The following is a 56,495-nucleotide window of genomic DNA, read 5'->3' on the forward strand; positions in this document are numbered from 1 at the left end:
GACTTGCCGTCGGCGCTGGCCGCCATGAAGGGCGGTGCCATGCCCAATGCCCAGCGCAAGGCGCCGGCGGGCGGCGTGCCCATCATCGTTTTCCACGGCGACCGCGACACCACCGTCAACCCGCGCAATGGCGATGAACTGATCGCCCAGGGCGTGCGCAGCCAGGCGGGCGGCAAGGCGGCCAAAGCCGCTTCCGTCGATGGCAGCGTGCCGAATGGCCACCGCTACACGCGCACCACGCACAGCCAGGCCGATGGCTCGCCGCTGGGCGAACACTGGGTCATCCACGGCGCCGGCCATGCCTGGTCCGGCGGCAGCGATAACGGCAGTTATACGGACGGCAAAGGGCCGGACGCCAGCCGCGAGATGCTGCGCTTCTTCAAGACAGTCAGCTGATGTTCTCGGCGAAGGGTGCGATCTGCCGCTGCTTGTCGGCGATCTCGCACACGCCATCGGCATAGCGGTTGGAGATGGCGATGAACTGGTCCTGGATCTGCAGGAAGGCGTCGACGATCTCGGCGTCGAAATGCGAACCGCGCCCCTCGACGATAATCTGCACGGCCTGCGCATGGTCCATGCCCTGCTTGTAGATGCGCCGGCTGATCAGGGCGTCATACACGTCGGCCAGCGCCATCAGGCGCGCCGAAATCGGGATGGCTTCGCCAGCCAGGCCTTGCGGGTAGCCGCTGCCATCCCATTTTTCATGATGGCTGTAGGCGATCTCCTTGGCGTACTTGAGGAAATCGACCTCGATGCCCAGCTCGTGCTCGGCCGCCAAGATGGCGTCGCGCCCAAGCGTGGTGTGCGTCTTCATGATGGCCATTTCGTGCGGCTCGAAACGGCCCGGCTTGAGCAGGATATGGTCGGGAATGCCCACCTTGCCGATATCGTGCAGCGGCGCCGTCTTGAACAGCAGTTCGATATTCTTGTCCGTCAAAAAATCGCGGAAGCGCGGCAGGCCGCGCACTTTCTCGGCCAGCGCTTTCAGGTAGTGCGAGGTGCGGCGGATATGGTTGCCCGTCTCGCTGTCGCGCGTCTCGGCCAGCGAAGCCATGGCGTGGATCGTGACGTCCTGCAGCGCCGCCACTTCCTGCACGCGGCGCTCCACTTCCGTTTCCAAATACTGGTTCTGGTCGCGCAAGAAATCCTGCATCTGCTTCATCGCCAGTTGCGTCTTGATGCGCGCCAGCACGATGGGCGCCGAAATCGGCTTGGTGATGTAGTCGACGGCGCCCAAGGCCAGGCCCAGCTGCTCGTCGGCCACTTCGCTCATGGCGGTGACAAAAATCACGGGGATGCCGGCCGTGGCGAGATCGGCCTTCAGCGCGCGGCACACGTCGTAGCCGCTCATGCCCGGCATCATGATGTCGAGCAGGATCAGGTCGGGCTGGTCGCTGCCGGCGGCGATCTTCAGGGCGCGTTCGCCATTGACGGCGATCTTGGTGCGGTAATCGTCTTCCAGCACCGCGCGCAGCAGGTCGATATTGTCTGGCGTGTCGTCGACCACCAGAATGGTTGGCTTGCTTGCCGGCGCTCTCATGCCCGTCCTTCGCTCTGCATAGTTATCCTTGTCACAGTGTCAGCTCCAGCGCATCGGCTACCTCGCCCAGCTGCGCCAGCGCACCTTCGAAATCGTATTGTCCCAGCATGCGCTTCAACTGGCGCGCGTGTTCCGCCTGCCCGGCCGCGACCAGCACCGGGCCGATACCGTCCAAGTGCTTGACGGCCTGCGCATCGTCCTGCAGCAGCAGCTGCGACAATTCGCGCAAGCCCGCTTCCAGGTGCGCCCGGTCCACCGCCGCCACTGGCGCCACCGCCGCGCCGCCCGCCTCGGCCACATTACCGCGCGACTGCATGGCCAGCACGATCTTCGGCACCAGCTCGTCGAGCGCCAGGGTGCAGGCGGCCAGCGCCTGCGGCAAGCCGTCGTGCGAACCCAGGCTGAGCAAGTGCTCGACCCGCGCGGCGCTGTCGGCCAGGCCGCCGGCGCCGATATTGCCGGCCAGGCCCTTCAGGGTATGCGCTTCGCGGATCGCCGTCTCGAGCTGGTTGTTCTCGATGGCGGCAACGATGCGCTGCATGGCGTCGAACTGGGTTTCCACAAAACGGTCCAGCAATTTTCGCATCAAAACGGCATTGCCGCCCACGCGACGCATGGCTTCCGCCATTTTCAGGCCGGCGATCACGGGCAATTCCGCTTCCGGCTGCGCCACCACCGCCGTCATTGCCTGCGGCGTGGCCGGCGCGATCCAGCGCGCCAGGGTGCCGAACAACTGCGCCACGTCGATCGGCTTGGCGATGAAATCGTTCATGCCGGCATCCAGGCATTTTTCCTTGTCGCCCACCATGGCATTGGCCGTCATGGCGATCACGGGCAAATTCGAATAACGGGGGTCCTGGCGCAGCTTGCGCGTCGCCTGGTAGCCATCCATCACAGGCATCTGGCAATCCATCAGCACGCCGTCATAGGCGTTTTCCTCGATCTTCGCCAGCGCGATGGCGCCATTGCCCGCGATGTCGACGCGGATGCCGGCGTCGTTGAGAATATGCTGCGCCACTTCCTGGTTGACCTCATTATCCTCCACCAGCAGCAGCCAGGCGCCGCGCAAGGCGCGTTCGTCGTCGCGGTAGCTGCTCTGGCGCTGCGTCTTGCGGCTCTGCCCCGTCACGCCGCCAAACACGAACGATATCTGGTCGAGCAGGGTCGAGGCGCTGACCGGCTTGTTCAATACGCCGTCGAACGGCAAGTCCCGCTGGCGCGCCGCCTCCAGCAGCGCTTCGCGATGGAAGGCCGTGACCATGATGCAGGCCGGCGTCGCATCGATGCCGGCGGCATCGGCGCGGATGCCGGCCAGGGTATCGAGGCCGTTCATGCCCGGCATTTTCCAGTCCATCAGCACCAGTCCGTACCCTCGCCCCTCGGCGCGCGCCTGCGCCACGGCGCCGATGGCCAGCACGCCGCCAGACACGGCACGCGCTTCGAAGCCCAGCGCCGTCAGCATGCTGACGAAGATTTCACGCGCGCTGGGGTTGTCATCGACCACCAGCACGCGCAGGCCCTGGAATTGCTGCTGATGCTGCAGTTGCGACAGGCTGTCGCGCGGCACGGCGGCCAGGCCGAAGCGGGCCGTGAAGAAGAAGGTGCTGCCCACGCCCGCTTCGCTGACCAGGTCGATCTCGCCTTCCATCATTTCCACCAGGCGCTTGCTGATGGTCAGTCCCAGGCCCGTGCCGCCATGGTGGCGCGTGGTCGAGGTGTCGGCCTGGGTAAAGGCCTGGAACAATTTGCTGCGCTGGGGCGGCGTGAGGCCGATGCCCGTGTCGCGCACGTCCACGCGCAAGACAGCCGCATGTTCTTCCAGCTGCTGCAGGCGGATGCTGACGACGATCTCGCCCTTGTCCGTAAACTTGATCGCGTTGTTGGTCAGGTTGATCAGCACCTGGCCCAGGCGCAGCGGGTCGCCCTGCAAGGCGTTCGGCACATCGGGGGCGATGTCGAACAGCAGTTCGAGCCCCTTGTCCTGGGCGCGCATCACGGACAGGTCGGCGATCTGCGCCAGCACGTCCTCGAGGAAGAAATCGACTTTTTCAAAGGCCATCTTGCCCGCCTCGATCTTCGAGAAATCGAGGATGTCGTCGATGATGGCCAACAGGTTCTTCGAAGCCGATTCCACCTTCTCCAGGTAGTTGCGCTGGGTCGACGTGAGGTCCGTCTGCAGTGCCAGGTGGGTCATGCCGATGATGCCGTTCATCGGCGTGCGGATCTCGTGCGACATATTCGCCAGGAAGTCCGACTTCATCTTGGTCGCATCCTCGGCCACTTCGACGGCGTGGCGCAGGTCCTGCTCGACGGCCAGGCTGGTGCTCATGTCCTTGAGCGCCTGCAGCAATTCGCCCGTCTCGTCGCGCGACGTCACTTCGATGACGGAACTGAGGTCGCCGTTGGCCACGCGCGTGGCAATCGCCACCGCCTCGCCCAGCGGACGCGTGATCGAGCGCGCCGACCAGGCAAAGGCGAGACCGGTCAGCAGGGCTGCCAGGCCGATGCCGCCCATCAGCAGCAGCGAGGTATCGATGTCGTTGCGTATCCGGGCCGCACTGTCGCGGATCAGTTGCTGCTGCAAGTCATCGAGCTGGCTCACGTACAGCAGCACTTTTTCCAGCACCGGCAAGGTCTGCGTCTGCATGGCCTGCTCGGCGCGGGCATCCTCGCCGCGCTCGACCAGTTCGAACATCGTCTTGAGCGACACATAGTAGTCGGCGCGCGCCAGGTGCATCTGTTCCAGCAGGCGCCGTTCCTCGGGCCGCGCATCGAGACCGTCGAGGATGCGCACCTGCTCATCGATGCCCTGCTTGATCGCCTCCAGGCGCGCCTGGTTCGCCTGGCGCAGCGCCGGCTCGTGCTGGCTCGGCAGGTTGCCGATGCGCGTGGCCGCCTCGCGCGCCAGTCCGTGGATCTTGCTGGTGGCCTTGGCGGCAACCCAGTCGCGCTGCAGGATATCGTCGGTCTCGGCGCGGATGGCATAGATGCGGCTCCCCGCCAGGACGATGACGACCAGCATCAGCACGATCAAAATGGCATAACCGGCATTGATGCGCACGCCGATGCGGATATCCCTGAAGCGCATAACTTTCCTGTAAGAAATTCTTAAAAATCGAAGTCTGAACGTATTCCCCTACAAAATGCAAGGTCTTTTGCAAAGGAAAAAGCGCGCCGATGCGCTTATTTGGCCGGCCTTGCTGCCGGAGGGGTCAAGGCGGCGATGCGCTCTTGCAGGCAGGCGGGGCACCAGCAGCCCACGGCGGTGCTGCCGGGCACGGGAACGGCCGGCGGCAGGGCCACGCACCAGCAGGGTTCCTTGGCGTCCGGATCAAGCTGGCCGCACTGGAAGGTGGCGCCGCACAGGCTGCATACGCTCATGGCTGTGTTTGAATTGGCAAGTGTGTGTCCTGCCGCGCCAGGATGCGACGCAGATGTAACGGGCAGTAAAAGGGCTGGCTGGGGGGCATATCGGGCCAGACTATAGGATCATCAGGGAAAATACAACAAGATCGCCCTATAATGCCTCCAAGATTTTCTTCTTCCCTGTAAAATCCCACAAATCTATTTTCCGGACTCGCCATGAATCAACTAGCTAACTTGAACCTGGACATGAATGACGACTTGACGGCGGTGTCGCCACAAATCAAGGCGCAGATTCTGGCCGAGGCCCTGCCCTACATCCGCAATTTCCATGGCAAGACCATCGTCATCAAGTACGGTGGCAATGCCATGACGGACGAACGCCTGAAGCACGGCTTCGCGCGCGACGTCATCCTGCTCAAGCTGGTCGGCATGAACCCGGTCGTGGTGCACGGCGGCGGACCGCAGATCGACAACGCGCTGAAAAAAATCGGCAAGCAAGGCACCTTCGTGCAAGGCATGCGCATCACCGATGAAGAAACCATGGAAGTGGTGGAGTGGGTGCTGGGCGGCGAAGTGCAGCAGGATATCGTCATGCTGATCAACCATTACGGCGGCCAGGCTGTGGGCCTGACGGGCAAGGATGGCGGCTTGATCCGCGCGCGCAAGATGCAGATGCCGGACCGCGAACATCCGGGCGAATTCCTCGACATCGGCTTCGTCGGCGAGATCGACGCGATCAACCCGGCCGTCGTCAAGGCGCTGCAGGACGACGCCTTCATTCCCATCATCTCGCCGATCGGTTTCGGCCAGGATGGCCAGGCCTACAACATCAACGCCGACGTGGTAGCCGGCAAGATCGCGGAAATCCTGAAAGCGGAAAAGCTGATCATGATGACCAACATCGCCGGCGTCCAGGACAAGCAGGGCAACCTGGTGACCGACCTGTCGGCGCGCGAAATCGACGAGATGTTCGCCGACGGCACGATCTCGGGCGGCATGCTGCCGAAGATCTCGTCCGCACTCGACGCCGCCAAATCCGGCGTGAACACGGTGCACATCATCGACGGCCGCATCGAACACTCATTATTGCTGGAAGTGTTGACCGAGCAAGCTTTTGGTACTATGATCCGTTCGCACTAAAAAAATCGCAATGCATCACAGCGAGTAGTTTGGCGGCGCAGATCACCTGGCGCCGCTTTTAATTTGCCCTTGTAGCTCAGTGGTAGAGCACTCCCTTGGTAAGGGAGAGGCCACGTGTTCGATCCACGTCAAGGGCACCAGTATCCTTTCCCCGCAGCTGAAAAAATGTCCATGGCGGCGTTGTACTGCCTCGCCGTACATGCGTACTGTCTTCGTCAGTACGCCTTGCCCTGAACACTTTTCCATCTGCTCTGCCGCCGTTTGTTGCGCGGCTAAGCCACCAGTTCAATACACCCGCTCGACCTTCAAGCCCTTCTGACGCAATAAATCCGGAACGCTTTTCGTGCCCACCAGATGCAGCACGCCGATGGCGGCCAGGCTGGACTTTTCGCGCGCCAGCAACCTGGCGATGCCGTCGGCCAGGGCGGGGTTGCGGCCATCCAGCAACACCTTTTGCACGAACTGGGCGGCGAACGACGGGTCTGTCGCTGCCTTGGCGGCCAACCTGTCGAAGGCGGCCGCGTCGGCCGTGCGCCAGGCGTTGGCGATCTCGCGCGCTTCCTGGCTTTGTTCCTGGTCCTCGATCGACGCCACGCCGTCTTCCAGGAAACGGCACTGGTCGGCCGGCGACATGGCGCCGAACAGCGCCATCTGGCCTTCCATCGACTCGAGTTCCACCACGGGGATCTTGCGCGCCTTGGCCTGTTGCGACAGATAATTGTCGACGGCCAGGTCGGAGCGGTAGCCCAGGGTGGAAAACTCGCCGATGGCCAGCATGCTGGCCAGCATCCACGGCTTCATCGGCGCCACCGACTCGGCTGGAATGCCGTATTTTTGCAACAGCGGCGCCAAGCGCGGGGCCAGGGTCTGGCGGCAATCAAGCGGCACTTGGCTGCCCGGCGCCTCCATGCCGTACTTCAGCACGGCGCCCAAGGCGGCGCGCGGGTCGGCGCCGGGATCGATCTCCAGCGCCAGCGCGCCAGCCTGGTGCAGCGCCTGCGTCACCGTCGGCTCGAGCGGATAAAAATCGGGCGCGCCGACGTGGATGGTGCCGAACAGATACAGGGTGTGGCTGGCGTCCTGCACCTTGAACAGGGCGCCCCGGTTTTGCGCCGCAGGCGGCGCTTCGGCAAAGGCCGCCGGCAACGGCAGCAAGAATAATCCGCAAAACATCACTATAATCTGGCGTCGCATGGTTTTCCTGATTGTTGAATTTTTCATCTTGCTTATCATCTTGCCTAAAGACTCCTGTGCCTGTGTCCCATCTTAACCGCTCGTCGCCGGTCTGGCTGTTTGACCTCGACAACACGCTGCACAATGCCTCGCACGCCATCTTCCCCACCATCACGGCCAATATGAACACGTATATTGCCCGCGTGCTGGGCGACGGCGTGACGCCGGCCGACGACGCCATCGTCAATGCGGCGCGCGCGGCCTACTGGCGCCGCTATGGCGCCACCTTGCTGGGCATGGTCAAGCACCATCAGGTACAGGCAGCGCATTTTTTGCACGAGACGCATGCATTCGACGATTTGCGCGCCATGATACGCGCCGAGCGGGGGCTGGGGGCTTTACTCAAACGCCTGCCTGGCCGTAAAATTTTACTCACCAACGCGCCGCTGCGCTATTCGAGCGACGTGATGCGCCACCTGGGCTTGCGCCAGCATTTTTCGCAGCATATCGCCATCGAGGCGATGCATGTGCACCGCCAGCTGCGGCCCAAGCCATCGACCCTGATGCTACGCAAGTTGATGCGCAAGCACCAGATCCGCCCTGGCCGCTGCATCCTGGTGGAAGACACCCTGGCCAACCTGAAGGGCGCGAAAAAACTGGGCCTGCGCACGGCATGGGTCACGCAATACCTGAAAATGGCGGATCCGATCGGCGTGGCGAAGTTGCCCAAGTCGTTAAATCGCCCCGCTTACGTCGATGTCAAAGTAAAATCTGTCCGGCATTTGGCACGCCGCCTTCACCGTCTGCGTTGAAGGGGACTCCTGGGCTTCCGGTTGACGCCGGAAGCCGCACCGCTAGCGGCGGTGACGGACCTCCCCATCAAGGCAGCATTTTTTTTAACGACAAGAGAAAATATGGCAAGCACACCGCCGGGCCAACGCAGGCTACAAATTCTTCAGGCCCTCGCCGCAATGCTGGAGCAGCCGAAAGGCGAAAAGATTACCACTGCCGCACTGGCGGCCAGACTGGCCGTGTCGGAAGCGGCCCTGTACCGCCATTTCGCCAGCAAGGCGCAAATGTTCGAAGGGCTGATCGAATTCATCGAGTCGAGCGTTTTCGGCCTGATCAACCAGATCGCGGAAAAGCACAGCGACGGCATGACGCAAACGCGCGACATCGTCGGCATGCTGCTCAATTTCGCCATCAGCAATCCGGGCATGACGCGCGTATTGATCGGCGATGCGCTGGTCAATGAGGACGAGCGCCTGCAAGTGCGCATGAACCAGTTCTACGACCGCGTGGAACTGGCGCTCAAGCAGGCCTTGCGCGTGGCCGCCGCCGAAGGCCATGGCAAGGAAAGCGAAGTGGCGGCGCGCGCCACCCTGATCGTCGGCTTCGTCATCGGACGCTGGCACCGCTACGCCAAGAGCGGCTTCAAGATCAATCCCTCCCAGGAAGCGGCGCTGCAAATCGCCATGCTGCTGGGGTAAGTCACCGCCGCGGCTGTCCCCATGCATACCGACTGTTTCGCCCTGCTCGACGACGCCAGTACCCCGGGCGCCGGTTCGCGCCTGTACACGGGCCTGGCGGCGGTCTTGCAATGCACCGAGGGGCAAGCGTGGCCCGAGTTGCTGGAAGGCCTGCAAGACGCCTTACATCGCGGCCAGTACGCCGTCAGCGTGTGCAGCTACGAGCTGGGGGCGCATTTGCTGGCCATGCCGCCGCGCGCGGCAGGCATCAACGCGCCGCCGCTGGCGCAAGTGCTTGTCTTCGACCATTGCACGCAGCTGTCGCAGGACGAGGTGGCGCAATGGCTGGACGCGCGCGTCCACGCCGACGCAGCGCCAGCCGGCGTGGCCGATATCCGCGCGAATGTGGATCAAGCCGAATTCACGCGTGCGCTGCACCGCATCCACGACTACATCGTGGCCGGCGACACCTACCAGGTCAACTACACGTATCGCTTGCGCTTCGACGCCTTCGGCTCGCCCCTGGCCCTGTATGCGCGGCTGCGCGCGCGCCAGCCCGTGCCCTACGGCGCGCTGGTGATGCTGCCCGATGGCGGCGCCCTGCTGTCGCTGTCGCCGGAACTGTTCGTGCGCCATGCGCAAGGCGAGCTGATGGCGCGCCCCATGAAAGGCACGGCGCCTGCCGCCCCGCCTGAGCAAACGGCAGAAAACGCGCGCCGCGCCAGCGCCCTGGCCAACGATCCGAAGAACCGCGCGGAAAACCTGATGATCGTCGACCTGCTGCGCAACGACATCGGCCGCATCGCCGTCACCGGCTCCGTCAAGGTGCCGGCCCTGTTTGAGGTGACGCGCTACAGCAGCGTGCTGCAAATGACCTCCACCGTGCAGGCGCGCCTGCGCGACGACGCCAGCCTGGCCGACATCTTCCTGGCCTTGTATCCTTGCGGCTCGATCACGGGCGCACCGAAACGCCGTACCATGGAAATCATCGCCGAGCTGGAGCCGGCGCCGCGCGGCATCTATACGGGCGCCATCGGCTGGTTCGACCCTCCCGCCGCCGGCGCTACCCACGCGGTGGGCGACTTCTGCATGTCAGTACCGATCCGCACCCTGGCCTTGCAGCCGGCTGGCCCTGACGGCATCCGGCGCGGCGAGATGGGCGTGGGTGCCGGCATCGTGCTCGACAGCGACCCGCACGAGGAATTTGCGGAGTGCCAGCTCAAGGCCCGCTTCCTCACGGGCCTCACGAACGACTTCGAACTGTTCGAGACCCTGCACGCCAGCCGCACCGGCGGCTGCCGCCAGCAGGAGCGCCATCTGGCGCGCCTGGCCGCCTCCTGCGCCTACTTCGGTTTTGCCTGGAGTGACAGTGCCGCGCGTGCCTCGCTGCAGGCGGCCTGCGCGGCGCGTCCCGACGACGCGCCCTTCCGCCTGCGCCTGGCGCTGCGCCAGGATGGCCAGTTCACGACGCAAAGCGGTGCGCTCACTGCCCTGCCGGACACGGTAACCATCCTGCTGGCACCCGACGCCACGACTGCCGACGACCTGTTCCTGCGTCACAAGAGCAGCGTGCGCGCACGCTACGACGCGGCCTGGCGCGCAGCCGAGGCGCGAGGCAGCTTCGACATGCTGTTCTTTAACGAACGGGGCGAACTGACGGAAGGCGGGCGCAGCAATGTCTTCATCCGCCTCGATGGCCGCTGGCATACGCCGCCCCTGTCCTGCGGCCTGCTGCCCGGCGTGCAACGCGCCGCCATGCTGGCCGATCCCGCCTGGGACGCGCAGGAAACCATCATCACGCGGGCCATGCTGGCGCGGGCCGAAGCGATTGTCGTGTGCAACGCGCTACGCGGGGCGATACCGGCGCAGCTGGTTACCTGATATCTACCTGCATCTCGTAACCACCATAAATCATCCGCTTGCCATCGAACGGCAGCTTGGCCGGATCCATCATCTCGGCCAGGCGCGGGTCTTTCATGACCTTGTCGTTGATTTCATCGCGCTTGGCGCGCGACGCATACACGATCCAGGAAAACACCACCACTTCGCCATCCTGCAAGTCCACCGCCTGCGGGAACGAGGTCAGCTTGCCTGGCTTGACATCGTCGCCCACGCATTCGCGAAATTCCAGCGCGCCGTACTCGCGCCAGATGGCGCCGCAACTGCGCGACATGGCCAGGTAGGCTTCGAGCTTGGCTTTCGGTACGGGCACCACAAATCCATCGACATACGCCATGATGTTCTCCTTGGTTGTGACAAACGCGAACAACCAGCTTAGGACAATGATGGCAAGACGACAAGCGCGGCATTAAAAAAAAGCAGGCGATCAAGCCTGCTTGCGTGTCGGCAACTTACAGCGCCAGCGCTTTTTCCACCGCGCCAACGAGTTTCTTGTCGTCCGGCGTCACTTTGCTCGGGAAGCTTTCCACCACTTTACCGTGGCGGTCGATCAGGTATTTGTGGAAATTCCAGGCTGGGGTCTTGCCCGTCTGCTTGATCAAGTCCACATACAGCGGATTCGGCGCGGGGCCGGAGACCACCGATTTGGCGAACATGGGAAACTTCACGCCATAGGTGTTGTAGCAGAAATCAGCGATTTCCTTGCTGTTGCCCGGCTCCTGCTTGCCGAAATCGTTCGACGGGAAGCCCAGCACCACCAGGCCCTTGCTGCCGTACTTGGCGTACAGCGCCTCGAGCCCTTCATATTGATTAGTAAAACCACAATAACTGGCCGTATTGACCACCAGCACCACCTTGCCCGCGTACTGGCACAGGTTTTGCGGCGCTTCATCCTGCAGGCGGTTGAAGGTCTGCTTGAGAATCGCGGGGCAGGCGGCCGGAGCAGCGGTAGCTGTAGCGGCTTCGGCAGCATGGGCCGGCATGGCCAGGCTGGCACTGGCGGCAAGGGTGGTCAGCGCGAACAGCTGGGCAAGGGTCTTGGACATGAAGGGCACCATGGTTGAACGGAAAAAAACCATTCTATGTCAAACGCCGCGCACGCGTATGAGACGGACAACAACAGCGATTGCTTGAGCGACATCAACGACAGTGCAGTACTTGCCCAACGCACAGTTTTTTTACCTATGCTCGGCCTTCCTATCCCATTTCTTGCCTTGTGGAGTCGCCATGCCCTTCCCGCACCTGACCGCATTACCCACCGCCCTGCTGGCCGCCAGCCTGCTCACCCTGGCGCCAGGCGGCGCGCTCGCCGCCACGGCCGCCAAAGCTGCCAAGCCCGCCGCGACCAGGGATGCTCCCGCCCTGCCCGGCTACCAGGCTGACCTGAGCCAGACCACCGTGTCCGGCCTGTCCTCGGGCGGCTTCATGGCGGCGCAGTTTGCCGTCGCCTACTCGGCCACGGTGGCCGGCGCCGGCATCATCGCGGGCGGCCCGTATTTCTGCTCGGGCCAGCCAGGCCGCTTCCCCTACATCCCCTACCTGACGAATGCCCTGACCACCTGCATGAATCCGGGCAGCGCGCAGGTGGCGCCGCCTGTCGCCAGCGAATTGCTGCGCGCGGCGAACGACTTCGCGCGCGCCCGCCTCATCGACGACACGGCCAACCTGAAACGCCAGCGCGTGTATCTGTTCAGCGGAACGAAAGACCAGACCGTGACGCGGCCGGTGGTGGAACAGGTGGGGAAATTCTATGCGCTGGCGGGCACGCCGGCCGAGCAGATCCGCTTCGTCGACAATGTCGGCGCAGGCCATGCCATCATCACGGACAACAACCAGGACAAGGCTTGCGATGTAACGGCGTCGCCCTTCATCAATGACTGCGACTTCGTGCAGGCGCGCGACATCCTGCAGCACCTGTACCCGGACCTGCAGCCCGCGTCGACCACGCTGACGGGCAAGCTGATCGCCTTCAACCAGCGCAGCTTCATCCAGAACGCGTACTCGAGCATGAACAATACGGGCTACGCCTACATCCCGAAAGCCTGCGACAGCGAGAGCTGCCGCGTGCACGTGGTGTTCCACGGCTGTTTGCAAACGACGCAAGCCATCGGCGACCGTTTCTATACCAGCACCGGCTACAACCAGGTGGCGGACGCCAACAAGATCATCGTGCTGTATCCGCAGGCCGAACCGAGCCCCGTCTACCCGTACAACCCGAAAGGCTGCTGGGATTTCTGGGGCTACACCAGCATCAATCCGATCGACCCGGATTTCTACCGCAAGAGCGGCACGCAGATGGAAGCGGTCAAGGGCATGCTGGACAGGTTAGGATCGGTTCGTAACAGCCGTCGATAACGGACGTCACGGATGCTTGAGAAAATCGTAGCGAGCGGCAACGAGGCTCGACGCCCCATCTGGCTAAAAAGCGCAGCTGTACTGAGTACGGGGCCGCCGAGGCAGCGCGCATCGCAGGCCGGAAAGCGCGCCGCGCAGTAGATTTAATCAAGCATCCTAGATACCGCCCATGCAGATGTACTTGATGACCAGATAGTCTTCGATACCGTAGGTCGACCCTTCACGGCCCAGGCCCGATTGCTTGACGCCGCCGAAGGGGGCGATCTCGTTCGAGATCAGGCCCGTGTTGACGCCGACCATGCCCGTTTCCAGGCCTTCGGCCACGCGCCAGATGCGGCCGATGTCGCGCGAATAGAAGTAGGCAGCCAGGCCGAATTCCGTGTTGTTGGCCAGGGCGATGACTTCATCGTCCTTCTTGAAGCGGAACAGGGGCGCCAGCGGGCCGAAGGTTTCCTCGGTGGCCACGCGCATGTCGTTCGTCACGTCGGCGATGATGGTCGGCTCGAAGAAGCCGTTGCCCAGCGCATGGCGCTTGCCGCCAGCGAGCAGGCGGCCGCCCTTGCCCAGCGCGTCGGCCACGTGTTCTTCCACCTTGGCGACGGCCTTGGCGTCGATCAACGGACCTTGCGTGACGCCCGCCTCGATGCCATTGCCCACCTTCAGCTTGGCCACGGCGGCCACCAGTTTGTCGGCAAACGCGTCATACACGCTGTCCTGCACGTACAGGCGGTTGGCGCACACGCAGGTCTGGCCCGCATTGCGGTATTTCGAGGCGATGGCGCCTTCCACGGCCGCATCCAGGTCCGCGTCGTCGAAGACGATGAACGGCGCATTGCCGCCCAGTTCCAGCGACAGTTTCTTGATCGTTGGCGCGCACTGTTCCGCCAGCAGGCGGCCCACCTGGGTCGAACCCGTAAACGTCAGCTTGCGCACGATCGGGTTCGACGTCATTTCGCCGCCGATGTCTTTCGGCGCACCCGTGACGATGCTGAACACGCCCGCAGGCACGCCTGCGCGCTCGGCCAGCACGGCCAGCGCCAGCGCGGAAAACGGCGTTGCTTCAGCCGGTTTCAGGACCATCGGGCAGCCGGCGGCCAGGGCCGGGCCGACTTTGCGGGTGATCATGGCGGCGGGGAAGTTCCACGGCGTGATGGCGGCGCACACGCCGATCGGCTCCTTGGTGATGACCAGGCGGCGGTCCGGCCAAGGCGATTGCAGGGTATCGCCCGCAACGCGCTTGCCTTCTTCGGCAAACCACTCGATGAACGAGGCGCCGAACTGCACTTCGCCCTTCGCTTCCGGCAGGGGTTTGCCCTGCTCGGTGGTCATGATCAGCGCCAGGTCGTCGGCGTTTTCCAGGATCAGGTCATGCCAGCGGCGCAGCACGGCCGCGCGCTCCTTGGCCGTCTTCTTGCGCCAGGCAGGCCAGGCGGCATTGGCCGCCTCGATGGCGCGGCGCGTCTCGGCGGCGCCCATCAGGGGCACCGTGCCGATATGCTCGCCCGTGGCGGGATTGCTCACATTAATCGTCTGGCCACCATCGGCATCGACCCAGGCTCCATTCACGTAAGCCTGGTGACGCAACAAGGTAGGATCTTTCAACTGCAGCATATGCATCTCCGGTCTGGTTTGAATTATCGACGAGGGATACTATGCCACAGCGCGGCAGATTTCGCAGGCGCGGCGCTGAACTGCCCCGAGCTCTACTCGACCTTGAAAGACGACAGTTTCGGGTCCGGCGCCGGGTATTCCAGCTTCATGCCCTGCAGGGTTTCCAGCAGCAGGGACGCGACCACCAGGTTGCGCTGCGTCTTGGAGTTCGATGGCACCACGTACCACGGCGCGTGGTCGGCATCCGTCTCGCGGATCGCCGTTTCATAGGCGCGCTGGTAGCCATCCCACTTCTTGCGCTGGGCGATATCGTTGGGATCGAACTTCCACTGGCGGTCGGGATCATCGAGCCGCTCCTGCAGCCGTCCGCGTTGCTCGTCCTTCGAGATATGCAGGAAGACTTTCAGGATGACGGTGCCCGTTTCGCTCAGCATGCGCTCGAAATCGCGGATCTGCGCATAGCGGCGCTGGCATTCGGCCTTGTCGATCATGTCCTGCACGCGCGTGATCAGCACATCCTCGTAATGGCTGCGGTTGAAGATGGCGATCTCGCCTTTCACGGGCACATGCTGGTGCACGCGCCACAGGTAATCGTGCGCCAGTTCGATATCGGTGGGTCCCTTGAACGCCACGGCGCGGATGCCCATCGGGTTGATATTGCTGAAGATCGCCTTGACCGTGCCATCCTTGCCCGACGTATCCATGCCCTGCAAGACCAGCAGCACCTTCTTTTTGTGCTGCGCGTACAGCATGCTCTGGCACTCGGCGATCTGCGCCGTCAGGGCCACGGTTTCCTCGCGGTCCAGGGCCTTGCACTGGGCCGCCGTCAGCTTCTTGTTCGCCGCCTTAGTGGCGGCGCCCAGCAGGCGCTTGCCGGCGAAATCCTCGTTCAGGTCGAAGTCCTTCCCGGCACGGAACTGCGTGCGCGCCTTCATGCCGCCACCGCCAGCTTGCGGTGCTCGATTTTTGTGCAATGGTCCATCACCACCTCCAGGCCCGCCGCCCGCGCCAGCTGCGCCGCCTGCTCGTTGACTACGTCGAGCTGCAGCCACAGGCAGCCAGCCTTGACGGCGATGGCTTCCTCGGCGATGGGCAGAATATCTTCTGACTTGCGGAAGCAGTCGACGATGTCGATGCACGCTGGCGCGACAGCCGCCGCGGCCTGCGTCAGGGTGGCGTAAGCGCGCTGCCCCAGCACATCGCGTCCGGCGAGGGCCGGATTGACGGGCAACACGCGATAGCCATGCCGCAGCAGGTAATCTGCCACTTCATGGCTGGCGCGTTCGGGCTTGTCGGACATGCCGACGATGGCGATGATGCGGCTGTCTTGCAGGATGCGGGCGATGTTGGACATATTCTGGTCTATGAGGCGTGCGACATTGCTCCTTTAGCGTAGCAGATTCCCGTCCCGGTGGGAGCTAGCCAGAAGACTTAGCCGTCCGCACGGCCGCCATCTTCGCCACGAAGGCTTGCGCGCGCGCCGTCATGGCCGCGTAATCTCCCGTGGCGCCCGGGCCACTCAGGCTGCTGCCGATGCCCACGGCCACGGCGCCGCTGGCAAACCATTCGTCGAGGTTCTCCACCGTCACGCCGCCCGTGGGCATCAATGGCGCCTGCGGCAAGGGCGCGCGCAGGGCCTTGATGTAGGCGGGGCCGAACATCTCGGCGGGGAAGACCTTGACGATGTCGGCGCCGGCCTGCAGGGCCGTGACGATCTCCGTCGGCGTCATCGCCCCCGGCATGGCCAGCACCTGGTAGCGCTGGCACAGCGCAATCGTCTCCACATTGACGCCGGGCGAGATGATGAACTGGGCGCCGGCCAGGATGGCGGCGCGCGCCGTCTCCGTATCGAGCACCGTGCCCGCGCCCAGCAGCACCTCATGACCATGGCGTTCGCGCAGGGTGCGCAGCACGCCCAGGGTATCGGGCGTGGTGAACGCCACTTCCAGCGCCGTGATGCCGCCGGCGATACATGCCTCGGCAATCTGCACGGCCGCCTGCGCCGAAGAGGCGCGCACGATGCCGACCATACCCCGTTCGATAATGCCCTCGAAAACCGTGTGCTTCTGCATTTGCTCTCTCCTGTCAGGCCGGCAGGGCGCCAAAGCGCACTTCCGGCAAACCGCGCACGCCCACCTGGCGCGCATGAAACAATCCCCCGGCCAGCGGTTCGCTCGCCAGCTGGGCCCGGCTCAAGCTCTCCTGCGCCGTCGTGACAAACAATTCGTCGTAGTGTGGCCCGCCCAGGCTCACGCAGCTGGGCTGCGACACGGGCAAGGCTATCGCGCGCTCGACGCTGCCGTCCGGCGCGAAGCGCAAGACCCTGCCGGCTCCCCATTGCGCGCTCCACAAGTAGTCATCCGCATCGACGGTAGCGCCATCGGCGGCGCCGGGGCCCGGATCGAGCACGGCAAACACGCGCACCCGGCTGGCGTCGCCCCCCAGATAATCGTCCCAGCGGTAGATCGCCTTCTTCATCGAGTCGCAGAAGTACATGGCCGTGCCATCGACGCTGAAGCAGATGCTGTTCGAGATGGCGATCTGCGGCAGCGGCAGGCGCTCCAGGGTCAGGTCCAGGTTGAGGCGATAGAAGCTGGCGACGGCATCGCGGCACGGGCGCTCATCGAGCGTGCCGAAGACAAAGCGTCCCTGGCGGTCGCAGCGGCCATCGTTCAGGCGCGTCATGGGCAAGTCCCCCTCCACCGTGTGCAAGGGCGTGACGGCCCCGCTGCGCGCATCAAACCAGGCCAGACGCGAAGCCAGTCCCAGCAGCAGCACGTCGTCGCTGTCCGTCAGCGCAAAGCACGCCAGGCGCTCGGGCATGGCCCACGTCTGGCGCTCGCCCGTGGCCAGCACCAGCGCATGCAGCTGGCAGCCTTCGATATTCGTCCAGAAAACGCGGCCGCTGCGTTCGCACCAGCGCACGCCCTCGCCGAGGAAGTTCTGCGCATCGACCAGTAGTTGGGCCTGTGTCCCCATCATTTTTCCTTGTTTTTCAGTGTGATTCGCGCGGAACCGCGGAACCGCGGCAGCCGACGAGAAAGTCCAGGTCCGCGCCTTCGTCGGCCTGCGTCACGTGCTTGATATACATAGCCTGGTAGCCGCCCTGCATGGCCGGCGGCGGTGCGCTCCACTCGGCGCGCCGGCGCGCCAGTTCGGCCTCGTCGACGTCCAGGTGCAAGCGGCGCCCCGCCACATCCAGTTCAATCATGTCGCCATCGCGCACCAATGCCAGCGGCCCGCCCACGGCCGCTTCCGGCGCCACGTGCAGCACCACTGTGCCGTAGGCCGTGCCGCTCATGCGCGCGTCCGAGATGCGCACCATGTCGCGCACGCCCTGCTCCAGCAGTTTTTTCGGCAGTCCCATATTGCCCACTTCGGCCATCCCCGGATAACCCTGCGGGCCGCAATTTTGCAGCACCATCACGCAGCTGGCGTCGATATCAAGGGCCGGATCGTCGACACGCTTTTTATAATGCTCGATGCTGTTGAAGACGACGGCGCGGCCACGGTGCTGCATCAGTTCGGGCGAGGCGGCGGACGGCTTGATGACGGCACCGCGCGGGGCCAGGTTGCCATGCAGGACGGCGATGCCGCCCTCGTCCTTGAAGGGCTGCGCCAGCGGCGTGATCACCTCGGGATTGAAATTTTCCGCTTCGGCCACGTTGACGGCCATGCTGGCGCCCGTGACGGTGAGCGCCTCGCCATGCAATTTGCCCAGCAGATCGCGGATGATCACGGGCAGGCCGCCCGCATAATAAAAATCTTCCATCAGGTATTGACCCGACGGCATCAGGTTCAGCAGGCAGGGAATGTCGCGCCCCAGACGGTCCCAGTCGCCCAGGCGCATGTCCACGCCGATGCGCCCGGCGATGGCCAGCAGGTGGATCACGGCATTGGTCGAGCCGCCGATGGCGCCGTTGACCATGATGGCGTTTTCAAACGCCTCGCGCGTGAGGATCTGCGACAGTTTCAGGTCTTCATGCACCATGTCGACGATGCGCCGGCCCGTCAGCTGCGCCTGCAGCTTGCGGCGCGCATCGACGGCGGGAATGGCAGCGTTGCCGGGCAGGGTCACGCCCAGTGCCTCGACCATGCTGGCCATGGTGGAAGCCGTGCCCATGGTCATGCAGTGGCCGGCGGAGCGCGACATGCACGATTCGGCCTGTTTGAATTCGTTTGAGGTCATGCGCCCGGCGCGCACGTCCTCGGAAAACTTCCACACGTCCGTGCCGGAGCCGATCGGTTTGCCGCGGTAGTTACCGTTCAACATGGGACCACCCGACAGCACGATGGTCGGCAAGTCCACGCTGGCCGCGCCCATCAGCAGGGCCGGAGTGGTCTTGTCGCAGCCCGTCAGTAGCACCACGCCGTCGATCGGATTGGCGCGGATCGATTCCTCGACATCCATGCTGGCCAGGTTACGGAACAACATGGCCGTCGGGCGCAGGTTCGTCTCGCCCAGCGACATCACGGGGAATTCGACGGGAAAACCGCCCGCTTCGAGCACGCCGCGCTTGACCATCTCGGCCAGGTCGCGGAAATGGCCATTGCAGGGGGTCAGTTCGGACCAGGTATTGCAGATGCCGATGACGGGACGGCCATCGAAGGCGTCGCTGGGATAGCCCTGGTTCTTCATCCAGCTGCGGTGAATGAAACTGTCTTTGTCGTCACCGCCAAACCACGCTTGCGAACGCAAGGGACGCTTGTTCTTGTTGTCACTCATACTGTCTCCTGCGGGGAAATCAAGCCGCGCGCGGCGGCGATCAGCAGCGCACCGTGGCCGGCCAGATTGGCTTGCTGCTGGTCGTCGACGATGATGCGCTTGCCATAAAAAAATCCGTGTTCTTCGATCAGCAGCCCGAGCGCCTGGCGCAGCATGGGCTTGCCGGTAATGACGAGCGGGGTATCGGGCCGCATCTGGATGGCGGTGCTGTTGCGCAGCGCCAGCAAATCACCGCTGAGGACGGCGCCCATCAGGAAATTGGCCCGCTCGTTGCATTCGACGGCGCTGAACTGGCCCAGGGTGCGCACGCTGAAACAGGCGCGCGCCAGCCCTGTTTTTTGCGCCGCCGCCGCGCCGGCCAGCAGCATTTTCGGCACCAGGGTCTGCGCAAAACCGCCATCGACCGATTGCTTGATCAGGGTATGCTGCGTGATCGCCTGCAGCAGTTCACCCGCGATGGTGGTGCTGCAGCCGAGGATGCGGCGCTGCTCGTCCACGCTGATCAGTTTGGTATGCGAGCCGGGCATGATCAAGGTCGCCGCGCCCCGCAATTGCAGGCGTTCCAGCAACGCGACGACTTCCGTCTCTTCGCCGCGCATCATGTCCATCGCCTCGACGTTATGCAGGCCGACGGCGCCATGCTGGTTACGCACGCCGGGAATCAGCCACAGGGGCTGCGCCAGCACGTCGGGCAAGTCCACCGCCTGCATGCCTTGCGCCAGCTGGGCCAGGCCGGCGGGCGCCGGCAAATGCGGCACTTCGCGCACTCCCATGGGCGAGGTGATCATGCCCGAGGCCAACGCCAGGTCCACCTCGGACGGCGCAATGTCCGCGCTGGCCAGCACGCAGGCAATGGTGTCGCGCAGCGCCTGTTTCAGCGCGCCGTTATGGCCATCGATGGCGGTATTGCGCACGCCCGTTTCCAGCTGCGCCTGGGCGACGACGGCGCCTGCGCGCCACAGCAAGGTACGCGTATTGGTGGTGCCGGCATCGATGGTGAGTATGTTCATGGGCAGGCTCGCAGCGTCGGTCAGGACAAAAATAAATGAGGGAAAAACTACCCCATGGTAGAACTGCCCCGCATATCTGACCAATCACTTATTTGACATCATTGATACCGGTTCGGATATGTCAAACGCGTCGAGATCCTGCACGCCCAAACGGTAGGCGAGCTTAAAGCGCATCGCCTGTCCCGGCTGCATTTCCACACCCTGCGCCAGCAGGGAAAAACAGCGCGCATCGGAATACAGATGGCAACTGTCCTGGGTGCTGGAAAAACGCAGGACCCGGCCCGACGCGGGGTCGGCAACCCGCGCCGCCTCGCGCAGCTGGCCGCTGCCCGTCCAGTAAAAATCATGCCGGAATCCCGGCAAGTGGGCCAGCGCGGGCCAGGCCAGGCGCGACGCGAGCGGCGCCGGCTGGCGGAAGTCAAACGCGCTGCCCGCCACATCGAGCGCGGCGTCACCCGCGCTGCCGCCTGGCCAAGGCCAGTAACGGTCGGCGGCCAGGCGCAGCACGTGGTCGCCCACGCCGGCACGGCGGCCCTGCAGGTTGAAGCGGGGTGCGGCAAGCGCAAAACGGGAAACGGTATCGGCCGTGGCGACGCAGTCGAGGTGCAGGCTGCCGTCGTCGTCAAACCGGTAGGTCAGGCGTACCGACAGGCCGTCTTGCGCCAGCTGCAACTGCAAGTGGCCGTCGCCGGGCGATGCGCACTGCCAGCCCGCGGAGGACCGCGCCGCTGGGGGCACCGCGTCCAGCACATCGGCCAGCCGGCCATAACGGTCAGGCGCCCACCAGGCCCGCATGCTGGCATCGTGCGCATCGATGGCCACGCGCATGCCGCGCGCGTTGTGCAGCAGATGCATCATGGCGCCTGCCCGGGGGCTGGCGGCGGCCGGCTGCGCTGCTGGAATTCGCGCGGCGTGCAACCGAGTTCGCGCTTGAAGACGGCATGCATGTACTGCACCGTGGTAAAGCCGCAACGCACGGCCACCTCGGCCACCTGCCCCGGCCCGCGCGCGAGCAGGGTCTTGGCCGCATCGAGCTTGAAATGCAGGATTTCATCGTGCACGCTGCGCCCCAGCTCGTGGCGGAAGTGCGCTTCGAGCGAGGAGCGCGACACGCCCACGTAATCGGCCACCTGCTCCGTCTTGATGCCCTGGCAGGCATACTGGCGAATGAAGTGGCGCGCCTGCATCACCTGCGGATGCTGGAAGGGTTGGTGGCGCGTGGAGGCGAGCACGTTCAGGCCCGCCGGCGGCACGAGGATGCGCGTGCCTGACAGGCGTGCGCCATTCAACATCTGGTGCAGCAAATGCGCCGCCGTGCGGCCCATTTCCTCCGTGCCCTGGATCACGGAACTCAAGGGAATGCGCGTGAGCATGCGCGCCAGCGGGTCATTGTCGATGCCGATCAGGGCGACCTGCTCGGGCACGGCGATGCCGGCGTGCATGCACGCTTGCAGCAACTGGCGCGCGCGCGCGTCGCTGACGGCGATGATGCCGACGGGTTTTTCCAGGCTGTTGAGCCAGGCGATCTGCTGCTCCACCGCTTCGTCCCATGACGGCGCGCTGGTGGCGACGCCCCGGTACACGTCGGCATGCATGTGGTCGCGCTCCATCAAGGTGCAAAACGCCGTTTCGCGCTCCTGCGCCCAGCGGTTGACATCGGCCTCGGGCAGACTGAAACAGGCAAAGCGGCTCAATCCCGCTTCCACCAGGTGTTCATAGGCCAGCTTGACGATCTTGAAATTATCGGTCGCCACGTACGGAATGCCGGCCGGGTAATCCTCCGCGCGCGCATACGAACCGCCCACGGCCACCACCGGCAGGCGGCTGTGCGCCAGCGCCGCGCAGACGGCGGGATCGTCGAAATCGGCGATGATGCCGTCGCCCTGCCAGCGTTCGATGCCCGGCAGGCGGCAGCGAAAATCCTCTTCCAGGAACAGGTCCCACGACACGCGCGTGGTGTTAAGGTAGGCGGCGATGCCCGCGATGATGTCGCGGTCATAGATTTTATTCCCGTTAAACAGTAGCGCGATCCGGTGCGCGGTCGGCATCTTCATGGTGTCTCCTCCCGTGCCAGATCGTTTCACGGCTAGCGGCGTCCGGCACGCGTGCTGACATCGACCCACACGGCGAGGGTGAGGATACTGCCTTTTACGATCATCTGCCAGTAGGTGTCCACGTCCAGCATGGACATGCCGTTATCCAGGCTGGCCATCACCAGCGCGCCAATAAGGGCGCCATACACGGTGCCCGAGCCGCCGCGCATCGAAGTGCCGCCGATGAAGCAGGCGGCGATGGCATCGAGTTCGCTGAAGGTGCCGGCCGACGGCGAACCGGCCGCCAGGCGACCCGTGTTGATCAGACCCGCCAGCGCGCACATCAGGCCCATGATGCCGAAGATCCACAGCTTGACGGCTTTCACATTGATGCCGGACAGGCGCGTCGCTTCCATATTGCTGCCAACAGCATAGATGCGGCGGCCAAACACGGTCTGGCTGGTGATATAGCTGAACAGCCCCAGCAAGGCCAGCAGCAACAGCACGGGCAGCGGGATGCCTTCATAGCCATTCAGGGTTTGCACGAAGGCGTACAGCACGGCGCCGATGACGGCCAGGCGCAAGCCGTCGGCCCAGGGCGCCGTCTGCGGCAAGCCATGCTGCGCGCGGCTGGCACGCGCGCGCCACGTCAGGAAAGCGGCCAGCAGGAACAGGCCGATGCCCAGCACGATGCCGGGCACCGCGGGCAGGTAGCCCTGCCCCAGGTAGACCATCGGCTCGGAGACAGGCGCGATGGTGATGCCGCCCGTGATGCCCAGCAAAATGCCGCGATACGCCAGCATGCCACCCAGGCCGACGATGAAGGACGGGATGCCCCGGTACGCCGTCAGGTAGCCGTTGAGCAGGCCGATCACCAGGCCGCAGCCGAGTACCGCCGCCAGGTTCAAGGCCAGCGGCCAGTGCTGCGTCACGTCCAGCACGGCGGCGATGCCGCCGAGTAGCCCCAGCAGGGAGCCGATCGACAGGTCGATCTCGCCGGCGATAATCACCAGCACCATGCCGCAGGCGAGGATGCCGGTGACGGACATCTGGCGCAGCAGGTTCGACAGGTTGCGCGGCGTAAGGAAACTGCCCTCCGTCTTCCACGAAAAGAAGGCCCAGATCAGCGCCACGGCGATCAGCAGGGCCAGCATCTTGTATTGGGTAAACAGCTGTTTGATACTGTGCGGTTTCATGCTGCGGGTTCCTTGTTTGCGGTGTTGGCGGCGGGTGCCGGGCGCTGGTCCAGCGCCGCCGCCAGCACGGTTTCCTGACTCAGGCCATCGTTGATAAAGTCGCCGCGCAGGCGGCCTTCGCCCATCACCAGCACGCGGTCGGACACGCCCAGCACTTCTGCCAGCTCCGACGAGACCATGATGATGGCCACGCCCCGGTCGGCCAGCGCCAGCATCAATTTGTAGATTTCATATTTGGCGCCCACGTCCACGCCGCGCGTGGGCTCGTCGAGAATCAGGACGCGCGGGCGCGTCAGCAGCATCTTGGCCAGCACGGCCTTTTGCTGGTTGCCGCCCGACAGGCTCGTAATGGACAGCGACGGGCTGGCCGCCTTCAGCTCCAGCCGGGCGATCTCGCCGCGCACGGCCGTCAATTCCGCCTCGCCGTCGATGCGCGTGGCGCGCGCGAATTGCTCCAGCACGGCCAGGGTGATGTTCTGCCCCACGTCGAGGTCCGGCACGATGCCGTGATGCTTGCGGTCTTCCGGCACCATGGCCAGGCCCATGGCGATGGCCTTTTGCGGCGAGCGGGTATCGATTCTCCGGCCATCGAGCCACACTTCGGCCTCGCACGGCCCCTGGTAGGCGCCAAACAGGGCCGAGACGAGCTCCGTACGCCCCGCCCCCACCAGACCGGCGATACCGAGGATTTCGCCCTTGCGCAGGGTGAATGACACATCGTCGACGCGCTTGCGCTGCGGGTTGTCGGCGTCGATGCAAGTCACATGGCGCGCCTCGAACAGCACCTCGCCAATGGCCGGCGGCTGCGCGCGCTGCGGATACAACTGGCTCATTTCGCGGCCCACCATCTGCGCGATGATGCGCTCGACGTTCATCTGCGCCATCGGCGTGGTGGCGATGTGCCTGCCGTCGCGGATGACGACGATGGTGTCGCAGATGGCCGCCACTTCATCGAGCTTGTGCGAAATGTAGATGCAGGTGACGCCCTTGGCCTTCAACGCGCGCAGGATATCGAGCAGCACGGCGATTTCCGACGCCGTCAGCGACGACGACGGCTCGTCGAGAATCAGCAAGCGCGCATTCTTGTTGAGCGCCTTGGCGATTTCCACCAGTTGCTGGTGGCCGCCGCCGTAATTCATCACGGGCTGCGCCACGTTCAATTCGGGAATTTTCAGTTCGCGCAGCAGCTCGTCGGCGCGCTTGTACATGGCCGCATAATGCATGCGCCCACCCGGCAGGGTCAACTCGCGGCCCATGAAGATATTCTCGGCCACGGACAGCTGCGGCACCAGCATCAGCTCCTGGTGGATGATGATGATGCCCGCGTCTTCCGTGTCGCGGATCGATTGCGCGCGCAGGGGCTGGCCATCCCACAGGATGTCGCCATCCCAGGTGCCGTGCGGGTACACACCGGACAGCACTTTCATCAGGGTCGACTTGCCGGCGCCATTCTCGCCGCACAGGCCGATACACTCGCCGGCCCGCACCTGCAGGTCGATGCCGTCAAGCGCGCGGACACCGCCAAACTGTTTGACGATGCCTTTCATTTCAAGCAGATATTCAGACATCTGAGCTCACATTCATTCACCAAGAAGCAAGAGAAATCAGGGGTCAGTCCCTGCGGGATCGGAGTGCGCCCCATTGGGGCGTACTCCCCCGGCGGGTCTGACCCCAGCTTTTAGTTGCCCAACTGAGCTTTGGTATAGAAGCCGTCGTCGACGAGAACGTTCACATTCGCCTTGGTCAAGGGCGTTGGTTTCAACAGCACCGTGCTGACTTTTTTCAAGCCGTTGTCATAGCTGGAGTTGTAGGCCGGCTTTTCATTGCGCGCCAGTTGCACGGCCAGCTTGGCCGCTTCGGCAGCGATGGTTTTGAGCGGTTTGTAGACTGTCATCGACTGCGTGCCGGCGATCACGCGTTTCACCGCCGCCAGATCGGCGTCCTGGCCCGAGACAGGTACCTTGCCTGCCAGTTTTTGCGCAGCCAGAGCCTGGATGGCGCCGCCGGCCGTGCCGTCGTTCGAGGCGACGATGGCGTCGATCTTGTTGCCGTTGGCCGTCAGCGCGTTTTCCACGATGGACAGCGCTTCGGTGGCGCTCCAGTCCTTCACCCACTGCTGGCCGACGATCTTGATATCGCCCTTGTCGATGAACGGCTTGAGCACTTTCATCTGGCCTTCGCGCAGCATCTTGGCGTTGTTGTCGGTCGGCGAGCCGCCCAGCAGGTAGTAATTGCCCTTCGGTTGCAGCTTGGTCACGCCCTCGGCCTGCATTTCGCCTACTTTCTCGTTGTCGAACGAGATATACGCGTCGATATCGGCGTTCAGGATCAATCGGTCATATGACAGCACCTTGATGCCGGCCTTTTTCGCTTCCTTGACGGTGTTGTTCAATACCGTCGCGTTGAACGGCACGATCACCAGCACGTCCACGCCGCGCGAGATCAGGTTCTCGATTTGAGAAATCTGACGCTGCTCGCTGGCGTCGGCCGACTGCACGAAGACCTTGGCGCCCTGCTTTTCGGCGGCGGCGATGAAGAAATCGCGGTCGCGCGTCCAGCGTTCCACGCGCAAATCGTCGATGGAAAAGCCGATCTTCGGGTTTTTCGCATCGGCCAGGGCGGCGCTGCTGGTCAATGCCAGCATGGCGGTCATGATGGCTGCACTGATGATCTTGTTCATTGTGTGTCTCCTTGTGGATTTTATTAACAACGTTTTTTCACTGCGGGTGTTGCGGCTTCAAAAATCAATGGTTGTGGCGTGGCAGGGTCTGTCCCACGGCGCGGTATTTCAACGCCAGCTCCATGCAGGCGCCCGTTTCCAGCTGGCCCACGCTGGCGCGGTAGAGCTCCTGCCATGGCGTGGCGCTGTCGTTGACGGGCGGCGGCAGCTCTTTGGCGCGGCGCGCCAGTTCTGCCGCGTCGACCAGCATGTCGCAGCGGCCCCCGTTCAAGTCCACGCGGATCATGTCGCCCGTGCGCAGCAGCGCCAAGCCGCCGCCCACGGCGCTTTCCGGTGAGGCGTTCAAAATCGAGGGACTGTCCGACGTGCCCGACTGGCGCCCATCGCCCAGGGTCGGCAGGTTCAGAATGCCGGCCTTCAGCAAGGCGTCAGGCGGCTGCATGTTGACCACTTCGGCCGAACCGGGCCAGCCGACAGGGCCGGCGCCGCGCATGACCAGCATGCAGCTGTCGTCGATATTGAGCGCCGGGTCGTTGATGCGCGCGTGGTAATCGTTTGAACCGTCAAAGACGATGGCGCGCGCTTCGAATACGCCTTCGCTGCCGGGGCGCGACAGGTAGCGCTCGCGAAAAGCGGGCGAGATCACGCTGGTCTTCATGATGGCGAAGTCGAACAGGTTGCCTTGCAAGGCCATGAAACCGGCTTTTTCCTTCAGCGGCGCGGCAAACGGGCGGATCATCTCGCGGTCCGCGCTCTCGCGCCCCGCCAGGTTGGCCGCCATCGTCTGGCCCGTGACGGTCGGGCGCTCGACGTGCAGCAAACCCGCGTTGAGCAGCTCCCACATCACGGCCGGCACGCCGCCGGCGCGGTGGAAGCGCTCTCCCAAATACTTCCCGGCCGGCTGCATGTTCAACAGCAGCGGCACGTCGTAGCCGTGCTCCATCCAGTCGCTCGAATGCAATGCCACGCCCGCATGGCGCGCCATGGCCATCAGGTGCGGCTGCGCGTTGGTGGAGCCGCCGATAGCTGCGTTGACGATGATGGCGTCCAAAAACGCCTCGCGCGTGAGGATGCTCGACGGGCGCACGTCGTCATGCGCCATGCCGACGATGCGGCGCCCCGTTTCATAGGCGATCTGACCCCGCTCGCGGTACGGCGCGGGGATGGCCGAGCAGCCCGTCAGGGACATGCCCAGCGCCTCGGCCAGCGCATTCATCGTCGATGCCGTGCCCATGGTGTTGCAGTGGCCGGCCGACGGCGCCGAGGCGGCGGCGATCTGCAGGAATTTATCGTTGTCGATCAAGCCGGCGGACAACTGGCGGCGGCCCTTCCAGATGGCCGCGCCGGAACCCACCAGTTCGCCGTCCATCCAGCCATCGAGCATGGGACCGCCCGACAGCACGATGGCGGGGATGTCGACCGTGGCGGCGGCCATCAGCTGGGCCGGCGTGGTCTTGTCGCAACCCGTCGTCAGCACCACGGCGTCGATCGGGTAACCATGCAGGATTTCCACAAGGCCCAGATACGCCAGGTTGCGGTCCAGCGCGGCCGTCGGACGGCGGCAGTTCTCGAAGATCGGGTGCAGCGGGAACTCCATCGGGATGCCGCCCGCATCGCGGATGCCGTCGCGCACGCGCTGGGCCAGTTCCAGGTGTATGCGGTTGCAGGGGCTGATATCGCTGCCGCTTTGCGCAATACCGATGATGGGCCGGCCCGAACGCAGCTCCTCGGCCGTGATCCCGTAGTTCATGAAGCGCTCCAGGTACAGCGCCGTCATATCGATGTGGTCGGGATTGTCGAACCAGTCCTGCGAACGGAAGCGCAGCGACTGGCGATTGTTTGGGGTACTCATGCGCCGTACCAGCCTGCGTCGACATAGTATTCGCGGCCGGCGCACTTGGCCGCGTTGTCCGACGCGAGGAACAGCGCCAGCGCCGCCACGTCTTCCGGCTCCACGCGCAGCTGCAGGCATTGCCCCTGCAGGATCACGGCTTCCGCCTCCGGCGTATGCCACAGTTTTTCCTGGCGCGGCGTGCGCACGGCGCCGGGAATGATGCAATTGACGCGGATGCCGTCGACGCCCAGGTCGCGCGCCAGACCGCGCGTCAGGCCCTCGATACCGGCTTTCGCCGTCATGTAGATCGACAGGCGCGCTTGCGCCAGGTGCCAGGAAATCGACCCCAGGTTGAGGATCACGCCGCCGCCCTTGGCGCGCATGGCCGGCGCCACAGCCTGGGCGCAGAAATACTGGTGGCGCAGGTTGACGGCAATGCGCTCGTCCCAGTAGGCGGGCGTGACGTCCTGCAGCTGGTGGCGGTCGTCATTGGCCGCGTTGTTGATGAGAATATCCGTAGCGCCCGCGCTGTGTTCGATCTCGGCGAAGGTGGCGGCCAGGGCGCCCAGATCCGTCAGGTCGCAATAACGGAAGACGGGCGGCTGCGGCAGGTCGGCCAGCTTTTCCTGCAGCGCCAGCGACGCTTCGCGGGCGATGTCGAGAAAGGTGACGTGGGCGCCTTGGCGCGCGAACGCCCCGACGATGGCCACGCCGATGCCGGTGCCGCCGCCCGTGATGACGACGCGCTGGCCTGCCAGGCTGGGGTAGATTGCATGTTGCATGGTGTCTCTCTTTTTAGGAACGCATAACCAAACCTACTACGCGTCGAGATTTGCGGCCTCCGATGCTCACTGTGCATGCGCACAGCTCCGCTACTCAGCCACAACTCTCATCCGCTCGCTACGGTTTTGTTAAGCGTTCTTAGTTAATAAATAATCAAAGCAAACCGCGTTGGGCCAGGTTCTGGTACAGCGCGCGCACGCCGAACGTCCAGGGAGGAATCGCATCGCAGCGCTGCACTTCGTTGACCAGCGCGCCCAGCGCGGCGCTGGCAATCGTCACCCGGTCGCCCAGGTGGTGCGTAAAGCCGCCGCCCTGCGCACCGCGGTCCTTCACGGGCGAGAACATGGTCCCCAGGAACAGCATGAAGCCGTCCGGATACTGGTGGTACTGGCCTGCCGTCTGGCGCACCAGGTCCAGCGGGTCGCGGCTGATCTCGCGCATGAAGCTGGCGCCTTCGAGCACAAAGCCATCGTCCGCGCCTTCGATCAGCAGCGACACTTCCGCCTGGCGCACGGTGTCGAGCGTAAAGTGTTCGTCGAACAGGCGGATGAAGGGACCGATGGCGCAGGAACCGTTGTTATCCTTGGCCTTGCCCAGCAAGAGGGCACTGCGCCCTTCGATGTCGCGCAGGTTGACGTCATTGCCCAAGGTCGCCCCCAGCACCTCGCCGCGGCTGTTGACGGCCAGGACGATCTCGGGCTCCGGGTTGTTCCAGGCGGACGATGGCAGCAAGCCCACCTGCGCGCCGCAACCCACCGACGACATCGGCTGCGCCTTGGTAAACACTTCCGCATCGGGGCCGATGCCCACTTCCATGTACTGCGACCAGGCGCCGCGCTGCTGCAGCTGCTGTTTCAGCCGCTGCGCCGCGTCCGAGCCGGGCTTCAATGCGGACAAGTCGCCGCCCAGGGTCATTTGCAGGACGGCGCGCAGGCTCGCCGCGCGTGCCGCGTCGCCACCAGCCTGTTCCTCGATCACCCGTTCGAGCAAGCTGACGGCGAAAGTCACGCCGCAGGCCTTGACGGCCTGCAGGTCGCACGGCGCCAGCAGCAACGGCTCGCCGGCCGGCGCGGCCAGCGCCTGCTCCAGCAGCGCCTGCACGGGGCCGAGCGCCACGCCGGGCGCATGGCGGGCGATATCGAGCGCATCGCTACGCTCGAACAGCTCGGCCACCGTCGCCACCGTTTGCGTGAGGTCGACCACCTCGCCGCCGCGCACGGCGACGACGCAAGGGCCGTCACGCCAGATGCGGCCGATGAGGAGGGCCTGCGCCAGGTCGGCGGGCAACAGGGAGACGGGGGAAATCGGCTGCATGGCAAGCTTTCAAAGGGACGTGATGGGAAGGCAATCGGTCAAGTTCGGAGCGATTCTGCGCGCCGCCCTGTGTCGCCGCAATTACGAAAATCACCAAATTGAATGATGATTATTGGTATTGCAGTGCACCAAAAAAAGCCGCCGCGCGGTCCCCGTTTCTGCCCTGTCAGCAGGCGGGAAGCAGGGTTATGGCGCATTGCATCAATTGATCGATCGATATCGTTTTGGATATCGCCAATGCGAAAAAAGTGATTGGTGAGGGATGGATGGACAAACTAGTATCAGCCGTGGCCTGCAATCGGCCATCCGCACGGAGCCCGCCCACTGGGACGACGGCCCTGGCACATTCAACTATCGAAGACGGTGGAGACCTGAAATGAAAACAACAATGAAAATGCTGACCGCGAGCCTGGCGCTGGCCATCTCCGGCATGGCGGTAATACCCGTGGCAAGCGCCGCCGACAAGGGCGCGATCGGCATCTCGATGCCAACCAAGTCGTCCATGCGCTGGATCGCCGACGGCGACAACATGGTCAAGGTATTCAAGGAGCGCGGCTACAAGACGGACTTGCAGTTTGCCGACGACGATATCCCGAACCAGCTAGCGCAGGTGGAAAACATGATCACCAAGGGCGCCAAGGTGCTGGTGATCGCCGCCATCGACGGCACCACCTTGTCGAACGTGCTGCAAAAGGCGGCCGACAAGGGCATCAAGGTCATTTCGTATGACCGCCTGATCCGCGGCACGAAAAACATCGACTACTACGCCACCTTCGACAATTTCCAGGTCGGCGTGCTGCAAGCGGGCTATATCGAATCGGCGCTGAAACTCAAGGAAGGCAAGGGCCCGTTCAACATCGAGCTGTTCGGCGGCTCGGCCGATGACAACAACGCGCACTTCTTCTACAACGGCGCGCTGTCGGTGCTGAAACCCTACATCGACAGCGGCAAGCTGGTGGTGCGCTCGAAGCAGATGGGCATGGAAAAGGTCGCCACCCTGCGCTGGGACGGCGCCGTGGCGCAGGCGCGCATGGACAACCTGCTCAGCGCCTACTACGGCAATGCGCGCGTCGACGCGGTGCTGTCGCCGTATGACGGCTTGAGCATCGGCATCCTGTCCTCGCTCAAGGGCGTCGGCTACGGCACGCCGAAACAACCGTTCCCCGTCGTGACAGGCCAGGATGCGGAAATCCCGTCGGTGAAATCGATCATCCGCGGCGAACAGGCATCGACCGTGTTCAAGGACACGCGCGAACTGGCCAAGGTGACGGCCAACATGGTCGACGCGATGATGTCGGGCAAAGTCCCGACCGTCAACGATACCAAGACCTATAACAACGGCGTGAAAGTCGTGCCGTCCTACCTGTTAAAACCGGTCACCGTCGACAAGGCGAACTGGAAGCAGGTACTCGTCACCGGCAGCGGCTACTACACGGAAGCGCAAGTGAAATAAGCATCGACGGTACTGAAGGCCCGGCGCTGCCGGGCCTTTCGCTTCATGCACGATCAAGAACAAGACTGCCGCACGACCGGCGCCGACCAGCGCGGCCGTGCCAGAGAGGTTATATGACGAACACTATCCTGGAAATGCGCGGGATACGCAAAACATTCCCGGGCGTCGTTGCGCTCGACAATGTCAACCTGCGGGTACGCAGCGGCGAGATCCACGCCATCGTCGGCGAAAACGGCGCCGGCAAATCGACCCTGATGAAAGTGCTGAGCGGCGTCTACGGCCATGGCAGCTATACGGGCGACATCGATTACCTGGGCCAGACGCGGCACTTCCGCGGCATCAAGGACAGCGAAGAAATCGGCATCATCATCATCCACCAGGAACTGGCGCTGGTGCCCCAGTTGTCGATCGCCGAGAATATCTTCCTCGGCAACGAGCCGGCCCGCATGGGTGTCATCGACTGGGAATACGCGCAAGCGAAGACGCGCGAACTGCTGCACAAAGTCGGCCTGAAAGAGTCCCCGGACACCCTGATCACCAACCTGGGCGTGGGCAAGCAGCAGCTGATCGAAATCGCCAAGGCGCTGTGCAAGGACGTCAAGCTGCTGATCCTCGACGAGCCGACGGCCAGCCTGAACGAGAGCGACAGCGCAGCCCTGCTCGACCTGCTGCTGGGCCTGAAAGCCCAGGGCATCGCCTCTATCCTGATCTCGCACAAGCTCAATGAAATTTCCAGAGTCGCCGATGCCATCACGGTGCTGCGCGACGGGAACACGGTCGACAGTTTCGACTGCCGCATGGAGCCAGTCAGCGAAGACCGCATCATCGAAAAAATGGTCGGGCGCGAGATGGCCGACCGCTATCCACCGCGCACGCCCACCATCGGCGAGACCATTTTCGAAGTGCGCGATTGGCGCGTGTTCCATCCCGAGCATGCCGAGCGCCCTGTCATCAAGGGCATCAACATGCACGCCAGGAAGGGCGAGATCATCGGCATCGCCGGCTTGATGGGCTCCGGGCGCACGGAACTGGCGATGAGCATTTTCGGGCGCGCCTACGGACAGCGCATCAGCGGCACGGTGCTGAAGAACGGCCAGGAAATCGACGTCAGCACCATCGGCAAGGCGATCGCGCATGGCCTTGCGTATGTCACGGAAGACCGCAAGGGCCTGGGCCTGATCCTGGAAGAGGACATCCAGAAGAATACCAGCCTGGCCAACCTGGACGCAATTTCGAAGCGCATGGTGATCGACGAGCAGCGTGAATTCAGCGTGGCCGAGGAGTTCCGCCGCAAGCTCAAGACCCGTTGCTCGAGCGTGGCGCAGAAAGTGGTCAACCTGTCCGGCGGCAATCAGCAGAAAGTGGTGCTGGCAAAGTGGCTGTTTTCGCGCCCCGACATCCTGATCCTCGATGAACCGAGCCGCGGTATCGACGTGGGCGCCAAATACGAGATCTACAGCATCATCAGCGAGCTGGCCGCCGAAGGCAAATGCATCATCATGATTTCGTCGGAAATGCCGGAATTGCTGGGCATGTGCGACCGGATCTATGTCATGAACGAAGGCCGCTTCGCGGCAGAACTGAGCGCAGCAGAAGCATCGCAGGAGCGAATCATGCGCGCGATCGTTACACACGGAGAAAACAATGGACAATAAACTGACAGCGGGAACGGCGGCAGGCGCGCCAGCGGCCGCACCGCAAGCGAAAAGCTATGCCGGCTTTTTGAAGAACAATATGCGCGACTACGGCATGCTGCTCTCCCTGATCGTCATCATGGGCTTTTTCCAGTACATGACCGACGGCACCCTGATGCAGCCGCTGAACCTGACCAACCTGGTGCTGCAAAACAGCTACATCGTCATCATGGCACTGGGCATGCTGATGGTCATCGTGGCCGGCCATATCGATTTGTCCGTCGGCTCGGTGGTCGGCTTCGTCGGTGCGTTGGCGGCCGTCCTGATCGTCAACTACAACATGAACTTTGTCGCCGCCAGCATCATCTGCCTGCTGGCCGGCGCCGTCATCGGCGGCGCGCAAGGCTATTTTGTCGCCTTCTTCAAAATCCCCTCCTTCATCGTCACCCTGGCCGGCATGCTGGTATTCAAGGGCCTGACCCTGGCACTGCTGGCTGGCCAGTCGGTCGGCCCCTTCCCGGAAGGCTTCCAGATGCTCAGCTCGGGCTTCCTGCCCGACCCGTTCGGCGGCGAAAACCTGCGCGGCTTTTCCCTGCTGCTGGGCGTGATCGCCGCAGCGGCGCTGATCATCACCTCGCTGCGCAGTCGCGCCAAGCAACTGAAACACGGCATGGAAAACGAGCCGCGCGCCTTCTTCCTGCTGAAAAACGCCATCTTCGCCGCCGTGATGGTGTATTTCAGCTACCTGCTGGCGTCGTACCGCGGCTTTCCCAACGTGCTGGCCGTGATGTCGCTGCTCATCGTCGCCTACACCTTCATTACCAACCGCACCGTACTGGGACGCCGCGTGTATGCGGTGGGCGGCAACGAGAAGGCGGCGCGCCTGTCCGGCATCAAGACGGAACGGGTCAGCTTCTACACCTTCGTCAACATGGGCATGCTGGCCGCGCTGGCCGGTTTGATCTTCGCGGCGCGCCTGAACACGGCCACGCCGAAAGCGGGAACAGGTTTCGAGCTGGACGTGATCGCCGCCTGCTTCATCGGCGGCGCCTCGGCTTCGGGCGGCGTGGGCAAGGTGATGGGCGCCGTCATCGGCGCCTTCATCATGGGCGTGATGAACAACGGCATGTCCATCATGGGCATCGGCATCGACTACCAACAGGTGATCAAGGGCCTGGTGCTGCTGGCGGCCGTGTTCATCGACGTCATTAATAAAAATAAATAAGAAGAACAAGGAAGCACAGGTTCGAGCCTTAGGGGGCTCTGGCCGGCGTTCGCGCCGGCCTTTTTATTTAGCCGCCAGGCGCGCCGCGCGGTCCCCCCACCACGCCGCTTCCTCGAACACGGAAAAGCCCGACAAATCGGCATGCGCAAACAGAATCGCGCCATCGTGCTCGCGCAGCGCCTTCAAGCCCGCATTGCTGCGAAATCCTGGCAATGGTGCCGCCATGGCGTGGCCGCGCACGGTGATGTCGACCCGTTCGACGCAGCTGGCAAAATCGCGTCCATACGCCGTCTTCAAATCGGCGCTGGCCAGCGCCAGCAATTGCTCGGGCGTGGCCACATCTAACCACTTGCGCGCTTCCTGCGGCGTGCGGTCGGACAGGGCCACATAGGCGCTGAAGACGGTTTTCTCGGGCGGGCGTACGCGGATATCCTGGTGGGTCGAGACGACGTAGCCGAGGCCCGGCTCCTGGTACACCACGTTGTCCCAGCATAGCGGCGCATGCGGCAGTTCGTCGGGAAAGCGTTTAAGTAAAAAATTCGCCACCAGCCACGGCGCATACGCGGGCGTATCGCGCTGCGCGTCAAAGCCATACTCGGCGATGTTGTTCACCACGCGGGCCGCCACGAACAAAGGCATGGCGCAGATGGCCTTGCGCGCCTTGACCAGGTAAGTGCGCGGCTGGCCATCGACCAGTTCCAGGCACAGCGCCTCCACGCCCTGCTCCGTCGTCGTGAGGGAAACCACCGTACCCGCATGACGCTTGACACCTGAGGCCTGCTCCATGGCCGTGGCGACCGGTTGCATGCCGCCCGGCCAGGTCAGCCAGGCGCCGTTGCCCGCATTGGCTGCCTGTCCCCAGCGGCTGCAGTAGTAATGCAGGCCGGCCCAGGCCGAGACCTGGTCGTAGCGCGTGCCGTAATCGTCGCGGCAGCAGTAATTCAAATACCAGTGCAGGGTGGGCGAGGTATAGCCTTCGCGCTCCATCCACTGCTTCAAGGTGATGCTGTCCAGCGCCTGCCAGGCCGGGTCTTGCGACGATGCCACTGTCGGGAACACGAAGACGCGTTTGCCGTCGTTGCCATGCGCCTGGCGCAGGCGCCGCACCTCGGCAAAGAAACGCTCGTGTTGCGCCAGTTCTTCGGCAGAAACGCCTTCGGTGGGAATGAAGCCATCCTGCCAGTGGCCGTTGAACAGCAGGCGCTCCTCGGGCGCGTGCAGGATGTAACGCTCGTCGTAAGTCGGCTTTTCCGCCATGGGGTCGCGCTGGATGATACCCAGGTCGAACAGGATCTCGCGCACATGGGTCGATTCGGGCGAAGGCAGCGGCAGATAGTGACCGCCTGTCGGATAGGCCAGGTCGCCGAACTGCCCGCCGGCCGCGTTGCCGTACGGCTGGGGCCCATCGATCATGAGGAAGTCCTTGTGCCCCAATTTATTCAAACGCCAGGCGGCCGTCAGGCCGGCGATGCCGGAGCCAAGAATCGCCACGTCGGTGGTGACGGTTGCCGAGGGCGCCGGCAGCGCCGTGCGCTCGCGCAGCAGCTTGCGCAAATAATGCCCCTCGCTGCGGCCCGGATACAGCACCTTCGGCGTGATCTCCTGCCAGCGCAGATACGCGGCGATGCTGCCGATGCCAGCGACGGCCGCTGCCGTGCCGCCGGCGGCCCACAGCATGAAGGAACGGCGCTGCATCAGCGGATCACCCGGTTCCAGTCCTGCTCGAATTCATGCACGAGCGACTGGGTATTCAGGCGATTCGGCGCCATGGGCAACGGCTGCATGTCGGGCGGGAAGATGAACATTTCGCGCGTGGTGTCCGCATTCAGGTAGCGCATCGGCAGGCGATAGCTGGTGGGCGGTTTGTAGTCGAGCTGGGGTGAAGCGAGGATAAACCCCCATTCGCCGAACGAGGGCACGTAGGCGTGATAGGGCCAGGTGCGCATGCCCACTTCGCGCAGGGTCGAATTGATGGTCCAGTAAGCGTGCGGCGCAAAGAACGGCGACGTCGATTGCACCACCATCAGGCCTTTGGCCGCCAGGTGCTTTTTCACCAGATCGTAGAACGGCACCGAGTACAGTTTGCCGAGCGCGAAGCTGGACGGGTCGGGGAAATCGACGATGGCCGCGTCGAACATGTCGCCGTTGTTGCGCAGCCAGACGGCGGCATCGGCATTAACGACGGTAACCCGCTTGTCCGAGAACGAATTGTTGTTCAGCTTTGCCAGTTCCGGGCGCGTGGTAAACGCGGCAGTCATGGCGGGGTCGAGGTCGACCACGGTGACGTGTTCGATGTGGAGATAACGCAGAATTTCGCGCAGCGCCAGGCCGTCGCCGCCGCCCAGCACCAGCACGCGGCGCGCCCAGGGCAACGCTTCCAGCACAGGGTGCACCAGCGCCTCGTGGTAGCGGTACTCGTCGCGCGAAGAAAACTGCAGGTTGCCGTTGATGTACAGCCGCGTATCGTCCTTCCAGCGCGTGATCACCAGGCGCTGGTAAGGCGTGGTGGTGGAATACACGATCTGGTCGCCGAACAAGCCGTGCTCGCCCCACGCCACCATGCGGTCCGACATGGCAAAGCCGGCGATCAGCACCAGCATCACGGCGCAGGCGCGCAGGAAGCGCCCCGTGAGGTTCTTCAGTTCCGCGCGGAACACCCAGATCGTCCACAGGCCCACGCCCACATTGAGCATGCCGAACAGGAAACCCGTGCGCACAAGTCCCAGGTACGGCGACAGCACCAGCGGAAACAGCAGGGAAACGGCCAGCGCGCCCAGGTAATCGAAGGTCAGCACGCGGCTGACCAGCTCGGAAAATTCCGTCTGGCGCGAATTCAGGGCCCGCATCACCAGCGGCACTTCCATGCCGACCAGTGCGCCGATCAGGAACACCATCACATACAATAAGGTGCGAAATGGCGCGGCCATCCACGAAAAGGTCATGAACAGGATGGCGGCCGACAGGCCGCCGATCAAGCCCACGGCCAGTTCGATGTCGACGAAACGCGAGAGCACGTCATCGTCCCGTACATACTTGGAAAAGTGAGCACCTACACCCATGGCGAACAAGTAGCAGCCAATGATGGTGGAAAACTGCAGGATGGAGTCGCCGAGCAGATAGCTGGACATGGCGCCGGCGATCAGCTCATACGCGAGGCCGCAGGAGGCGACCACGAAGACGGACAAAATCAGAATCTTTTTGTTCATGGGGCTTTTTTTTGTTCTAATATGCGTTGACGTTATCAAATACTCATTGTGAGGAATGCCGTGCCCGCCATCCTAAACTATCTGATCCATCTTTTACTGGCCGCCGGGCTACTGATTGTATTTTTTATCATCTACACGCGCGTCACGCCATATAACGAAGTGCTGCTGATTCGCCAGGGCAATCAGGCCGCGGCCCTGTCGCTGGGCGGCGCGCTGCTGGGCTTTTCCGCCACCATCGCCTCATCCCTGATGCACACGGCCGACTACCAGCAGTTCTTCGCTTGGGCCTTCGGCGCCATGGTGGTGCAATTGCTGGCCTACGTGGTGACCACGCGCCTGCTGCGCATGTCGAAGGACCAGATCGAATCGAACAACAGCGCTTTCGGCGGCTTGCTGGCCGCCATTTCGCTGTCGATCGGCGCCATCAACGCCGCCTGCATTTCCTGACACCGCTTTATCTTTTTCAAGGATATCCATCATGAGCCTCGGCAGCTTTATCAAGAAGCAGTTTATCGACGTACTGCAGTGGAACGAAGAGACGGAAGGCGTGCTGGCCTGGCGTTTTCCCATGCAGGATTTCGAGATCCAGAACGGCGCCATCCTGAATGTGCGCGAATCGCAGGTCGCCGTCTTCGTCAATGAAGGCAAGATCGCCGACGTCTTCGGTCCCGGCACGCACAAGCTGACGACGCAAACCCTACCGCTGCTGACCAACCTGAAAAACTGGGACAAGCTGTTCGATTCGCCGTTCAAGTCGGACGTGTATTACTTCAGCACGCGCGTGCAAACTGGCCGCAAATGGGGCACGCCACAGCCGATCACCATCCGCGACAAGGATTTCGACATGATCCGCGTGCGCGCCTTCGGCATGTACTCGTACCGCATCGCCGACGCCCGCACCTTCTTCACCGAAATCAGCGGCACGCGCGAAGTGTATACGCGCGACGAAGTGGAAGATCAATTGCGCGGCATTTTGATGTCGAGCATGGCCAGCTCGCTGGGCGGCGCGAATGTCCCCTTCCTCGACATGGCGGCCAACCAGGCGCTGATGGCGCAGGAGGTCAAGGATGGCCTGGCGCAGGCGTTTTCCCGCTACGGCGTGGGCCTCGATGAATTCAACGTGGCCAGCATCAGCCTGCCAGAAGAATTGCAGGCGGCGCTGGACGAGCGCATCTCGGCCGGCATGAAGGGCGGCCTGGGCGCCGACAAGATGAGCGGCTACACGAAATTCCAGGTGGCCAATGCGATCCCGCTGGCGGCGCAGAACGAAGGCGGCATGGCAGGCATCGGCGCGGGCCTCGGTGCCGGACTGTCGATCGGCCAGGTGATGGCGCAAAGCATGGGTGGCGCCTTGCAGCAGCCCGCCCCGGCTCCTGCGGCGCCACCGGCCCCCGTGGAAGAACCGATCGAGGCGCGGCTGGAAAAGCTCAAGGGCTTGCTCGACAAGGGCCTCATTTCGCCGGCCGACTACGACGGCGCAAAGGCTGAACTGCTGAAAAAACTGATCGGCTGATTAGAGCGAAATACGACTGCATGCAAACTGTTTCCTGTCCCAGCTGCGGCGCGGAAGTCCGCTTCCGCTCGCACGCTTCCGTACTCGCCGTGTGCGAGTACTGCCACAGCACCATCCTCAAGGACGCCGATTCCGTCAGGGACGTGGGCAAGATGTCGGCCGTCCTGGAAGACTATTCGCCGATCCAGATCGGCACGGCCGGCGTGCACGATGGCGTGCACTTCACCGTCGTCGGCCGCATCCAGCAGCGCTACAGCGCCGGTACGTGGAACGAGTGGTATCTGCTGTTCGACGACGCCAGCACGGCGTGGCTGGGCGACTCGTCCGGCCTGTACACCCTGACGCGCGTACGCAGCACGCAAGACGCGCTGCCTGCCTTTGCCGAGCTGGCGCCGGGCAGGCGCTACACGATCTGCGGCGAACCGTACACGGCGGCCGAGATCCGCAGCGCCGAATGCATCGCCGGCCAGGGAGAATTGCCCTTCAAGGTGGGCGCTGGCTGGCGCATCCAGGTGGCGGACTTCCGCAACTACGCCAGCTTTGTCACGCTCGACTATACGGATGGCCCGCAACCCATCGTCTACCAGGGCGTCGCCGTCACCCTGGACAGTTTGAAGTGCCAGCTGCTGCGCGACGACGATACCATCGCCAGGAGCGCCGGCAAGTACCGCGGCAAGCTCGATGCGCTCGACTGCCCGTCCTGCGGCAGCGGCATCCAATATGTGCCCGGCGCTGCAGCGCAGCTGGTGTGTCCCGCCTGCCATGCGCAACTCGACGCCAGCGGTCCGGAAGCGCAGGTGCTGGCCATCGGCAAGCAGGTGCACGACAACGCCGACCTCACCCTGGAGCTGGGCGCCAGCGCGAAGATCAACAATGTGGATTTCACGGTGATCGGCATGATGCGCCGCGCCGACGACGAAAGCAGCGAGTGGAACGAATACCTGCTGTATGGCGCGCGCGCCGGCTTCTTCTGGCTGGTGGAAACCGACGATGGCTGGTCGCGCTCGAACGTGCTGCCGAACTGGCCCAACTGGGCCTCATTGGACGCCGATACCTGCACGCTCGATGGCGCCACCTACCGCAAACTGTATGACTACGGCTCGCAGGTCGTGTATGCGGCGGGTGCCTTCAACTGGAAGGTGGCCGTCGGCGACAGCACGCGCGTGTTTGAATTCGAGCAGGGACAGACCAAACTGGCGGCGGAGCTCACCGGCGAGGAAATGACCTGGTCGCGCTCCGCGCCCGTCGCCCATGACCAGATGGCCGCCTGGTTCGGCAGCGCCTTCCATGGCGGCGCCAAAGTGCAGAATATCCAGCTCAGTCATCGCGGCATCGCCAAGGTCTTCATCGTCATCGTGCTGGTCTTGAATGCGGTCCCCATGTTTGTCTCATTCTCCAGCACCCTGATGTGGAGTTTGCTGGGCTGCCTGGCGCTGTTCCTGCCTGCCGCTTTTCTCGACAAGAATGCAAAGAATCCCCCATGAGTAAATACGTGATCTACGCCCTGATGGTGACCTTCAGTGTTACCGCCGCCAACTGGGTGCGCATGTTCAAGGTGGCCGGCAGCAGCAGCGGCAGCAGCTGGAGTTCGCGCACGGGCAGCGGCGGCGGCAGCTATGGCGGCGGCTCCAGCGGCGGCAGCCACAAGTAAGCATGACAGCCACACCGCATCTGCCCCTAGGCACCCATTTGCTGGCGGACCTGTCGGGCATCGCACCGGAACGCCTGCGCGATGGCGCCGCGCTCGATCGCCTGTTGCGCGACGCGGCCGTCGCGGCCGGCGCCCAGGTGCTGCACAGCCATTTCCACAGCTTTGGCGCCGGCCAGGGCGTCACGGGCGTGGTGCTGCTGGCCGAATCGCACATCTCCATCCACACCTGGCCGGAATGCGGCTTTGCCGCCGTCGATATCTTCATGTGCGGCGCAGCCCGGCCGCAACTGGCGCTCGACGCCATCAAGGATGCGCTGCAGGCGACGCACTGCCAGCTGCAATCGGTGCGGCGCGCGCCACCCGGGCATTCCTAGCGCCGCTGGTGGATCGCGGGGGGATCGCTTACACTGTCGGCTCATATCCCAACCGTGACTCCCATGCGCCGTTCCGCCCTCCTTGCCCTGCCCCTGCTGCTGGTTTCAGCCTGCAACGACTACACGGCGCCCAGCCTGTACCAGGCCACCACGCCCGAGTGCAAGACGTGGACGGAGGGTTCACGCTTCGAGCTGCCGCGCGGTATCAGCGTGTATGCCACACCGCCTGTCACCCTGAAGGATGGCGGCACCGAGCTGGCGCTGATTTTTACTCTTCCCATCGGCACGCAAGCCAGCTTCACGCGCCTGTCCTTCCTGCTGGAAGAACCAAAACAGCAGTCCTTCGCCGAAGCCAAGGTGCTGACCATCTACCAGCGCGGCATGAACCGCAAGGCGGAAATCGTCGACGTCATCGAGCAGCTGCCCATCATGTTTTCCGCCGTCGGTTCGAGCGCCGAAACCCAGTGGCGCCTGCGCCTGCAACTGCCGCGCCAGCTGCCGCAGCGCTTTGATTTATCCATGCCCGACATGCTCGTCGCCGGCAAGCGCTACCCGGTGCGCACGTTTACGTACCGCTATTTCCCCGAGCGCAGCGCTTACGGCATGTGCAGCTAATGTTGACGGCGGCGCGCGCCGCTGGCACACTGGCGTTTTCCCTCACACAACAGGAGTAGACAACATGCGCCATTCGGATACTGCCGTGCTGTCGGCTGCCTGATCACGGTCTTTCCCCGCTAAGACCCTTAGCCCGCCATTGCCCATACGCGTGATCGCGTAGCCGACTTCCCTTTCTTTCGTGCCAGTCATAACGACTGGCGGTGCCTGCACGCGCAGGCTTCACGTCCGTACGCGGACGACAGAATTTGGAATCACGCTACCATGATCGCATTCGATTTTGCGCAACTACGCCTTATCGGGCTGCAGCAGGCCATCGCCGGCGCAGCCACCCAACTCGACTTATCTTCCCCTGCCGCACAACTGCTGCGCGTGAGCGCCGTCCACCGCGACAGCCTTCTCGTGCACGACGGCACCCGGGAACACCCGGCACAGGTCCTGCCGCGCCTGTTGCACGAGCTGCTGGCGCAAGACACCGTCCTCACGGTCGGCGACTGGGTCGCCGCCGAACACGATGCTCACGGCACGCTGTGGATAACGGCGCACTTATCCCCAGTCACGCAAATCGCCCGGCGCGGCAATGACGGCCGGCGGCAAGTGCTCGCCAACAATGTCGATACGGCCCTGCTGGTAATGGGACTGGACGGGGATTTCAACCCACGCCGGCTGGAACGCTATCTGGCCATCGTGCTGGCGGCCCAGGTCAGCCCCGTGGTGGTGCTGAGCAAGGCCGACGTGGCCGACGACGTGCAGGGCAAGCTGGCGCAGCTCAAACAGCGCCTGCCGTCCCACGTGCCCCTGTTTGCCATCGATACGCGCCATGCGTATGACGTGGCCATCCTGGAACCGTGGCTGGGTGCCGGCCAGACCTTGGTGCTGCTCGGTTCATCGGGCGCCGGCAAGTCCAGTCTGACCAATACCTTGTCTGCGGCGCAGCAGGCAACCAACGGCGTGCGCCATGGCGACGGCCGTGGCCGGCATACGACGACGGCGCGCTCGCTGCACCTGTGCGCCAGCGGCGCTTGCATCATCGATACGCCGGGCTTACGCAGCTGGCAGGCCGACGCCGATGCGCAGACCCTGGCGGCCACATTTGACGACATCGCGGCGCTCGCCTCGACGTGCCAGTTCCGCGACTGCCAGCACGCCAGCGAACCAGGCTGCCAGGTGCGTGGCGCCGTCGATGCGGATCGCCTGCGCAATTATCACAAGCTGCTGCGCGACGCCCGGCGCGGCGAGGAGACGCCGCTCGAGCGCATCGCCGCGCGCGCCAGGTGGAAGACGATCTTGAAGGCGGGGCAGGAAAGGAGCAGGCAGAAGCGCCAGGAATAGCCGTCAAAGCATAAAAAAAGGCAGCCCGAAGGCTGCCTTTCTTGTTGCTGGCTCGCTGATTACAGCTTGCGCAGCTTCTGGATCGCTGCCAGCTGCGCAATCGCGCTGGCCAGCTCGGCTTGCGCTTGCGCGTAGTCGATGCCCGAATCCTTGTTGTGGATATTTTCTTCCGCCAACTTCTTCGCTTCCAGCGCTTTCGCTTCGTCGAGGTCGTGACCGCGGATCGCGGTATCGGCCAGGACGGTCACGGTATCCGGTTGCACTTCCAGCAGGCCGCCGGCAACGAAGACGAACTCTTCTTCAGCCTGGCCGACTACCTTGATGCGGACCGCGCCCGGACGGATGCGGGTAATCAAAGGCGTGTGACGTGGGTAGATACCCAGCTCGCCCTGTTCACCCGGCAACGCGACGAATTCTGCTTCGCCTGAAAAAATCAGTTCTTCAGCGGAAACCACGTCAACGTGAATTGTGTGTGCCATGTGTGTCCTATCGGGTTGAAGAACCCCGCCTTCTAAGGGGCGGGGTTAGGCCCAGACTTAACTTAGTTAAGTTTCTTGGCTTTTTCGATTGCTTCTTCGATCGTGCCGACCATGTAGAACGCTTGTTCCGGCAGGTGATCGAGTTCGCCCGAAGCGATCATTTTGAAGCCCTTGATCGTGTCTTTGAGCGAAACGTATTTACCAGGCGCGCCGGTAAAGACTTCAGCGACGTGGAAAGGCTGCGACAGGAAACGCTGCATCTTACGTGCGCGGGCGACCAGCAGTTTGTCTTCCGGTGCCAGCTCGTCCATACCCAGAATCGCGATAATGTCGCGCAATTCCTTGTAGCGTTGCAGGGTCGTTTGCACGGCACGCGCGGTGTCATAGTGCTCTTGACCAACGATCAACGGATCCAGCTGACGCGAGGTCGAATCCAGTGGGTCCACGGCTGGGTAGATACCCAGGGAAGCGATGTCACGCGACAGCGCAACGGTCGAATCCAAGTGAGCAAACGTGGTAGCAGGCGACGGATCGGTATAATCATCGGCTGGAACGTAGACGGCCTGGATCGAGGTGATCGAACCGGTCTTGGTCGACGTAATACGCTCTTGCAGACGGCCCATTTCTTCCGCCAGGGTCGGTTGGTAACCCACAGCCGATGGCATACGGCCCAGCAGTGCCGATACTTCGGTACCGGCCAGCGTGAAGCGGTAGATGTTGTCGACGAAGAACAGAACGTCCTTGCCTTCATCACGGAACGATTCCGCGATCGTCAGGCCGGTCAGCGCAACGCGCAGACGGTTACCTGGCGGTTCATTCATCTGACCGTAGACCATCGCCACTTTGGAGTTCTCTGGGTTTTCCAGATCGACCACTTTCGCGTCAGCCATCTCGTGATAGAAGTCGTTACCTTCACGGGTACGCTCACCGACACCGGCGAACACGGACACGCCGCTGTGCGCCTTGGCGATGTTGTTAATCAGTTCCATCATGTTCACGGTCTTGCCTACGCCAGCGCCGCCGAACAGACCAACTTTACCGCCTTTTGCAAACGGGCAAACCAGGTCGATCACCTTGATGCCGGTTTCCAGCAGTTCTTGCGATGGCGACAGTTCGTCGTATGCAGGAGCGGTGCGGTGGATCGACGCGATCTGCTCGTGCGACACAGGGCCGCATTCGTCGATCGGGTTGCCCAGCACGTCCATGATGCGACCCAGGGTTGCTTTACCGACTGGCACCATGATTGGTTTGCCGGTGTTCTGGATCATCATGCCGCGACGCAGGCCATCGGACGAGCCGAGTGCAATGGTACGGACAATGCCGTCGCCCAACTGCTGTTGTACTTCCAGGGTCAGTTCCGAGCCTGCCATCTTCAAGGCATCAAATACCTTAGGCATCGCGTTGCGGGGAAACTCAACGTCCACCACAGCGCCGATACACTGAACGATTTTGCCATCAGCCATGTTCGTTCCTTCAATATAGTTAAATTCGTTTAAACCGCAGCCGCACCGGCGACGATTTCGGAGAGTTCTTTGGTAATCGCAGCTTGACGGGTCTTGTTGTAGATCAGCTTCAATTCGCCGATCACACTACCCGCGTTGTCGCTTGCAGCTTTCATCGCGACCATCCGTGCCGATTGCTCGGACGCCAGATTCTCCGCGACTGCCTGGTACACCAGCGCTTCTACATAGCGCTCCAGCAATTCGTCGATCACGCTTTGCGCGTCCGGCTCGTAGATGTAATCCCACGAGTGGGCACCCTTGTCGGCGACCATCTTGTCGGCCGTCAGGGGCAGCAATTGCTCCACGACTGGTTCCTGTTTCATCGTGTTGATGAATTTGGTGTAGCACAGGTACACTGCATCGATCTTGCCTGCCTGGAACTCTTCGAGCATGACCTTGACGGGTCCGATCAGTTTGTCCAGGTGGGGCGTATCACCGGTTTGAATGGCGTGCGCAATGATCTTGACGCCGATGCGATTCAAAAAACCCAAACCCTTGTTACCGATGGCAACTGCTTCAACCCGGTTGCCAGCTGCTTCCAGCTCGCGCGACTTCGACGTCACCTGGCGCAGGATGTTGGTGTTCATGCCGCCGCACAGACCCTTGTCGGTCGTGACAACGATGAAACCCACTGCCTTCGCTTGCGTGCCCTGGGCAGCTGCCAGGAACGGGTGCGTGTATTCCGGATTGGCGGTCGCCAGATTGGCGGCGATATTCCGAATCTTGTCACTGTAGGGACGGGCGGCCCGCATCCGGTCTTGCGCCTTGCGCATTTTGGACGCGGCGACCATTTCCATCGCCTTGGTGATCTTCTTCGTATTCTCTACGCTCTTGATCTTGCCTCGTATCTCTTTGCTTGATGCCATGAGTCCTTACTCCTTCTGCGCGTAGGGCGGCGCCTCACTCAAAGGTGGGCGCCGCCTGGCCGCTTAATATGCGCCGGATTTCTTGAAATCAGCAATGGCCGCCGACAGAGTTGCTTCGCTGTCTTTGTCGAGTTGCTTGGTTTCTTCGATCTTGGCCAGCAGAGCAGCTTGCTTGGTCTTCATGTAAGCGTGGACACCAGCTTCGAACGACAGCACTTGCTTGACTGGCACGTCGTCCATGAAGCCTTTGTTCACCGAGAACAGCGATACGGCCATCAGCGAGATCGACAGTGGCGAGTATTGGGCTTGCTTCAGCAATTCCGTTACGCGCGCGCCGCGGTCCAGCTGCTTGCGGGTCGATTCATCCAGGTCCGAAGCGAACTGCGCAAACGCGGCCAGTTCACGGTACTGCGCCAAGTCGGTACGGATACCGCCGGACAGGTTTTTGATGACCTTGGTCTGGGCGGCGCCACCGACGCGCGATACGGAAATACCGGCGTTAATTGCAGGACGGATACCAGCGTTGAACAGCGAGGTTTCCAGGAAGATCTGACCGTCGGTAATCGAAATCACGTTGGTTGGAACGAATGCGGACACGTCGCCAGCTTGCGTTTCAATGATCGGCAGTGCCGTCAGGGAACCGGTCTTGCCTTTGACGGCGCCGTCGGTGAACTTCTCGACATAGTCGGCGTTCACGCGTGCTGCGCGTTCCAGCAGGCGGCTGTGCAGGTAGAACACGTCGCCTGGGTACGCTTCGCGACCTGGTGGACGGCGCAGCAGCAGCGAGATTTGACGGTATGCAACAGCTTGTTTGGACAGATCATCGTAGACGATCAGTGCATCTTCACCGCGGTCACGGAAGTATTCGCCCATGGCGCAACCGGAGTACGGCGAGATGTATTGCATGGCGGCCGATTCCGAAGCGGAAGCGGCGACAACGATGGTGTATTCCATCGCGCCGTGCTGTTCCAGCGAGCGCACGATGTTCTTGATCGACGAGGCTTTTTGGCCAATCGCGACGTAGATACACTTCATGCCCTGGCCTTTTTGATTGATGATCGCATCAATCGCCACAGCCGACTTGCCGGTTTGACGGTCGCCGATGATCAGTTCGCGCTGGCCGCGGCCAACTGGAACCATCGCATCGATCGATTTCAGGCCGGTTTGCATTGGTTGCGAAACGGATTCACGGGCGATCACGCCCGGGGCGATTTTTTCAATCGCGGCCGTCAGTTTGGTCTCGATGGCGCCTTTGCCGTCGATCGGCTGACCCAGCGCGTTGACAACGCGGCCGAGCAGCTCAGGACCGACTGGCACTTCCAGAATGCGGCCGGTGCATTTCACCGTGTCGCCTTCGGAGATGTGCTCGTAGGCACCCAGAATCACGGAACCGACGGAGTCGCGTTCCAGATTCATGGCCAGGCCAAACGTGTTGCCTGGGAATTCCAGCATCTCGCCTTGCATCACGTCCGACAAACCGTGGATGCGGCAGATACCGTCGGCGACGGAAATAACCGTGCCTTGATTACGCACTTCAGCGCCGCCGTCAAGACCTTGGATCCGGCTCTTGATCAACTCGCTGATTTCAGATGGGTTGAGTTGCATACTAACTCCTAAAAGTGTTTCTCTCAGCTTGCGCGAGGGGTAAGGGTCTGTCTAAGCTGGCCTGCCGAAGCGCGTGTCTTACGACACCAGTGCAGCGTGCAGTTGCTGCAGCTTGGCGCGCACCGAGGTGTCGAGCACTTGGTCGCCAACAACCACGCGCACGCCGCCGAGCAGCGATGGATCCACTGTGACGGCAGGGTTGAGCTTACGACTGAATTTCTTTTCCAGCGTTGCGACCAGCTCGGCCGTTTGGCCTTCGCTCAGATCGAAAGCGCTCGTGATCTCGGCGTCAGCCGCACCTTCCAGGCCATTTTTCAAGGCATGGAATTGCGCGCCGATTTCCGGCAGCAGGCTGATGCGGCCATTTTCGATCAACATCGTGACGAAGTTTTTCACTTCCTCATTGAGCGGCGATTTCAACAACGACAGGATGGTGGCGGCGACGTCGCTTTCCGAAACTTTCGGATTGCGCGCGTACGCCTGTACCTCGGGGTGGCTACCGATCTGTGCCAGTTCGGACACCAGTTCGGACCACGCCGCGAGGTTGCTTGACTCCTTACCAGCTTGGGCTACGCGGAACAAAGCTTCCGCGTAGGGACGGGCGACGGTTGCGAGTTCTGCCATGATTACAGCTCGACAGCAAGACGCTGCAACATTTCGGCGTGAGCCGTAGCGTTTACTTCACGCTTCAAGATCTGCTCGGCACCCTTGACAGCCAGGTCAGCCACCTGAGCGCGCAATTGTTCGCGTGCTTTCGACAGTTGCTGTTCGGCGTCCGACTGGGCTTGCGCAATGATACGCGCAGCTTCAGCTTGTGCATTTTGCTTGATCTCTTCAGCAACCAGCTGCGCGCGCTTTTCAGCGTCCGCAACGCGTTGCGACGCTTCTTCACGTGCACTGTTCAATGCCTCTTGCGCACGCTTTTCAGCGACTGCCATCGAAGCCTGACCTTGATCGGCCGCAGCCAATCCATCCGCGATTCGTTTGGCACGCTCATCCAGCGCGTTGTTCAGCGCTGGAAATACGAACTTCATCGAGAACCAGACCAACACCGCGAAGGTGATCATCTGGCCGATGAGCGACATATTGATGTCCATACCTTTGCTCCTAACTAAAAGTTTCTCCTAGGGTTGGAGCGAATTACTGAGCAACAGCCGTCAGAGCGGACAGGAACGGGTTAGCGAACGTGTACAGCAGAGCAACACCAACGCCGATCATCGAGATAGCATCCAGCAGACCAGCGATAACGAACAGTTTGGTTTGCAGTTGTGGCATCAGTTCTGGTTGACGTGCCGAAGCTTCCAGGAATTTGCCACCCAAGATAGCGAAGCCCAGAGCGGTGCCGATTGCGGCCAGGCCGATGATGATTGCTGCTGCCAGAACGGTCATGCTTTGTACTTGTGCGATCAGAGCTTGCATAAAATTCTCCTAAATTTAAAAACGAAAGATACTAAAAAAACAAAATATAAAGTTAATGATTAATGTTTCTCAACCGCAAGGCTCAGATACACAACCGTCAACGCCATAAACACAAAAGCTTGCAAAGTTACAATCAAGATATGGAAAATTGCCCATGGACCACCCAACGCCCACTGTGCCCACCAAGGCAACAACGCGATCAAGATGAAAATCAGTTCGCCGGCATACATATTGCCGAACAGTCGCAGCGACAGGGAGATCAGTTTTGCAACCAGCTCAACCATTTGCAGCAGGAAATTGACAGGTGCCAGGGCGATCGTGCCGATCAGGCCGCTCGCATGGAACGGTGCCGTGAACAGTTCCTTGATCCAGCCGCCCAGGCCCTTGGCCTTGATCGAGAAGGCGATCACGCACAGCACGACCGACAGCGACATGGCGAAGGTGTGGTTGACGTCGGCGGTCGGCACGGCGCGCAGTTTATGCACGCCAAACCAGCTCAGGATCTTCGGCAACAGGTCAACCGGCAGGAAGTCCATCGCGTTGAGCAACCAGACCCACACAAAAATAGTGATGGCCAGCGGCGCGATGACCTTGCTTTTCGCGTGGAAGGCCCCATTAATAGTGTCATTGACGATTTCCATGACCATTTCGACGAAGTTTTGCAACTTGCCAGGGACACCAGCCGTCGCGCGGCGCGACGCCATATAGAAAACAGCCAGGAAAACAAAGCCCAGAATGGCCGAAATCCAGAACGTATCCAGATTGATCATGCCGTCGGCACTTCTCAGGTGGGCCAGATGGTGACTGATGTATTCTGTGGCGTTGGCCGGGGCAGCATGGCCCGCTTCAATAGCGTGTTCTGTGGTCATAATGAATTTAGATTTGTCGTTTCAGAGCTCAACAGGCCCCAAAACCAATGATTAAACAGCGAGCAATGAAAACCAGTATGCTAAGGTTGCCACCGCGAAACCCAAGATCAGCCATAACCAGGCGGCCGACTGAAACAACACCAGTGCCAATATAAACAGCACCGCTGTGATAAATATTTTCACCACTTCTGCGCGCAAATGCGCCCGGAATGCCTTATTGGCGTCGCTAGAACCGCGAACCACCAACAGGGCATACACCAGGCTACCGATGACTGCGATAGCGCCGCCGTATGCGGCGGACCAGCCTCTGACATTGCCACCAAAAAACAGGGTGACCGTGGCAAAGCTGATAGCGATTGCTAGCTGCAATGCAACTACTTTGTAGACTGGCTTGGCAATACTTTGTTGTGAATCACTCAATTGCCAAGTTCCCAGAAAAATCTACACACGCAAAGACACGGGATTATAGTTGGCTTTGATCTATAGAGTCAAACGTTGCTGCACCGCAGCAGGGCAATTGCTGCGTGAAACTGACGCTTTACCGACTATTCGCCGCCTTTTGCACCACTATATGGCAAAGTCGCTTGTCTGGCCGCTTCCAGCCGTGTTATCAAGGAATCACGTGGTGCATCTGGAAAGCATGGCTGGATCGTCCACACCCGCATGGCCCCTGTCTTTGCAGCTTGCTATTTAACCACGCAAGCGGGTCAACAAACCATCGAGCACGTCAAGATCGGCAAAATCAATCACCAATTGGCCGCGGCCCTTGTTGCCCATCTTGAACACCACGGGCGTGGCCAGCGCATCGGACAACTCTTCTTCCAGGCGCGCGATGTCGCCGGACTTTTCCTTCTGCCGCGGTTCGACCGGGTTGGCCGCTTCCTCGACCGTGCGGGTGACGAGCTTTTCCGTTTCGCGCACCGACAGGCGCTTGGCCACGACCTGGTTCGCCAGGGTGATCTGGCTGGCCGCATCGACGGCCAGCAGCGCGCGCGCATGGCCCATGTCGATATCGCCGGCCATCAGCATGGTTTGCACTGGATTGGCCAGGTTCATCAAACGCAACAGGTTCGACACGGCGCTGCGCGAGCGTCCCAGCGCAGTGGCCGCTTGCTCATGCGTAAAACTGAAGTCGGCGATCAGGCGGTGGATGCCCTGCGCCTCTTCCAGCGGATTCAAGTCTTCGCGCTGAATGTTCTCGATCAGCGCCATGGCGGCGGCGGCCAGATCGTCCACGTCGCGCACCAATACCGGCACTTCCGTCAGGCCGGCCAGCTGCGAGGCGCGGAAACGGCGTTCGCCAGCGATGATTTCATATTTGATAACGCCGCTCAGGGTGTCTTGCCCGATCGGCCGCACCAGGATCGGCTGCATCAGCCCCTGCGCCTTGATCGAGGCGGCCAGTTCATTCAAGGCCCCCTCGTCCATGCGCGTGCGCGGCTGGTATTTGCCCGCTTGCATTTGCGACACGGGCAAGTTCGACGGTTGATTCGTGTCCGGACTGGCAAAGTCGCCGCCGCCGCCCAACAGGGCGTCGAGTCCGCGACCCAGTCCTTTTAATTTTTTCGTAGCCATGCTGTCCTAATCGTGTTTTCAGAGTAAGCGCTTACATCGCAATGTGCAGGCGCTCGCCCCTTGTTTACATATGTTTGATACGTTCGACCATCTCGGCGCCGAAGGCGATATACGCCTGGGCACCTTTCGAGCTGGGGTCGAAGGTCACGCCGGGCAAGCCGTACGATGGCGCTTCGGCCAGGCGGACATTGCGCGGGATGATGGTATTGAATACCTTGTCGCCGAAGTGCTGCTCCAGCTGCGCCGACACTTGTTGCGATAATGTCATGCGTGGATCGAACATCACGCGCAACAGGCCGATGATCTTCAAATCTGGGTTCAGGTTGGCGTGCACCTTCTTGATGGTGTTGACCAGGTCGGACAAACCTTCCAGCGCGTAGTACTCGCACTGCATCGGGATGATCACGCCATGCGCGGCGCACAGGCCGTTCAGGGTCAGCATCGATAATGCCGGTGGGCAATCTACTAATATGAAGTCGTATTCGCCGTCCACTTCGGCCAGCGCATCCTTCAGGCGGCGTTCGCGGTTGTCCAGTTCGACCATCTCCACTTCCGCGCCGGCCAGCTCGCGGTTCGACGGCAAGACATCGAAGCGCCCCGCTTCCGAACGCTGGCGTGCCGTCTTGACATCGGACTCGCCCAGCATCACTTCATAGGTCGACGCCTTCAGGCCGGCCTTGTTGATGCCGGCGCCCATGGTCGCGTTGCCTTGCGGGTCGAGGTCGACCAGCAGCACGCGCTGGTTCAACTTGGCCAGACCGGCGGAGAGGTTGACGCTTGTTGTGGTTTTACCAACACCACCCTTTTGATTTGCTACACAAAAAATTTTGGCCATGTATCTTCTAGTTGTAAAGAGATGCAAACTTCATCGTGCGCCCCGGCACCCGGCCGAAACGATTTATATTATTTATTTCGTTTATACGATATAAATCATTTATATCGTTTATACCGTATAAACTGTTTATATGATTTATACCGTTTAATTTCCGGTTTTTAAATTCTTGCTATAAAGACCAGATGACGCTCTGCATTTAGCCCTGGCACCTGGATAGGCCGCAATTCCGTCACTTGCCAGTCTGCCGGCAGTCTCTCACGCTCATCTGGCGGTGCCACCCCTTTCAAGGCGATGAATTGCCCGCCCTCGGCCAGCACGTGGTTCGACCAGTTGACGAAGTCGGACAGGTCGGCAAAGGCGCGCGAGGTGATCACGTCGAATTTCTGCTGCACTTCCAGCTGTTCCACGCGTTTCGTGTACACGGTCACGTTGGCGAGGCCCAGTTCGGCCTTCACTTGCGTCAGGAATGCCGTCTTTTTATGCACCGTGTCGATCATCGACACCTTCACATCGGGCCGCGCGATGGCCAGCACCATGCCCGGCAAGCCGCCGCCGGCGCCCACGTCGAGCACGTTTTTCGCCTGCGCGAAGGCCGGCACGGCGGCCAGCGAATCGAGCACGTGCAGGGTCAGCATCTGCAGCGGATCGCGCACCGACGTCAGGTTGTACACGCTGTTCCATTTGGCCAGCAAGGCCAGGTAATCGAGCAGTTTTTCCGTCTGATCCGCGCTCAGGTCCAGCCCCAGCGCGGCGATGCCTTCATTCAAAATCTGGGCCAATGCGGCCCGGTCAAACTGCTTCATTCAACAACCTCGTCCTTTAAAGTGGTGGTCTGCGCGGCACCGAAGCCGCGCTTTTTCAGGTGGACCAGCAGCAGCGAAATCGCCGCCGGCGTCACGCCGGAAATGCGCGAAGCCTGGCCCAGGGTTTCCGGGCGCTGCTTGTCGAGTTTTTGCCGCACTTCGACGGACAGCGCGCCGATGTCCAGGTAATTGAAACCCTCTGGCAAGGCCAGGTTTTCATAGTGTTCGTGGCGCTCGATTTCCTTGCTCTGGCGCTCGATGTAGCCCGCGTATTTGAGCTGGATTTCCACCTGCTCGCGCACGGCCGCGTCTTCCACGCCGGGGCCGGCCAGGGCCTGGCCTTCGATGCCCGTCATGCTCATCAAGGTGTCGTAGGCGACGTTCGGACGGCGCAGCAAGTCCGCCAGCGAATACTCGCGCTCGATGGCCTGGCCCACGATGCGCTCCGATTCGGCGGCTGCCAGGATGCGCGGGTTGACCCACGTGGAACGCAGGCGCTCAAGCTCGCGCGCCACCGCTTCGCGCTTCGTTTCAAACGCTTGCCATTGGGCGTCGCCCACGCAGCCCAGGGCGCGGCCGATTTCCGTCAGGCGCATGTCGGCATTGTCTTCGCGCAGGCTCAAACGGTACTCGGCGCGGCTGGTAAACATGCGGTACGGTTCCTGCACGCCCTGCGTGATCAGATCGTCGACCAGCACGCCCAGATAGGCCTCGGAGCGGCCCGGTACCCAGGCTTCCTTGTCCTGCGTCAGCAAGGCCGCATTCAGGCCCGCCAGCATGCCTTGCGCGGCCGCTTCCTCGTAGCCCGTGGTGCCGTTGATCTGGCCCGCAAAGAACAGGCCGGCGACGGCCTTCGTTTCCAGCGATGCCTTCAAGCCGCGCGGGTCGAAATAATCGTATTCGATGGCATAGCCGGGACGCAGGATGTGCGCGTTTTCCATGCCCTTCATCGACTGCACCAGGGCGATCTGCACGTCGAACGGCAAGCTCGTGGAGATGCCGTTCGGATAGAACTCATGCGTCGTCAAGCCTTCCGGCTCGAGGAAGATCTGGTGCGATTCCTTGCCCGAGAAACGGTGGATCTTGTCTTCAATCGAGGGGCAATAGCGGGGCCCCACGCCTTCGATGACGCCCGTGTACATGGGGCTGCGGTCCAGGCCGGCACGGATGATGTCGTGCGTCTGGTTATTCGTGTGCGTAACCCAGCATGGCACCTGGCGCGGGTGCATGGCCGTGTTGCCCATGACAGAAAAGACGGGCACGGGATCGAGGTCGCCCGGCTGCTCTTGCATCACGGAGAAGTCGATCGTGCGACCATCGATGCGCGGCGGCGTGCCCGTTTTCAGGCGGCCCTGCGGCAGTTTCAGCTCTTTCAGGCGGGCCGACAGGGAAATGGCGGGCGGGTCGCCGGCACGGCCGGCCGAGTAGTTATTCAAGCCCACGTGGATCTTGCCGTCGAGGAAGGTTCCGGCCGTCAACACGACGGCGCGCGCGAGAAACTTCAAGCCGATCTGCGTGACGGCGCCGACGACCCGGTCGCCTTCGACGATCAGGTCATCGACGGCTTGCTGGAACAGCCACAGGTTAGTCTGGTTTTCCAGGCGCGTACGGATGGCGGCCTTGTACAAAATACGGTCGGCCTGGGCGCGCGTGGCGCGGACTGCCGGGCCTTTCGAGGAATTCAGGATGCGGAATTGGATGCCGGACTCGTCGGTGGCGATCGCCATCGCGCCGCCCATGGCATCGACTTCCTTGACCAGGTGGCCCTTGCCGATGCCACCGATGGAAGGGTTGCACGACATCTGGCCCAGTGTCTCAATATTATGCGTGAGCAATAGCGTCTTCTGCCCCATGCGGGCGGAAGCGAGGGCCGCCTCGGTACCGGCGTGACCACCACCGACAACGATGACGTCGAATTCTGTAGGAAATAACATGATAAATAGGTAACAGTGCAAGTAAAAATGCGGGATGAGAGCTCCGATTATAGAGTCTTTTTGCAAGCGCAACCTTGCGCAGCGCATTTTTTGCTTAATTTTTACTCAGCAGGGGCCAGTCAACGACGATTTCTGTTTCACGTGGAACACGCAACGTGGTCAGGCAGAGGGCTGCGGTGGTGTGAAATGTTTGCTACAATTGCCGCATCGTCCGTCAACGTGACCACGCCAGTGGCCAGCGGGACGATCATCCAGGAGGACGGCCTCCCCCATCATGGGAACACACCGGGACGGCCCGCTCTGTATAAGGAGCCGCCATGGCCTGGATACTATTACTCATTGCCGGCGTATTTGAAGTCGTGTGGGCATACTCGATGAAACTCTCCGAGGGTTTCACCAAACTCACTCCCTCCGTCATTACCATCGTCATGATGATCGCCAGCTTCGGCTTGCTGTCGCTGGCCATGCGCACCCTGCCCCTGGGCACGGCCTACACGATCTGGACGGGCATCGGCGCCGTCGGCGCCTTCATCGTCGGCATCGTCTTTCTGGGCGAGCAAGTCAACACCATGCGCGTGTGCGCCGCCGTCCTCATCGTGTGCGGCATCGTGCTGATGAAACTGTCGTCCAGCCACTGAGAGGAATCCCCATGCTCCTCGAAAACTATTTTCCCGTTCTCCTGTTCATTCTGATCGGTATCCTCGTCGGCATCGTGCCCATGCTGCTGGGCCGCGCGCTGGGTCCGCACAAGCCGGACCCGCAAAAACTGTCGCCGTATGAATGCGGCTTCGAAGCGTTCGGCGATGCGCGCATGAAGTTCGACATCCGCTTCTACCTGGTCGCCATCCTGTTCATCCTGTTCGATATCGAGGTGATCTTCCTGATGCCGTGGGCGGCCAACGTCAATGAACTGGGCTTGCATGGCTTCTGGGCCGTCATGGGTTTCCTGGGCGTACTGACCATCGGCCTGGCCTATGAATGGAAACGCGGCGCGCTGGAGTGGGAATGAGCAAGCTGCTGTTGCTCAACCTGCTGATGGGTGCCGGCCTGGCCTATGCGGCCGTGCGCGAGTATCGGCAAGGTGCGCGCACGTTCCGCGTGCTGGCGGCCGTCTCCAGCCTGTCGCTGCTCGTGAGCCTGGGGCTGGCCAGCCAGCTGCAAGACTAAATGGTTCCACGTGAAACATACGCGGAGCGGGAAAGCGGAGTAAGCTTGGCTTCTGTCCTTGCCGCCAGGAGTCTGCATGCCCGCCTTCCAGTTCCGCACCGTGCCGCATCTGATCGTTGAACCGGGCGCCGCCGCCCAACTGGGCGCGCATATCGCCCATCACTTCCCCACCGTCCGCCGCGCCCTGCTCGTCACCGATGCAGGGTTTCTGCACACGGGACTGGTCGATGCCCCTCTGCACAGCTTGCGGACAGCAGGCATCGACACCCATGTTTTTTCCGACGTGCAAGCCGATCCGCCCGAAGCCAT

56 protein-coding genes and 1 tRNA gene (2 of these 57 running past the window's edge) are annotated in these 56,495 nt (G+C 62.4%); 21 read left to right on the top strand and 36 right to left on the bottom strand.

Annotated features, from left to right (window positions below):
• Positions 1–396: the end of a PHB depolymerase family esterase gene (locus tag O0879_RS21635; RefSeq protein ID WP_289918666.1), read on the top strand. The gene continues 846 nt to the left of window position 1, outside the view; the window shows 396 of its 1,242 coding nt (coding positions 847–1,242); its start codon lies beyond the left edge, outside the window; its stop codon occupies positions 394–396.
• Here the strand turns inward: O0879_RS21635 and O0879_RS21640 are convergent.
• The 3 genes from O0879_RS21640 to O0879_RS21650 all read right to left on the bottom strand — a co-directional run bounded on the left by O0879_RS21640 (position 389) and on the right by O0879_RS21650 (position 4,921).
• Positions 389–1,540 carry a two-component system response regulator gene (locus tag O0879_RS21640; protein ID WP_289918669.1) on the bottom strand — a complete coding sequence of 384 codons (1,152 nt, stop codon included), beginning with the start codon at positions 1,538–1,540 and terminating at the stop codon, positions 389–391. The two genes, O0879_RS21635 and O0879_RS21640, sit on opposite strands and share 8 nt — an antisense overlap.
• Positions 1,541–1,571: 31 nt before the next feature.
• Positions 1,572–4,628, bottom strand: coding sequence for a response regulator (locus O0879_RS21645; protein WP_289918671.1), 3,057 nt, complete (start codon positions 4,626–4,628; stop codon positions 1,572–1,574).
• A gap of 95 nt (positions 4,629–4,723) precedes the next feature.
• A complete protein-coding gene (locus O0879_RS21650; protein ID WP_289918673.1) occupies positions 4,724–4,921 on the bottom strand; it encodes a cysteine-rich CWC family protein in 198 nt (65 codons plus the stop codon).
• Between the two features lie 231 nt (positions 4,922–5,152).
• Here O0879_RS21650 and argB point away from each other — a divergent pair, with 231 nt between their 5' ends.
• Together argB and O0879_RS21660 are read left to right on the top strand one after the other, a co-directional pair.
• A complete protein-coding gene (argB, locus tag O0879_RS21655) occupies positions 5,153–6,046 on the top strand; it encodes an acetylglutamate kinase (protein WP_010393729.1) in 894 nt (297 codons plus the stop codon).
• 65 nt (positions 6,047–6,111) lie between these two features.
• A tRNA-Thr gene (locus O0879_RS21660) sits at positions 6,112–6,186 on the top strand.
• Positions 6,187–6,331: 145 nt separating this feature from the next.
• Here the strand turns inward: O0879_RS21660 and O0879_RS21665 are convergent.
• A complete protein-coding gene (locus O0879_RS21665) occupies positions 6,332–7,201 on the bottom strand; it encodes a TraB/GumN family protein (protein WP_289918675.1) in 870 nt (289 codons plus the stop codon).
• A gap of 95 nt (positions 7,202–7,296) precedes the next feature.
• Here O0879_RS21665 and O0879_RS21670 point away from each other — a divergent pair, with 95 nt between their 5' ends.
• The 3 genes from O0879_RS21670 (at position 7,297) to pabB (ending at position 10,569) form a co-directional block, all read left to right on the top strand.
• A complete protein-coding gene (locus O0879_RS21670) occupies positions 7,297–8,031 on the top strand; it encodes a pyrimidine 5'-nucleotidase (protein ID WP_289918677.1) in 735 nt (244 codons plus the stop codon).
• 102 nt (positions 8,032–8,133) lie between these two features.
• Positions 8,134–8,709, top strand: a complete 576-nt coding sequence (gene slmA / locus O0879_RS21675; RefSeq protein ID WP_099665918.1) for a nucleoid occlusion factor SlmA — start codon at positions 8,134–8,136, stop codon at positions 8,707–8,709.
• Positions 8,710–8,730: 21 nt separating this feature from the next.
• Positions 8,731–10,569, top strand: a complete 1,839-nt coding sequence (gene pabB, locus O0879_RS21680) for an aminodeoxychorismate synthase component I (protein ID WP_289918679.1) — start codon at positions 8,731–8,733, stop codon at positions 10,567–10,569.
• On the opposite strand, the gene O0879_RS21685 is transcribed toward pabB, so the two are convergent.
• Both O0879_RS21685 and O0879_RS21690 read right to left on the bottom strand, forming a co-directional pair.
• On the bottom strand, positions 10,562–10,924 hold the full coding sequence (locus O0879_RS21685) for a DUF1428 domain-containing protein (RefSeq protein WP_251349549.1): 363 nt from the start codon (positions 10,922–10,924) through the stop codon (positions 10,562–10,564). The genes pabB and O0879_RS21685 overlap by 8 nt on opposite strands.
• 115 nt (positions 10,925–11,039) lie before the next feature.
• Positions 11,040–11,633 carry a glutathione peroxidase gene (locus O0879_RS21690; RefSeq protein ID WP_034783905.1) on the bottom strand — a complete coding sequence of 198 codons (594 nt, stop codon included), beginning with the start codon at positions 11,631–11,633 and terminating at the stop codon, positions 11,040–11,042.
• A 181-nt stretch (positions 11,634–11,814) separates the two neighbouring features.
• On the opposite strand from O0879_RS21690, the gene O0879_RS21695 reads away from it, so the two are divergent.
• On the top strand, positions 11,815–12,942 hold the full coding sequence (locus O0879_RS21695; protein ID WP_289918684.1) for a poly(3-hydroxybutyrate) depolymerase: 1,128 nt from the start codon (positions 11,815–11,817) through the stop codon (positions 12,940–12,942).
• Between the two features lie 156 nt (positions 12,943–13,098).
• Here O0879_RS21695 and gabD read toward each other — a convergent pair whose 3' ends face one another.
• The 15 genes from gabD to O0879_RS21770 all read right to left on the bottom strand — a co-directional run bounded on the left by gabD (position 13,099) and on the right by O0879_RS21770 (position 30,129).
• Positions 13,099–14,553, bottom strand: coding sequence for an NADP-dependent succinate-semialdehyde dehydrogenase (gene gabD / locus O0879_RS21700; RefSeq protein ID WP_289918685.1), 1,455 nt, complete (start codon positions 14,551–14,553; stop codon positions 13,099–13,101).
• Positions 14,554–14,645: 92 nt separating this feature from the next.
• Positions 14,646–15,488 (bottom strand): PPK2 family polyphosphate kinase, encoded by an 843-nt coding sequence (locus O0879_RS21705; RefSeq protein WP_152257844.1) that lies wholly within the window; start codon positions 15,486–15,488, stop codon positions 14,646–14,648.
• Positions 15,485–15,907 carry a CoA-binding protein gene (locus O0879_RS21710; protein WP_289918688.1) on the bottom strand — a complete coding sequence of 141 codons (423 nt, stop codon included), beginning with the start codon at positions 15,905–15,907 and terminating at the stop codon, positions 15,485–15,487. Before O0879_RS21710 ends, O0879_RS21705 begins: the two co-directional genes overlap by 4 nt.
• Before the next feature lie 64 nt (positions 15,908–15,971).
• Complete coding sequence (locus O0879_RS21715; protein ID WP_289918690.1) at positions 15,972–16,625, bottom strand: bifunctional 2-keto-4-hydroxyglutarate aldolase/2-keto-3-deoxy-6-phosphogluconate aldolase; 654 nt, start codon at positions 16,623–16,625, stop codon at positions 15,972–15,974.
• A gap of 13 nt (positions 16,626–16,638) precedes the next feature.
• Positions 16,639–17,532 (bottom strand): SMP-30/gluconolactonase/LRE family protein, encoded by an 894-nt coding sequence (locus tag O0879_RS21720; RefSeq protein ID WP_289918864.1) that lies wholly within the window; start codon positions 17,530–17,532, stop codon positions 16,639–16,641.
• 16 nt (positions 17,533–17,548) lie between these two features.
• Complete coding sequence (gene araD, locus O0879_RS21725; protein ID WP_289918691.1) at positions 17,549–19,279, bottom strand: L-arabinonate dehydratase; 1,731 nt, start codon at positions 19,277–19,279, stop codon at positions 17,549–17,551.
• On the bottom strand, positions 19,276–20,289 hold the full coding sequence (locus tag O0879_RS21730) for a 2-dehydro-3-deoxygalactonokinase (RefSeq protein WP_289912549.1): 1,014 nt from the start codon (positions 20,287–20,289) through the stop codon (positions 19,276–19,278). The genes araD and O0879_RS21730 overlap by 4 nt, the downstream gene beginning before the upstream one ends.
• Before the next feature lie 84 nt (positions 20,290–20,373).
• Positions 20,374–21,147: a hypothetical protein gene (locus O0879_RS21735; protein ID WP_289918693.1), complete on the bottom strand. Its 774-nt coding sequence runs from the start codon at positions 21,145–21,147 to the stop codon at positions 20,374–20,376.
• Positions 21,144–22,343 carry a DNA-binding transcriptional regulator gene (locus O0879_RS21740; protein WP_099665929.1) on the bottom strand — a complete coding sequence of 400 codons (1,200 nt, stop codon included), beginning with the start codon at positions 22,341–22,343 and terminating at the stop codon, positions 21,144–21,146. Before O0879_RS21740 ends, O0879_RS21735 begins: the two co-directional genes overlap by 4 nt.
• A 32-nt stretch (positions 22,344–22,375) precedes the next feature.
• Positions 22,376–23,518, bottom strand: a complete 1,143-nt coding sequence (locus O0879_RS21745) for a sugar ABC transporter permease (RefSeq protein WP_034783811.1) — start codon at positions 23,516–23,518, stop codon at positions 22,376–22,378.
• The gene (xylG, locus tag O0879_RS21750) at positions 23,515–25,086 is read right to left on the bottom strand and encodes a D-xylose ABC transporter ATP-binding protein (RefSeq protein ID WP_289918695.1); all 1,572 of its coding nucleotides are present in this window, start codon (positions 25,084–25,086) and stop codon (positions 23,515–23,517) included. The genes O0879_RS21745 and xylG overlap by 4 nt, the downstream gene beginning before the upstream one ends.
• A 110-nt stretch (positions 25,087–25,196) precedes the next feature.
• Positions 25,197–26,198 (bottom strand): D-xylose ABC transporter substrate-binding protein, encoded by a 1,002-nt coding sequence (gene xylF, locus O0879_RS21755; protein ID WP_289918697.1) that lies wholly within the window; start codon positions 26,196–26,198, stop codon positions 25,197–25,199.
• Positions 26,199–26,262: 64 nt separating this feature from the next.
• Complete coding sequence (locus O0879_RS21760) at positions 26,263–28,050, bottom strand: IlvD/Edd family dehydratase (RefSeq protein ID WP_289918699.1); 1,788 nt, start codon at positions 28,048–28,050, stop codon at positions 26,263–26,265.
• Positions 28,047–28,814 (bottom strand): SDR family oxidoreductase, encoded by a 768-nt coding sequence (locus O0879_RS21765; RefSeq protein WP_289918700.1) that lies wholly within the window; start codon positions 28,812–28,814, stop codon positions 28,047–28,049. Before O0879_RS21765 ends, O0879_RS21760 begins: the two co-directional genes overlap by 4 nt.
• Before the next feature lie 154 nt (positions 28,815–28,968).
• A complete protein-coding gene (locus O0879_RS21770; RefSeq protein WP_289918703.1) occupies positions 28,969–30,129 on the bottom strand; it encodes a fumarylacetoacetate hydrolase family protein in 1,161 nt (386 codons plus the stop codon).
• 376 nt (positions 30,130–30,505) lie between these two features.
• Between O0879_RS21770 and chvE the strand changes: the two genes are divergently transcribed.
• From chvE to mmsB, 3 genes are all read left to right on the top strand, one after another.
• Positions 30,506–31,582, top strand: coding sequence for a multiple monosaccharide ABC transporter substrate-binding protein (gene chvE, locus O0879_RS21775; protein WP_102121449.1), 1,077 nt, complete (start codon positions 30,506–30,508; stop codon positions 31,580–31,582).
• A 113-nt stretch (positions 31,583–31,695) separates the two neighbouring features.
• Positions 31,696–33,237, top strand: a complete 1,542-nt coding sequence (gene mmsA, locus O0879_RS21780; RefSeq protein WP_289912558.1) for a multiple monosaccharide ABC transporter ATP-binding protein — start codon at positions 31,696–31,698, stop codon at positions 33,235–33,237.
• Entirely contained in the window at positions 33,227–34,441 is a 1,215-nt protein-coding gene (gene mmsB / locus O0879_RS21785) for a multiple monosaccharide ABC transporter permease (RefSeq protein WP_289905977.1), read from the top strand. Before mmsA ends, mmsB begins: the two co-directional genes overlap by 11 nt.
• Positions 34,442–34,504: 63 nt before the next feature.
• Here the strand turns inward: mmsB and O0879_RS21790 are convergent, their stop codons facing one another.
• Positions 34,505–36,136 carry an NAD(P)-binding protein gene (locus tag O0879_RS21790; protein ID WP_289918707.1) on the bottom strand — a complete coding sequence of 544 codons (1,632 nt, stop codon included), beginning with the start codon at positions 36,134–36,136 and terminating at the stop codon, positions 34,505–34,507.
• Positions 36,136–37,647 carry a polyamine aminopropyltransferase gene (locus O0879_RS21795; protein WP_289918708.1) on the bottom strand — a complete coding sequence of 504 codons (1,512 nt, stop codon included), beginning with the start codon at positions 37,645–37,647 and terminating at the stop codon, positions 36,136–36,138. Before O0879_RS21795 ends, O0879_RS21790 begins: the two co-directional genes overlap by 1 nt.
• A 60-nt stretch (positions 37,648–37,707) precedes the next feature.
• Between O0879_RS21795 and O0879_RS21800 the strand changes: the two genes are divergently transcribed.
• The 7 genes from O0879_RS21800 (at position 37,708) to rsgA (ending at position 43,132) form a co-directional block, all read left to right on the top strand.
• Complete coding sequence (locus tag O0879_RS21800) at positions 37,708–38,094, top strand: DUF350 domain-containing protein (protein WP_077398383.1); 387 nt, start codon at positions 37,708–37,710, stop codon at positions 38,092–38,094.
• Positions 38,095–38,125: 31 nt separating this feature from the next.
• On the top strand, positions 38,126–39,160 hold the full coding sequence (locus O0879_RS21805; RefSeq protein ID WP_289918711.1) for an SPFH domain-containing protein: 1,035 nt from the start codon (positions 38,126–38,128) through the stop codon (positions 39,158–39,160).
• A 20-nt stretch (positions 39,161–39,180) separates the two neighbouring features.
• The gene (locus O0879_RS21810) at positions 39,181–40,644 is read left to right on the top strand and encodes a DUF4178 domain-containing protein (protein WP_289918712.1); all 1,464 of its coding nucleotides are present in this window, start codon (positions 39,181–39,183) and stop codon (positions 40,642–40,644) included.
• Positions 40,641–40,811, top strand: a complete 171-nt coding sequence (locus O0879_RS21815) for a hypothetical protein (protein ID WP_157814714.1) — start codon at positions 40,641–40,643, stop codon at positions 40,809–40,811. Before O0879_RS21810 ends, O0879_RS21815 begins: the two co-directional genes overlap by 4 nt.
• Before the next feature lie 2 nt (positions 40,812–40,813).
• Complete coding sequence (speD, locus tag O0879_RS21820; protein ID WP_289918713.1) at positions 40,814–41,185, top strand: adenosylmethionine decarboxylase; 372 nt, start codon at positions 40,814–40,816, stop codon at positions 41,183–41,185.
• A gap of 63 nt (positions 41,186–41,248) precedes the next feature.
• Positions 41,249–41,800 (top strand): hypothetical protein, encoded by a 552-nt coding sequence (locus tag O0879_RS21825; RefSeq protein ID WP_289918714.1) that lies wholly within the window; start codon positions 41,249–41,251, stop codon positions 41,798–41,800.
• 264 nt (positions 41,801–42,064) lie between these two features.
• A complete protein-coding gene (rsgA, locus tag O0879_RS21830; RefSeq protein WP_289918715.1) occupies positions 42,065–43,132 on the top strand; it encodes a ribosome small subunit-dependent GTPase A in 1,068 nt (355 codons plus the stop codon).
• 59 nt (positions 43,133–43,191) lie between these two features.
• Here rsgA and O0879_RS21835 read toward each other — a convergent pair whose 3' ends face one another.
• From O0879_RS21835 to mnmG, 13 genes are all read right to left on the bottom strand, one after another.
• Positions 43,192–43,611 carry a F0F1 ATP synthase subunit epsilon gene (locus O0879_RS21835; RefSeq protein WP_077398374.1) on the bottom strand — a complete coding sequence of 140 codons (420 nt, stop codon included), beginning with the start codon at positions 43,609–43,611 and terminating at the stop codon, positions 43,192–43,194.
• 62 nt (positions 43,612–43,673) lie between these two features.
• A complete protein-coding gene (atpD, locus tag O0879_RS21840; protein WP_034752705.1) occupies positions 43,674–45,074 on the bottom strand; it encodes a F0F1 ATP synthase subunit beta in 1,401 nt (466 codons plus the stop codon).
• A 29-nt stretch (positions 45,075–45,103) separates the two neighbouring features.
• Positions 45,104–45,979, bottom strand: coding sequence for a F0F1 ATP synthase subunit gamma (gene atpG, locus O0879_RS21845; protein ID WP_034783836.1), 876 nt, complete (start codon positions 45,977–45,979; stop codon positions 45,104–45,106).
• Between the two features lie 63 nt (positions 45,980–46,042).
• Entirely contained in the window at positions 46,043–47,584 is a 1,542-nt protein-coding gene (atpA, locus tag O0879_RS21850; protein ID WP_034752701.1) for a F0F1 ATP synthase subunit alpha, read from the bottom strand.
• A gap of 78 nt (positions 47,585–47,662) precedes the next feature.
• Positions 47,663–48,208, bottom strand: coding sequence for a F0F1 ATP synthase subunit delta (locus O0879_RS21855; protein WP_034752699.1), 546 nt, complete (start codon positions 48,206–48,208; stop codon positions 47,663–47,665).
• 2 nt (positions 48,209–48,210) lie between these two features.
• Positions 48,211–48,681: a F0F1 ATP synthase subunit B gene (locus O0879_RS21860; RefSeq protein WP_034752697.1), complete on the bottom strand. Its 471-nt coding sequence runs from the start codon at positions 48,679–48,681 to the stop codon at positions 48,211–48,213.
• A gap of 43 nt (positions 48,682–48,724) precedes the next feature.
• On the bottom strand, positions 48,725–49,003 hold the full coding sequence (gene atpE, locus O0879_RS21865; protein WP_034752695.1) for a F0F1 ATP synthase subunit C: 279 nt from the start codon (positions 49,001–49,003) through the stop codon (positions 48,725–48,727).
• 59 nt (positions 49,004–49,062) lie between these two features.
• Positions 49,063–49,872, bottom strand: coding sequence for a F0F1 ATP synthase subunit A (atpB, locus tag O0879_RS21870; protein ID WP_046681851.1), 810 nt, complete (start codon positions 49,870–49,872; stop codon positions 49,063–49,065).
• Between the two features lie 51 nt (positions 49,873–49,923).
• The gene (locus O0879_RS21875; RefSeq protein ID WP_035823464.1) at positions 49,924–50,292 is read right to left on the bottom strand and encodes an ATP synthase subunit I; all 369 of its coding nucleotides are present in this window, start codon (positions 50,290–50,292) and stop codon (positions 49,924–49,926) included.
• Between the two features lie 270 nt (positions 50,293–50,562).
• Complete coding sequence (locus tag O0879_RS21880; RefSeq protein ID WP_289905986.1) at positions 50,563–51,447, bottom strand: ParB/RepB/Spo0J family partition protein; 885 nt, start codon at positions 51,445–51,447, stop codon at positions 50,563–50,565.
• Positions 51,448–51,511: 64 nt separating this feature from the next.
• On the bottom strand, positions 51,512–52,282 hold the full coding sequence (locus O0879_RS21885) for an AAA family ATPase (protein WP_034752687.1): 771 nt from the start codon (positions 52,280–52,282) through the stop codon (positions 51,512–51,514).
• Between the two features lie 158 nt (positions 52,283–52,440).
• Positions 52,441–53,085 carry a 16S rRNA (guanine(527)-N(7))-methyltransferase RsmG gene (gene rsmG / locus O0879_RS21890; protein ID WP_289899681.1) on the bottom strand — a complete coding sequence of 215 codons (645 nt, stop codon included), beginning with the start codon at positions 53,083–53,085 and terminating at the stop codon, positions 52,441–52,443.
• Positions 53,082–55,019, bottom strand: coding sequence for a tRNA uridine-5-carboxymethylaminomethyl(34) synthesis enzyme MnmG (gene mnmG, locus O0879_RS21895; protein ID WP_289918717.1), 1,938 nt, complete (start codon positions 55,017–55,019; stop codon positions 53,082–53,084). The genes rsmG and mnmG overlap by 4 nt, the downstream gene beginning before the upstream one ends.
• A 317-nt stretch (positions 55,020–55,336) precedes the next feature.
• Between mnmG and sugE the strand changes: the two genes are divergently transcribed.
• The 4 genes from sugE to O0879_RS21915 all read left to right on the top strand — a co-directional run.
• Positions 55,337–55,657 carry a quaternary ammonium compound efflux SMR transporter SugE gene (gene sugE, locus O0879_RS21900; RefSeq protein WP_289918719.1) on the top strand — a complete coding sequence of 107 codons (321 nt, stop codon included), beginning with the start codon at positions 55,337–55,339 and terminating at the stop codon, positions 55,655–55,657.
• A gap of 11 nt (positions 55,658–55,668) precedes the next feature.
• Positions 55,669–56,028, top strand: a complete 360-nt coding sequence (locus O0879_RS21905) for an NADH-quinone oxidoreductase subunit A (protein ID WP_289905988.1) — start codon at positions 55,669–55,671, stop codon at positions 56,026–56,028.
• Positions 56,025–56,186 (top strand): hypothetical protein, encoded by a 162-nt coding sequence (locus O0879_RS21910; RefSeq protein ID WP_289918720.1) that lies wholly within the window; start codon positions 56,025–56,027, stop codon positions 56,184–56,186. Before O0879_RS21905 ends, O0879_RS21910 begins: the two co-directional genes overlap by 4 nt.
• A 76-nt stretch (positions 56,187–56,262) precedes the next feature.
• Positions 56,263–56,495 carry the beginning of an iron-containing alcohol dehydrogenase gene (locus O0879_RS21915; protein ID WP_289918722.1) on the top strand. Its footprint extends 925 nt past the window's final position, so only the first 233 of its 1,158 coding nucleotides appear in the window; its start codon is at positions 56,263–56,265; the stop codon falls past the right edge of the window.

This window comes from Janthinobacterium sp. SUN120 (assembly GCF_030397735.1).
GTDB lineage: Bacteria > Pseudomonadota > Gammaproteobacteria > Burkholderiales > Burkholderiaceae_D > Janthinobacterium > Janthinobacterium kumbetense.

Bases quoted from the DNA above. Each gene is read 5' to 3' on its own strand.
- O0879_RS21910 (WP_289918720.1), top strand. From the start codon at position 56,025: ATGAGCAAGCTGCTGTTGCTCAACCTGCTGATGGGTGCCGGCCTGGCC.
- O0879_RS21730 (WP_289912549.1), bottom strand. From the start codon at position 20,289: ATGAACATACTCACCATCGATGCCGGCACCACCAATACGCGTACCTTG.
- sugE (WP_289918719.1), top strand. From the start codon at position 55,337: ATGGCCTGGATACTATTACTCATTGCCGGCGTATTTGAAGTCGTGTGG.
- O0879_RS21705 (WP_152257844.1), bottom strand. From the start codon at position 15,488: ATGAAGGCGCGCACGCAGTTCCGTGCCGGGAAGGACTTCGACCTGAAC.
- argB (WP_010393729.1), top strand. From the start codon at position 5,153: ATGAATGACGACTTGACGGCGGTGTCGCCACAAATCAAGGCGCAGATT.
- O0879_RS21695 (WP_289918684.1), top strand. From the start codon at position 11,815: ATGCCCTTCCCGCACCTGACCGCATTACCCACCGCCCTGCTGGCCGCC.
- slmA (WP_099665918.1), top strand. From the start codon at position 8,134: ATGGCAAGCACACCGCCGGGCCAACGCAGGCTACAAATTCTTCAGGCC.
- mmsB (WP_289905977.1), top strand. From the start codon at position 33,227: ATGGACAATAAACTGACAGCGGGAACGGCGGCAGGCGCGCCAGCGGCC.
- O0879_RS21765 (WP_289918700.1), bottom strand. From the start codon at position 28,814: ATGCAACATGCAATCTACCCCAGCCTGGCAGGCCAGCGCGTCGTCATC.
- O0879_RS21860 (WP_034752697.1), bottom strand. From the start codon at position 48,681: ATGGACATCAATATGTCGCTCATCGGCCAGATGATCACCTTCGCGGTG.
- O0879_RS21835 (WP_077398374.1), bottom strand. From the start codon at position 43,611: ATGGCACACACAATTCACGTTGACGTGGTTTCCGCTGAAGAACTGATT.
- mnmG (WP_289918717.1), bottom strand. From the start codon at position 55,019: ATGTTATTTCCTACAGAATTCGACGTCATCGTTGTCGGTGGTGGTCAC.
- xylF (WP_289918697.1), bottom strand. From the start codon at position 26,198: ATGAACAAGATCATCAGTGCAGCCATCATGACCGCCATGCTGGCATTG.
- O0879_RS21745 (WP_034783811.1), bottom strand. From the start codon at position 23,518: ATGAAACCGCACAGTATCAAACAGCTGTTTACCCAATACAAGATGCTG.
- O0879_RS21685 (WP_251349549.1), bottom strand. From the start codon at position 10,924: ATGGCGTATGTCGATGGATTTGTGGTGCCCGTACCGAAAGCCAAGCTC.
- O0879_RS21770 (WP_289918703.1), bottom strand. From the start codon at position 30,129: ATGCAGCCGATTTCCCCCGTCTCCCTGTTGCCCGCCGACCTGGCGCAG.
- pabB (WP_289918679.1), top strand. From the start codon at position 8,731: ATGCATACCGACTGTTTCGCCCTGCTCGACGACGCCAGTACCCCGGGC.
- atpD (WP_034752705.1), bottom strand. From the start codon at position 45,074: ATGGCTGATGGCAAAATCGTTCAGTGTATCGGCGCTGTGGTGGACGTT.
- xylG (WP_289918695.1), bottom strand. From the start codon at position 25,086: ATGTCTGAATATCTGCTTGAAATGAAAGGCATCGTCAAACAGTTTGGC.
- O0879_RS21855 (WP_034752699.1), bottom strand. From the start codon at position 48,208: ATGGCAGAACTCGCAACCGTCGCCCGTCCCTACGCGGAAGCTTTGTTC.
- chvE (WP_102121449.1), top strand. From the start codon at position 30,506: ATGAAAACAACAATGAAAATGCTGACCGCGAGCCTGGCGCTGGCCATC.
- O0879_RS21740 (WP_099665929.1), bottom strand. From the start codon at position 22,343: ATGAAGATGCCGACCGCGCACCGGATCGCGCTACTGTTTAACGGGAAT.
- O0879_RS21790 (WP_289918707.1), bottom strand. From the start codon at position 36,136: ATGCAGCGCCGTTCCTTCATGCTGTGGGCCGCCGGCGGCACGGCAGCG.
- O0879_RS21795 (WP_289918708.1), bottom strand. From the start codon at position 37,647: ATGAACAAAAAGATTCTGATTTTGTCCGTCTTCGTGGTCGCCTCCTGC.
- O0879_RS21645 (WP_289918671.1), bottom strand. From the start codon at position 4,628: ATGCGCTTCAGGGATATCCGCATCGGCGTGCGCATCAATGCCGGTTAT.
- O0879_RS21880 (WP_289905986.1), bottom strand. From the start codon at position 51,447: ATGGCTACGAAAAAATTAAAAGGACTGGGTCGCGGACTCGACGCCCTG.
- speD (WP_289918713.1), top strand. From the start codon at position 40,814: ATGACAGCCACACCGCATCTGCCCCTAGGCACCCATTTGCTGGCGGAC.
- O0879_RS21825 (WP_289918714.1), top strand. From the start codon at position 41,249: ATGCGCCGTTCCGCCCTCCTTGCCCTGCCCCTGCTGCTGGTTTCAGCC.
- araD (WP_289918691.1), bottom strand. From the start codon at position 19,279: ATGAGTGACAACAAGAACAAGCGTCCCTTGCGTTCGCAAGCGTGGTTT.
- atpG (WP_034783836.1), bottom strand. From the start codon at position 45,979: ATGGCATCAAGCAAAGAGATACGAGGCAAGATCAAGAGCGTAGAGAAT.
- atpA (WP_034752701.1), bottom strand. From the start codon at position 47,584: ATGCAACTCAACCCATCTGAAATCAGCGAGTTGATCAAGAGCCGGATC.
- O0879_RS21690 (WP_034783905.1), bottom strand. From the start codon at position 11,633: ATGTCCAAGACCCTTGCCCAGCTGTTCGCGCTGACCACCCTTGCCGCC.
- O0879_RS21885 (WP_034752687.1), bottom strand. From the start codon at position 52,282: ATGGCCAAAATTTTTTGTGTAGCAAATCAAAAGGGTGGTGTTGGTAAA.
- O0879_RS21735 (WP_289918693.1), bottom strand. From the start codon at position 21,147: ATGATGCATCTGCTGCACAACGCGCGCGGCATGCGCGTGGCCATCGAT.
- atpE (WP_034752695.1), bottom strand. From the start codon at position 49,003: ATGCAAGCTCTGATCGCACAAGTACAAAGCATGACCGTTCTGGCAGCA.
- O0879_RS21815 (WP_157814714.1), top strand. From the start codon at position 40,641: ATGAGTAAATACGTGATCTACGCCCTGATGGTGACCTTCAGTGTTACC.
- rsmG (WP_289899681.1), bottom strand. From the start codon at position 53,085: ATGAAGCAGTTTGACCGGGCCGCATTGGCCCAGATTTTGAATGAAGGC.
- gabD (WP_289918685.1), bottom strand. From the start codon at position 14,553: ATGCTGCAGTTGAAAGATCCTACCTTGTTGCGTCACCAGGCTTACGTG.
- atpB (WP_046681851.1), bottom strand. From the start codon at position 49,872: ATGACCACAGAACACGCTATTGAAGCGGGCCATGCTGCCCCGGCCAAC.
- O0879_RS21810 (WP_289918712.1), top strand. From the start codon at position 39,181: ATGCAAACTGTTTCCTGTCCCAGCTGCGGCGCGGAAGTCCGCTTCCGC.
- O0879_RS21640 (WP_289918669.1), bottom strand. From the start codon at position 1,540: ATGAGAGCGCCGGCAAGCAAGCCAACCATTCTGGTGGTCGACGACACG.
- O0879_RS21905 (WP_289905988.1), top strand. From the start codon at position 55,669: ATGCTCCTCGAAAACTATTTTCCCGTTCTCCTGTTCATTCTGATCGGT.
- O0879_RS21715 (WP_289918690.1), bottom strand. From the start codon at position 16,625: ATGCAGAAGCACACGGTTTTCGAGGGCATTATCGAACGGGGTATGGTC.
- O0879_RS21650 (WP_289918673.1), bottom strand. From the start codon at position 4,921: ATGAGCGTATGCAGCCTGTGCGGCGCCACCTTCCAGTGCGGCCAGCTT.
- rsgA (WP_289918715.1), top strand. From the start codon at position 42,065: ATGATCGCATTCGATTTTGCGCAACTACGCCTTATCGGGCTGCAGCAG.
- mmsA (WP_289912558.1), top strand. From the start codon at position 31,696: ATGACGAACACTATCCTGGAAATGCGCGGGATACGCAAAACATTCCCG.
- O0879_RS21710 (WP_289918688.1), bottom strand. From the start codon at position 15,907: ATGTCCAACATCGCCCGCATCCTGCAAGACAGCCGCATCATCGCCATC.
- O0879_RS21760 (WP_289918699.1), bottom strand. From the start codon at position 28,050: ATGAGTACCCCAAACAATCGCCAGTCGCTGCGCTTCCGTTCGCAGGAC.
- O0879_RS21720 (WP_289918864.1), bottom strand. From the start codon at position 17,532: ATGGGGACACAGGCCCAACTACTGGTCGATGCGCAGAACTTCCTCGGC.
- O0879_RS21805 (WP_289918711.1), top strand. From the start codon at position 38,126: ATGAGCCTCGGCAGCTTTATCAAGAAGCAGTTTATCGACGTACTGCAG.